Source organism: Streptomyces sp. NPDC004284, from assembly GCF_042874035.1.
Classification (GTDB): domain Bacteria; phylum Actinomycetota; class Actinomycetes; order Streptomycetales; family Streptomycetaceae; genus Streptomyces.
Genome location: NZ_JBIAMJ010000012.1, coordinates 114,585 through 168,055, shown reverse-complemented (window position 1 = coordinate 168,055; position 53,471 = coordinate 114,585). Strand labels below are relative to the sequence as shown.

The following is a 53,471-nucleotide window of genomic DNA, read 5'->3' as shown; positions in this document are numbered from 1 at the left end:
GGGCCCGCCCTTTGTGGCCGGGGCGGGGCCCCGGGGCCCTGCCCGGGGCCCCACCCCTTGGCAACCGGGCGGGGGGCCGGCCCCCCCCCCCCCCCGCCGGCCCCCCCCCCCCCCGGCCGTGTCTCGATCACACCGGGCCGCCGGAGCGGCCCGGCGGGGTTCAGCGGATCTCGGAGATCTCAGGACCGCGCTGGAGCTGGCCCATGCCGCCCGAGAAGCGGGAGTTCTCCTGCTCCTCCTGCTGCACGCCGTCCGGCACCATCTGCGCGTCGTTCGGCAGCTTGAGGACGATCGGGTCGCGCGGGGCCATCGGGCCGTCGCCGCGGACGACCACGGTGTCCCGGACGATCTGCTCCAGGAGGCCGGCGGCCTCGGGCTGGACCGCGCCCTGCCCGGAGATCACTCCGCGCAGGAACCAGCGGGGTCCGTCGACGCCCACGAAGCGGACCAGCTGCACACCGCGGTTGCCGTCCGGCAGCTGGACCGGGACCTGGGCCCGCAGCTCCCAGCCGAGCGGGCCCTCGACCTCGTCGATGACACCGCCCTGCTGGACGATGCCGGTGGCGATCTCGTCGCGGACCTCGCCCCAGATGCCCTCCTTCTTGGGGGCGGCGAAGGCCTGCAGCTGTACGGCGCTGTCACGCAGGACGACGGTGGCCGCGACGATCGCGTCGCCCGCCACCTCCACCCGCAGTTCCATGCCCTCGACTCCGGGCACGAAGATTCCGCCGAGGTCCACGCGGCCCTCGTCGGGCTTGGCGACCTCGGAGATGTCCCAGGGGCCGTCGGGCCGGGGCGCCGGCGGAAGGTTCACACGGCGCGGCGCGGCCGCGTCCTCGCCCTCCACCGCGTCGACGACCTGCTCGGCCTCGCTCGCCGCGTCCTCGGCGGCACCGCTCTTCTTGCGACGTCCGAACACGTCACTGTCCTTCCCGGTCGGATACGACCGAAGCGTATCGATTCCCACCCGTTGTGCCGTCCACGGCGGCGTGACCGCCGGTGGACCCGAAGCCCCCCTCGGCCCGCGCCGAACCGGGAAGCTCCGCCACCTCGTGGAAGCGCACCTTCTCGACCTGCTGGACGACGAGTTGGGCAATCCGATCGAATCGTTCGAACCGCACGTCCTCGCGCGGGTCGAGATTGACCACGATCACCTTGATCTCTCCACGGTACCCGGCATCCACCGTCCCCGGGGCATTCACGAGCGCCACTCCGCAGCGGGCGGCGAGACCGGAGCGCGGGTGCACGAAGGCCGCGTACCCGTCCGGCAGGGCGATGGAGACCCCGGTGGGCAGCACGGCGCGCTCCCCGGGGGCCAGTACGGCGGCCTCGGTGGTCACGAGGTCGGCCCCGGCGTCGCCGGGATGCCCGTACGCCGGGATCGGCACGTCCGGGTCGACTCGCCGGATCAGTACGTCGACAGGGTTGCGCATCAGGGGTTCACCTCGAAGGCGCGGGCGCGCCGGACCTGGTCGGGGTCGGACATGGCGGCCTGGATCTCCTCCGGGCGGCCGTTGTCGATGAAGTGGTCGACCTTGACCTCGATGAAGAGGGCGTCGGCGCGGACGGCGACGGGGCCCTCGGGCCCGCCGATCCGGCCGACGGCGGTCGAGTAGATCTTGCGGCCGTGCACGGCGGTGACGGCGGCCTCAAGGTGGAGCACGGTGCCGACCGGGACGGGCCGGGCGAAGTCGGTCTCCAGGCGTCCGGTCACGGCGATGACCCGCAGCAGCCAGTTCAGGGAGCCGAGGGTCTCGTCGAGCGCGGTGGCGAGCACGCCGCCGTGCGCGAGGCCGGGGGCGCCCTGGTGGTCGGGGGTCACCGTGAACTCGGCGGTGACGGTCACGCCCTCGCCCGCGCGTGCTTCCAGGTGGAGGCCGTGGGGCTGTCCGCCGCCGCACCCGAAGCAGTACTCGTAGTGCGCACCGAGCAGCTCGCCGGGGGCCGGCGCGTCGGGGTGGCGTACCGGCGCTATGGCGTCGGCCGGCGGGGTGAGGGCGGCAGATGTTGCAGTCACAGCCGCAGACCTTACCCGCGCGGATGGGCGCAGGTCGCGCCGTGCCAAGCTTGGACGCATGCAGCCTTCCGTACCGTCCCCGACCCCCTCCCCCGCGTCCTCCGCCGCGCCGCGCTTCGACGAGCGGCTGACGGCGCCCCGCTCGTGGTGGGTGATCGTGGGCCTGCTCGGTCTCTCCGGCGCCCTGATCATGTTCCCGCTGGGTCCGGTCCCGATGCTGGGCGGCCTGATCGCGGCGGCGGTGCTCGCCGGTGTGGTGGTCTCCTCGTACGGCTCCGCCCGGATCCGGGTGGTGGCCGGTTCGCTGGTGGCGGGCGACGCGCGGATCCCGGTCACGGCGCTCGGGACGGCCGAGGTGCTGGACGCGGAGGAGGCGCGCGCGTGGCGCACGTACAAGGCGGACCCGCGCGCCTTCATGCTGATGCGCAGCTACGTGCCGGGGGCGGTACGGGTCGTGGTGACGGACCCGGCGGACCCGACGCCGTACGTGTACCTGTCCAGCCGCGAGCCGGAGGCCCTGGTCGCCGCCCTGGAGGCGGAGCGCGCCTGACCGGCGCGTCCCCACGGCCCCGGCGGATCCGCCGGGGCTTTCGTGGTTTCCGGGGCTCTCGGAGCCAGAAGCGGGGCTCCCGGGGTCGGCAGCGAGGCTCCCGGGATCGGCAACGAGGCTCTCGGCGCTAGAAGCCCAGTTCCTTCGGGTTCTCGGGCTGTTCCAGCGGGGGCAGCTCCTGGAGGGCGTCCCAGGGGATCTGGCGGCCGCGGAGGTCCTTGCGGATGTGCGCGGCGAGTTTCTTGGTGTCGCGGCGGTTCATGACGGCGCCGACGGTCGCGCCCACCATGAAGGGCATGAGGTTCGGCAGGTTGCGCACCATGCGTTTCATGATCTGCTGGCGCAGTTCGCGCTTGAGCTGACCGCCGAGTGCGGCGTTGACGGTGGTGGGCTTGGTGGGGTCGATGCCCCGCTCCTCGGACCAGGAGGTCAGATAGGCCACCGAGCGCTGGGTGATCCGGCCGGGGGGCCGCAGCCCGTAGACCTCGTGCAGTTCGGCGATGAGTTTGATCTCCACGGCGGCGACGCCGGTGATCTCGGCCGCCAGTTCCGCCGGCAGGGCCGGGGGCACGGGCAGCATGGCGGCGGCACCGACGCCCGCGCCCACGGTCGAACTCGCGTTCGCCGCGCCGGCGACGAGTTTGTCGGCGATCTCCTCGGGACCGAGGCCGGGGAACTGCCTGCGCAGGGTCGCCAGGTCGCGGACGGGGATCCGCGGGGCGAGGTCGATCAGCCGGTCGGCCAGATAGCCGATGCCGGCCCTGGCGCCGTCTCCGCCGCGCTTCACGCCCTGCCGGACGCCCTGCGCGACGCCGCGCCGGACGGCTTCGATCCGGGCGGAGTCGATCCGGATCCGGTCGAGCTGGGACCGCGCGGGGTCGGCCAGCCGCCTGACGGCGCCGAGGCGTCCGCCCTGCCGGGCTTCGGCCGCGTCGGCCTGTTCCTCCCGCGCCGGCAGGCGCGCCGGATCCGTCTCGGCGACCTCGATGACCGCCTCGAGCGAGGCCGGGAGGCCTCGCTCGTCGTCACGTGCGCCGAGGGAGGGCGGCGAGGCGGTGCGCCCGGCTTCAGGGGCCTCCTGGGCGCCCTCTGCCGGGCCTGAGCCGCCCTTGTACGTCTCCGGGCTCCGGACGAGCCGCAGACGCCGCTTCCGGGACGGTGTGTCGCCTGCCACGGCCGAGCGGTCTCAGTCGCAGTCGCGGCAGATCGGCTGGCCGTTCTTCTCCCGGGCCAGCTGGCTGCGGTGGTGCACGAGGAAGCAGCTCATGCAGGTGAACTCGTCGGCCTGCTTGGGCAGGACCCGGACGGCCAGCTCCTCGTTCGAGAGGTCGGCGCCGGGAAGCTCCAGGCCTTCGGCGGCCTCGAACTCGTCGACGTCGACGGTCGAGGTCGACTTGTCGTTCCGGCGGGCCTTCAGTTCTTCAAGGCTGTCCGAGTCGACGTCGTCGTCGGTCTTGCGTGGGGTGTCGTAATCCGTTGCCATGTCGCTCTCCCCCTCTGGGTGGTTGCGGTGTCTCCAGCGCACGTAACGCGTGAGAGGTCGGACTTGTGCCCGACCTGAGGCGGAGATTTTGCCTCACATCAAGGTCTGTTACTCAATCGACACCCGTCGCGCACTCTCGCGAGTGATCGGCTTCGGGTGGCGAACCGGACCGTACACGGTCCTCCGGGCGGCCCTCACGGGCGCCACCCCGTGTACTTCCCGTCATTCCGGGCCCCGGAAACCCGGACTTTTCCTGGTTTTCCGAGGGATTTCCCGGTCACGGAGAGTGGAGGTCCGGATACTCCCTCCTGTGATCGATCACACATGAGCGCCTCAGGATCGGAGCCCCGGAATTCCGCGCAAAGCGAACGGAACCGGTCGGCTCGCGCAGTGTGTCAGATCGGCAGAGTGACGCGCATCACGAGCCCGCCGCCCTCGCGCGGCTCCGCGATGATACGGCCGCCGTGGGCGCGGGCCACGGACCGCACGATCGACAGGCCGAGACCGACCCCCTTGTCGCTGCCGGTCCGCTCCTGCCGGAGCCTTCTGAACGGCTCGAAGAGGTTGTCGATCTCGTACGCGGGGACCACCGGTCCCGTGTTCGAGACGACCAGGACCGCCTGGTTGTCCTTGACCTCGGTGGTGACCTCCACCCAGCCCCCCTCCGGCACGTTGTACCGCACGGCGTTCTGGAGCAGGTTCAGCGCGATCCGTTCGAGGAGGACGCCGTTGCCCTGGACGACGGCGGGCGCGCGCTCGCCGCGGATCTCGACGCCCTTGGCCACGGCCTCGGCGCGCACCTGGTCGACGCCCCGCTCGGCGACCTCGGCCAGGTCGACGGGTTTGCGCTCGATGATCTGGTTGTCGCTCCGGGCGAGCAGCAGCAGGCCCTCGACGAGCTGCTCGCTGCGCTCGTTGGTGGCGAGCAGGGTCTTGCCGAGCTGCTGGAGCTCCACCGGTGCCCCGGGATCGGAGAGGTGGACCTCCAGGAGGGTGCGGTTGATCGCGAGCGGGGTCCGTAGCTCGTGCGAGGCGTTCGCCACGAACCGCTGCTGGGCGGTGAAGGCCCGTTCAAGCCGGTCCAGCATCTCGTCGAAGGTGTCGGCGAGCTCCTTGAGCTCGTCGTCCGGTCCGTCCAGCTCGATCCGCCGGGACAGATCGGAACCGGCCACCTGGCGGGCGGTCCGGGTGATCCGGCCGAGCGGGGAGAGCACCCGTCCCGCCATGGCGTAGCCGAAGGCGAAGGCGATGATGCTCAGGCCGAGCAGGGCGAACAGGGACCGGCGCAGGAGGTCGTGCAGGGCGATGTCGCTCTGGTGCCGCAGGCACAGCGTGACGGCGTCGTTGAGCTGGTCGCCGGTGGGCGACTCGGGCAGCCGGCACCCGGAGGTGGTGGGCTGGACCGTGCCGTTGACGACCTTGAAGGGCAGCTGGGAGGTGCTGTCGCTGAGGGCCTGGGCGGTGAAGAGGTAGATGATCGACAGCAGCAGGACGCCGGCGATCAGGAACATCCCGCCGTACAGCAGCGTGAGCCGTATCCGGATGGTCGGACGCAGCAGCGGCCGGACGGGATCCCTGGGGTCCCAGGTCGGTTTCGGGGGCGCCTGCGGGTGCGGCGCGGGGGTCGTGGCCATCGGGTCAGATCCGGTAGCCGGAGCCGGGGACGGTGACGATCACCGGCGGCTCGCCGAGCTTGCGGCGCAGGGTCATGACGGTGACGCGCACGACGTTGGTGAACGGGTCGGTGTTCTCGTCCCAGGCCTTCTCCAGGAGCTGCTCGGCCGAGACGACGGCGCCCTCGCTGCGCATGAGGACCTCCAGGACGGCGAACTCCTTCGGCGCGAGCTGGACCTCCTTGCCCTCGCGGAAGACCTCGCGGCGGTTCGGGTCGAGCTTGATCCCGGCGCGCTCCAGGACGGGCGGGAGCGGGACGGTGGTGCGGCGGCCGAGGGCGCGCACGCGCGCGGTGAGCTCGGTGAAGGCGAAGGGCTTGGGGAGGTAGTCGTCCGCCCCGAGCTCCAGGCCCTCGACGCGGTCGCTGACGTCGCCGGAGGCGGTGAGCATCAGGACGCGGGTGGGCATGCCGAGCTCGACGATCTTGCGGCAGACGTCGTCGCCGTGCACGAGCGGGAGGTCCCGGTCGAGGACGACGACGTCGTAGTCGTTGACCTCGACGCGCTCCAGGGCCGCGGCGCCGTCGTACACGACGTCGACGGCCATGGCCTCCCGGCGCAGTCCGGTGGCCACCGCATCGGCGAGCAGCTGCTCGTCCTCGACGACGAGTACGCGCACGGAGGTACATCCTTCCCGTTGAGCCGCTGTCCGGGGTGGGGACCGGCTGAAACCTGAGCACTGACTGTGCGTGTCCATCCTGCCCCGTACGCGCGTAAACCGGCTGTAAGACGGCGGTGCGGGGGGTGGGGGCGGGAGGGCGCGCACAGCGGGGCGCGCGCCCCGGAACCAAGAATTCACCGGATTCAAGGGCCAGTTGAGGTTTCTTCCAGGAAGGGGCTGGGGAGGAGGTCTGCACACCCCGTGATCACGCCCTGTATGTGGCGCGCCACCTACCGCTCTCTGTCCCCCAGAGTTCGCAGTGCGTGATCCACCCACCCTCGGCACACCCCCGTGCCACCGGACCCACGAGGAGGGGGCGCACGATGGACGCTTTCACCGCAGGACTGCTGCACCGCATCAGGACCACGCAGACGGACCTCACGCGGGCCCGTGAGACGGGCGACGACTACCTGGCGGAGGTGGAGCAGGCGGAGCTGGACGACCTGCACCGGCTGGCCGCCGAGCACGGCGTGGAGGTGGCCGCGCCGGGCGTCTGACCCGTATCACCAGTCCGACCCGTACACCGTCCTACCCGTACGCACGCGTGGGCCCCGGCGCCGTTCCCGGCTCCGGGGCCCCGTGCGTCCACCGGACGCGCCCTAGTCGTGCCAGGCCCCCAGCTCCTCCAGGAGCTCCTGGAGGGGGCCGAAGAGGCCCGGGGAGGCCGCGAGCGTCAGTTCTCCGGACGCCGGCTCGCCGGGGCGGCCGCCCGTGAGGCCGCCCGCCTCGCGGGCGATGAGCGCGCCCGCCGCGAGATCCCAGGGGTTGAGGCCGCGCTCGTAGTACGCGTCGAGGCGGCCTCCGGCGACGTCGCAGAGGTCGATGGCGGCCGAGCCGCCGCGGCGGATGTCGCGGACGCGCGGGATGACCCGCTGGGCCACGTCGGCCTGGTGGGCGCGGCGGGCCTGGACGTAGCCGAAGCCGGTGCCGAGGAGGGCCCGGTCGAGGGCGGGCGAGGGGCGGACGGCGAGGCGCCGCTCCCCCAGGAACGCGCCGCCGCCGAGGACCGCCCGGTACGTCTCGCCGCGCAGCGGGGCCTCGACGACCCCGACGACGGCCTCGCCGTCCCGTTCGGCGGCGATCGAGACCGCCCAGGTGGGCAGGCCGTACAGGTAGTTCACGGTGCCGTCGAGCGGGTCGATCACCCAGCGGATCCCGCTGGTCCCGGGGCTCGACGCGCCCTCCTCGCCGAGGAAGCCGTCGTGCGGACGGTGCTCGGAGAGGAAGCCGGTGATCAGCTTCTCGGCGGCGATGTCCATCTCGGTGACGACGTCGATGGGGCTCGTCTTGGTCTTCGCCACGGCCAGGTCGTCGGGCCGGCCGTCGCGCAGCAGCGCTCCGGCCCGCCCGGCGGCCTCCAGGGCGAGGTCGAGCAGTTCGGTGAGCAGGGGGTCGGAAACGTCGGAAACGTCGGTCACGCGGGCTCCTCAGGCGTAGGGGCTGTCGGCGCCGGCCGCGGCGGGCCGTTCCGCCCTGGCCGGGCAGCAGCCGATCGGGCAGAGGTCGTGGGACGGGCCGAGGGCGCCGAGGGCGCACCGTTCGGTCCTGGTCCCCCGCTCGTTCGCGGCGCGCTCCAGGACGAGCTCGCGGACGGCGGCGGCGAAGCGCGGGTCGGCGCCGACGGTCGCCGAGCGCCGGACGGGCAGGCCGAGCTCGGCCGCCTTGGCGGTGGCCTCCGTGTCGAGGTCGTAGAGGACCTCCATGTGGTCGGAGACGAAGCCGATGGGGACCATGACGGCGGCGGGCGCGCCGGAGCCGTGCAGCTCCTCCAGGTGGTCGCAGATGTCGGGCTCCAGCCACGGGATGTGGGGGGCGCCGCTGCGGGACTGGTAGACGAGCTTCCAGGGGTGGTCGATCCCGGTCCGCTCGCGGACCGCCTCGGCGACGACCTTCGCCACGTCGAGGTGCTGGCGCACGTAGGCGCCGCCCTCGCCGTGCTCGGTGACCGGTCCCGAGCTGTCGGCGGCGGAGTCGGGGATGGAGTGGGTGGTGAAGGCGAGGTGGGCGCCGTCCCGCACGGCCGGGTCGAGTTCCGCGAGGGAGGCGAGGACGCCCTCGATCATCGGCTCGACGAAGCCGGGGTGGTTGAAGTAGTGCCGGAGCTTGTCGACCCGGGGCAGCGGGAGACCTTCCGCTTCCAGCGTGGCGAGGGCGTCGGCGAGGTTCTCGCGGTACTGGCGGCAGCCGGAGTAGGAGGCGTAGGCGCTGGTGGTGAGGACGGCGATGTGGCGCCGCCCGTCGGTGACCATCTCGCGGAGGGTGTCGGTGAGGTACGGCGCCCAGTTCCGGTTTCCCCAGTGGACCGGCAGGTCGAGCCCGGCCTGCGCGAAGTCCGTCCGCAGCGCGTCGAGGAGCGCGCGGTTCTGGTCGTTGATCGGGGAGACGCCGCCGAAGAGGAAGTAGTGCCGGCCGACTTCCTTGAGCCGTTCTTTCGGGATGCCGCGGCCGCGCGTCACGTTCTCCAGGAACGGGACCACGTCGTCCGGGCCCTCGGGGCCGCCGAAGGAGAGCAGCAGCAGGGCGTCGTACGGGGCGGGATCGTGCTGATCGGACATGGCACCGATCCTCCCACCCGTCCCCGGCGGCGGGGGGCGCGGCCCTTCCGTGGCCGATCATCCGCAAAACCGTTCGTCACGGCCGTTCGTCCGAAAAATGGGGATGACCGATCGAGTTCAACACCGTAGGCTTTAGCTATTAATTACACGTGTTGACCAAGGATCCCTCTTGCCCAGTCCCTATCGCGCGATCTTCGCGGCGCCCGGAACCGCCTCGTTCTCCGTCGCGGGATTCATCGGCCGGATGCCGCTGTCCATGATGGGCATCGGCATCGTGACCATGATTTCGCAGGTCACCGGCCGGTACGGCCTGGCCGGCGCGCTCTCGGCGACGCTCGCGATGTCCGCCGCGGTCCTCGGCCCCCTGGTCTCGCGCCTGGTCGACCGGCACGGACAGCGCAGGGTGCTCCGCCCGGTGACGCTGGTGTCGCTCGCCGCGGCCGCCGGGCTCCTCCTCTGCGTGCAGCAGAAGGCCCCGGACTGGACCCTCTTCGTCTTCACGGCCGTGATCGGCATCGTGCCGAGCCTCGGCGCGATGATCCGCGCCCGCTGGGCGGAGATCTACCGGGGCGAGGAGCGGCGCCTGCACACGGCGTACTCCTGGGAGTCGATCGTCGACGAGGTGTGCTTCATCTTCGGCCCGATCCTCTCCATCGGCCTGTCGACCGCCTGGTTCCCCGAGGCCGGTCCGCTGTTCGCCGGGGTGTTCCTGGCCGTCGGCGCCTTCTGGCTGACCTCGCAGCGCGCCACGGAGCCGGTCCCCCACCCCCAGCAGGGTGCCCGCGGCGCCTCCGCGCTCCGCTCCCCCGGCCTCCAGGTGCTCACCCTCGCCTTCGTCGCCACCGGCGCCATCTTCGGCTCGGTGGACGTGGTGACCGTGGCCTTCGCCGAGGAGCAGGGCCACAAGGCCGCCGCCAGCCTCGTTCTGGCCGTCTACGCGCTGGGTTCCGGCCTGGCCGGCGCCGTCTTCGGACTGCTCCACCTCAAGGGCGAGGCGTCTCGCAGGTGGCTCCTGGGCATATGCGCGATGGCCGTGAGTATGATCCCCCTCCTACTGGCCGGGAACTTGCCGTTGCTGGCCGTGGCGCTCTTTGTCGCGGGCCTGTCCATCGCACCGACGATGGTGACCACCATGGCCCTCGTCGAAGCGCACGTACCGCGCACCAAGCTGACCGAGGGCATGACCTGGACGGGTACCGGGCTCGCGATCGGCGTGGCGCTCGGCTCCTCTGCCGCCGGCTCGGTGGTCGACGCGTCGGGGGCCGAGGCGGGGTACGTGGTGCCCGTCGTCTCGGGTGCGCTCGCGGTCGCGGTGGGTCTCCTCGGACACCGCCGGCTGCGCAGGCCGGCGCCGAACCGGGAGGGGCAGCGTGAGCGGGACGACAACAGTGGGGTCGGGAAGCGCCAGGACGGCGAGCAGCCCGTGGCATAACTGGGCGGGGAACGTCACCTCCCGCCCCGTGCGGGAGGTGAGTCCGGCCTCGGCCGAGGAGCTCGCCGAGGCGGTGCGCCGTGCGGCCGAGGACGGGCTTCGGGTGAAGACGGTCGGCACGGGCCACTCCTTCACCTCGATCGCCGCCACCGACGGCGTGTTGATACGGCCGGGTCTGCTGACCGGGATCCGGCGGATCGACCGCGAGGCGATGACCGTGACGGTCGAGTCGGGCACGCCTCTGAAGCGGCTCAACGTGGCGCTGGCCCGGGAGGGCCTGTCGCTCACGAACATGGGCGACATCATGGAGCAGACCGTCGCCGGCGCCACCTCCACCGGTACGCACGGCACGGGCCGCGAGTCGGCCTCCATCGCCGCGCAGATCCGCGAACTGGAGCTGGTCACGGCCTCGGGCGAGCTGCTCACCTGCTCGGAGAAGGAGAACCCGGAGGTCTTCGCCGCCGCCAGGATCGGGCTCGGCGCGCTCGGCGTGGTCACGGCGATCACCTTCGCGGTGGAGCCGATCTTCCTGCTCACCGCGCGCGAGGAGCCGATGACCTTCGACCGGGTCACCTCGGACTTCGACGCGCTGCACGCGGAGAACGAGCACTTCGAGTTCTACTGGTTCCCCCACACGGACAACTGCAACACCAAGCGCAACAACCGCAGCGCGGGCCCCGCCGCCCCGCCCGGAAGGGTCAGCGGCTGGATCGAGGACGAACTCCTCTCCAACGGACTCTTCCAGGTCGCCTGCTCGCTGGGCCGGGCGGTGCCGCCGGTCATCCCGTCGATCGCCAAGCTCTCCAGCCGGGCCCTGTCGGCCCGTACGTACACCGACATCCCGTACAAGGTCTTCACCTCGCCGCGCCGGGTCCGCTTCCTGGAGATGGAGTACGCGCTTCCGCGTGAGGCGGCGGTCGCGGCGCTCCGCGAGGTCAAGGCGATGGTCGAGCGCTCTCCGCTCAAGGTGAGCTTCCCGGTGGAGGTGCGCACGGCCCCGGCGGACGACATCGCGCTGTCCACGGCCTCGGGGCGGGAGACCGCGTACATCGCCGTCCACCTCTACAGGGGAACGCCCCACCAGGCGTACTTCACCGCGGTGGAGCGCATCATGACGGCGCACGGGGGCCGCCCCCACTGGGGCAAGGTGCACACCCGTGACGCCGCCTACTTCTCCGAGGCCTACCCGCGCTTCGCCGAGTTCACGGCGCTGCGCGACCGGCTCGACCCGGACCGGCTGTTCGCCAACGACTACCTGCGGCGGGTCCTGGGCGACTGACGCTCACCCGGTCGCCCCCTCGGCCCCGGTGTCGGCTCCGGCCGGTGCCGGGGCCGTCGGCGTCCCGGGCCGTCCCGTGCCGGACGTCGGCTCCTGGGACGGCTCCCGGGTCGGCGCGGTCGGTTCCGTCGTCGGACCGGGCGGCGTCGGGGCGGGCGTCGTCCCGGCACCGGCGGAACCGGAGGGGGTGGGCTCGGCCGACGGCGTCCCCGCCGTCGGCTCCTGGGTCGGCGTGGCTCCCCCCGTGGGGGTGCCGGCGCCGCCCTGCTGCCGCCCGGTGCCGTCCGCGGACCCCGAGGGCGCCGGCGTGGGCCCCTGGTCCCGGTCGGGCGCGTCCTGGCCCGTGCTCCCGCCGCCGCGGACGACGGAGCCGAAGGTGGTCGTGCCCTGCTTGCCGCTGAAGTCCTGCCCGGCGACCAGTTCGTAGGCGGTGATGCCGCCCATGGTGACGCCGAAGACCAGGGCGGCCGCGATCGCCGGGCGCTTCCAGCCCCGGACGCGGGTGCCGTGGGTGGTCGCCTCGCCGAACTCCTCGTCGGACGGCACGGGCGCCGCGACCGCGCCCAGCATCAGGGTGCGGTCGTCCCCCGGCCCGGCGGGGACCGGAACCTGACGCGCCTTCGGCTTGGCCGCCGCGGTGACGTCGCGGACCTGCTCGCCGGTGCGCTTGAAGAGGTGCTGGAAGAGCGGTCCGCCGCAGGTCGCGATGACACTGATCACACCCGCGCCCAGGATCGTGCCGTACACGCCGAGGGTCGAGGCGAGCTTGGCGGCGATGACCGCGGCCAGGGCGCTGCCGGAGACCTGAGCCAGGCTCAGGTCGATCCTTCTGCTCTTCCCCCCGCCCCTCTCCGGCTCGTCCCCGTCGCTTTCCGGCCTGTGACGCATCTCCGACCCCTGCTGCTTCATCCGTTCGCCTTGCACCCAGAAGGGACAAACAGGAGAAGCGAATAGTTCCGTTTCTGCTGTTTCTGTGAAGAGTGACACGTACGGGGGATGATCACGGAGACTCAACTCCCGTACCGCCCGAGAAGTTGGGCGGCGCGCCGGTCCACCCAAGTGGCCCGAATGGAGTACATTGACGAACCCTGGGTCCGGACGCCCTCACGGGTGCCCGGAATCACGGGGAGGGAGCCGGACACGGCGCTCGAACCGGCGACGCCTCGGCATCGCACGGGAACCGGCTGCACAGAGTGACCGCCAGTCACTCCGGGTAGCGAAACAGGTAACCGTGCCATAACGGCGCTCCAGGGTCCATGCCCGACACGCCGGGCAACTCGGCAAGGTAGTGGCAGGCTGCACCCGGGCAGGCCACACTCGACTAGCGGAAGCAGCGACGCACGTGACGTCGGCAGGCACCACCCGGGAGGTCCCCATGCCCGAACTGCGTGTCGTGGCCGTCTCAAACGACGGCACACGACTGGTGCTGAAGGCTGCTGACAGCACGGAGTACACACTTCCGATCGACGAGCGGCTCCGCGCCGCCGTGCGCAACGACCGCGCGCGCCTCGGTCAGATCGAGATCGAGGTGGAGAGCCACCTCCGCCCCCGCGACATCCAGGCCCGTATAAGGGCCGGTGCCTCCGCGGAGGAGGTCGCCCAGCTCGCCGGCATCCCCGTCGACCGCGTGCGCCGCTTCGAGGGCCCCGTGCTCGCGGAGCGCGCCTTCATGGCCGAACGGGCCCGCAAGACCCCGGTCCGCAGGCCCGGGGAGAACAGCGGCCCCCAGCTCGGCGAGGCGGTGCAGGAGCGGCTGCTGCTGCGCGGCGCCGAGAAGGACACCGTCCAGTGGGACTCCTGGCGGCGTGACGACGGCACCTGGGAGGTGCTGCTCGTCTACCGGGTCGCGGGCGAGGTCCACACGGCCAGCTGGACGTACGACCCGCCTCGGCGGCTCGTCCAGGCCGTGGACGACGAGGCGCGGGCCCTGATCGGCGAGACGGACGACACGATCGCCGCCGCGCCGGAGCCGAGCTTCCCCTTCGTGCCGCGCATCGCCCGGCTGCCCCGGGACAGGCCGCTCGACCGGACCCTGGACCGCCAGCTGGAGCGGGCGCCCGCACCCGTCGAGCCGGAGGAGGAGCGGGACTCGCTGACGAGCCTCCTGGAGGCCGTGCCGAGCTTCCGCGGCGACCTGGTCGTGCCCGAGCAGCCGGACACCGAGCCCTCGGAGGAGGCGGAGGCGGAGGAGCCGCCGGCCCCGGCCGCCTCGGCGGGCGCCGGTTCGGCCTACGCCGACGTCCTGATGCCGCGCGCGGTCTCGGGCCACCGCGACCGGCTGCACGGCGCCACGGACCGCCAGGCCGAGGCGGACGGCGTCCGCCCGGGCCGCCGCGCCGCCGTGCCGAGCTGGGACGAGATCGTCTTCGGCACCCGCAGGAAGAAGCAGGACTGATCGTTGTACGGGGAGGGCCCGCGCCGTCGAACGGCGCGGGCCCCCCCGTCGTACGGCGCTGCCGCGGACCCGGCCGGCGTACGGCACAGACCCGGCCCCGCACGGCACTCCCGACGGGCCCGGGCCGCCCGGACCGCGCGGCCCCTTCGTGTACGGCGCCGGGTACGGGTCCGGACGGTCGTACGGCATCACCGCGGGTCCGGACCGGCGTACGGCTCCGGCTCGTACCGTACGGACTACCGCGGGTCGGGGCCCGTGGCGACCGGGCGGGCGGGGTCCGAGGACCATTCCGACCAGGAACCGGCGTAGAGGCCCGCGGGGATGCCCGCGATCTTCAGGGCGAGCACCTCGTGGGCGCCCGAGACGCCCGAGCCGCAGTAGACGGCGACCGGGGCCCCCTCGGCCGCGCCCAGCGCGGTGAAGCGGTCCCGCAGGACGTCGGCGGCCAGGAAGAGGCCCTCGGCGTCGACGTTCTCGGTCGTCGGGGCCGAGACCGCGCCCGGGATGTGCCCGCCGACCCGGTCGATCGGCTCCACGTCGCCCCGGTAGCGCTCGGCCGCCCGCGCGTCCAGGAGCAGCCCCGTGCCGGCCCACGCCGCCGCCGCGTCGGCGTCGAGCAGCCCGAGGGCGCCCGGCTCGGGCCGGAAGTCGCCCGGCTCCGGCACGTCGACCTTCTCGGTCAGCTCGCCCGTCCAGGCCGCGAGGCCCCCGTCCAGGACCCGCACGTCCGGGTGGCCCGCCCAGCGGAGCAGCCACCAGGCGCGGGCCGCGCCCCAGCCGAGGCCGCCGTCGTAGACGACGACCGGCCGGTCCGCCGAGACGCCCGCCCGGCGCATCACGGCCCCGAAGGCCTCCGGGTCGGGCAGCGGGTGGCGGCCGCCGCTCCCGGGCGGTCCCGCGAGTTCCGCGTCCAGGTCGACATAGACCGCGCCGGGGAGGTGGCCGGCCTCGTAGGCGGGCCGTCCGGGCGGGCCGCCGAGCGTCCAGCGGACGTCCAGGAGGACCGGCGGCCGGGCCCCGGCCGACTCGCTGAGCAGTTCGCTTGCGGAGATGATGGGCTTCATGGGAGCCATCCTCGCGCAGCCGCACGGCCGCGGGGGACGGACTCGGCGACCTCCGGCGGGATGCGCCACGATCGGTGCGGCCGGGACGCGCCGTGCCGCCGCCGGTGTCACCATCGGACGGGGGCACGGTCACGACGATGGTCCGAGGTGAGAGTGACGATGACCGAGGCGACTCCGCGCCCGGCCGGCACACCCTGCTGGGTGAGCCTGATGGTGCACGGGCTCGACGCCACGCAGGAGTTCTACCACGCGCTCTTCGGCTGGGACTTCGTCCCCGGTCCGCAGCAGCTCGGCCCGTACGTGCGCGCGCTGCTCGACGGCAAGGAGGTGGCGGGCATCGGCAGGCTGCCGCCCGACCGGCACCTGCGCATCGCCTGGACCCCGTATCTGGCCACGGAGGACGCCGACGAGACCTCCGAGAGCATCCGCTGCTGCGGCGGCACCGTCGCCGTCGGCCCGCTGGACGCGGGCGAGGCGGGCCGCCTGGCGATCTGCTCCGACCCGGCCGGCGCGGTCTTCGGCATCTGGCAGGCCGAGGAGCACCACGGCACGGCGACGGCGGGACCGCCGGGGACCCCGGTGTGGAACGAGCTCCTGACGTACGAGACGTCCGCGATCGGCAAGTTCTACCGGACGGTCTTCGGTTTCGAGGTCGAGCCGATCGTCTCCGCCGACCACGACTACGCGACGCTCCACGTGGCCGGGGCCCCGGTGGCCTCGCTGCACGGCGTCGGGAACGCGCTGCCCCGGGACCGGGGCCCGCACTGGATGACGTACTTCGAGGTCGCCGACACGGACGCGGCCACGCGGCTCGTGCGGGAGCTGGGCGGCCAGGTGCTGCGCCCGCCGCGCGAGGGCACGGCGGGGCGGCTCTCCCTGGTGGCGGACCCGGAGGGCGCGGTCTTCACCCTGGTCAGGTCCGCCGAGCGCTGATCCCCCGGTTCCGTCGCCCGGTTCAGGCCCGTCGGCTCCGTACCAGGCCGCGGCGCAGCCGGGGCGTGCCCGTCCGCTCCTGGGCGGGCCCTCCGCCGGGCAGGCCGAGCTGGGTGAGCCGTTCGGCGGTGAAGTGGTGGGCGGTGCCGGGCTCCGCGTGGTGGTCCGCCAGGAAGGCGGCGGCCTCCTCGCGGAGCCCCGGGTGGGCCTTGTGCCGCATGCAGTAGCCGACGGCCCGGACCAGGGGGGTGAGCGAGGCGGGGGCCGGACCGGGGACCGCGGGCTCCTGGCCGCGCTCCAGGTCCGCGACCAGGTGGTCGACGACGGTGAGCGGGATCCGGTTGCTGTTCTCGAAGGGGGTGAGCCGTTCGAGGACCTCGGCGGTGCCCACCCGCGCGATGGGGACGCCGTAGTAGACGGCGGCGGTGAGCATCGCGGTGGAGAAGCAGCCGACGACGAGCTCGGGACGGCAGCGCTCGTAGAAGGTCTCCGCGAGCAGCGGCCCGTCGAGGACCGTGAGCCGTACGCCGCTCCGCTCGGCCTCCTCGTCCAGGGCCTGGGAGTAGCGGGCGGGCGCGCTCGGGTGCGGCTTGAAGACGATCGAGCGGTGTCCGGCCGCGGCGGCCCCGCGCAGCATCCGTACGTGCAGGTCTTCCTCCTCCTCGGCGGTCAGGAGGGAGAGGGCGGCGAGGTACTGGCCGAGCAGGAGGGCCGTCGGGGCCGCGGCGGCGGCCCGTGCGATCTCCTGGCCGTCGGCCGCCTCCTCGGCGATCTCGGCGAGGACGGCGCGGAAGGCGGTGTCGGGGACGAGTTCGGGCTCGACACCGTACTCGCTCAGGAGGAGGGGGCGCAGGCCCGGCACCAGGTCGAGGTGGAGGACCCGGCGGATGCGGCAGGCGATCGACTGGGCGAGGTCGGAGCGGGTCGGGCCGTAGCTCATCAGGCCGTCCGCGTAGACGTGCACGGAGCTCTCGGGGAAGGCGCCGGCGAGTGCCTTGGCCGGGTTGACCTGGATGGACTCGACGATCAGCTCGACCGGGGCGGCGCCGAGGTCCCAGGCGGTGCGCAGGACGCGCTGCCAGAGCGGGGCCTCCTCGGGGCGGGGGGCCCAGGCGGCGGGGTGGTACGGGTGGATCGTCTCGTTCCAGTCGAGGGTGCCGTCGAAGCGGGCGGCGATCCGGTCGTACCCGGTCATGGCCTCCAGGCGCAGGGCGGTCTCCGGGATCTCGGCGTTGCGCGAGACGAGGAGGAGCCTGCGGGCGGAGTCGCGGGGGCCGAACTGTCCGGCGTCGAGCGCGGCGGCCAGGGTGGCCGCGCCGTACAGGGTGGACACCTGGAAGATCTGGACCGGCAGGTCGGGGGCCGGTGCCTTCTCGGGGGCGGGGGCCATGGGTCAGGCGGTCCTTCCGGTGGCGCGCAGGCTCCGGAGGAGGGTGCTGCGCGGGGTGTCCATGGTGGCGAGGGTCTCGTCGAGGACCTCCTGCGGCATGCGGAGCAGGGCGCCCCGGACGTCGGAGCGCAGCCGCGCGGCGACGGCGGGCTCGTAGGTGTCCACCTTCCCCATGTGGAAGGCGATCATCGCGCAGTAGGTGCGGACCGCCTTCGGGAGGAAGCGGTCCGCCTCGGCGTCCCGGGAGACGTCGTCGAGCAGGAGGTCGTACGAGGGGATGAAGTCCAGCTGCCGGTTGTCGGTGATCTGGGTGAGCGAGGTGGTGACGCCCCGCCGGTAGAAGACCCCGTGCAGGGAAAGCGCCGCGAAGGTGCGCGCCTTGAGATGGAGCCGCCAGATCCAGAGGCGGTCCTCGGCGGTTCTGAGGGAGGTCTCGAAACGGGATTCGCCGTTCTCGAAGAGGCGCCCGCTGTAAATCCCGAAGGGGACGAAGGGGTAATCGACCATCGTCACCATGCTGGCCGGCGAGATTCCGTCCCTGGGGTCCATGACGGTGTCGCGCCGCTTCGCCGGGGCATAGCGGATCTGCCGTTTACGGCCCTCCGAGAGGACGTGGTCGGTCCGGGCGAAATCGCAGTCCAGGCGGGAGATTCCGGCCACGGCGGCGCTCAGGTGGCCGGGGGCGTACCAGTCGTCGCCGTCGAGGAAGGCGAGGTAGTCGCCGCGTGCCGCGTCGATTCCGGTGTTGCGCGCCTGGGCGACACCCTGATTCGTCTCGTGCCGGATGACGGTGGCGTTGGGCAGGCGGTCCCGCCAGCGGTCGAGGATCTCCGGCGTGTCGTCCGTCGAGCAGTCGTCGATCAGCAGGAATTCGAATTCCGGATCCGCGTTGTTCGCGAGACTGCGCAGGGTGTCGGGCGCATAGGGCCCGACATTGTGGAACGGTACGACGACGGACAGTTTCGGCACTCGGGATCCCCACACTGAATCGAACAATTAAACGCCGTTACGGCGGGCACAGTAACGGCCGACTTTTCCCGGCGAACGAGCCGTGTGTGCACTCCGGGTGAACTCTTGTCGTATCCGGGGCGAACCCCGTCACCGGCCGGCCCGTCGCCGGTGGAGGAACCCCGTCGCGGCGAGCGCGAGGAGTGCCGCGGCACCGGCCGCGCCGCCGAGCTTCAGGCCCGGCGGCCGGAAGGAGCAGCCGACCCGGGTCGCCCGCCCGTCGAGGGGGACGGCGACCAGGCCCTGGTACGCGCGCGCGGGGCGCGGTTCCGCGTCGCCGGCGGCGCAGCGCCAGCCGGAGATGCGCGGCACGGCGAGGACGGCGGTGCCCGTGCTGCCCGGGGGCAGTTCGGCGGTGACGGTGTGTCCGGTGGTACGCACGCGCGTGGCGCCGGTGGCGGTGAGCTGTCGTACGGCGGTGTCGAGCCGGGCGCGGACCAGGCAGCCGACGGGTTCCCGGGGCAGCCGCACCTTGCCCTCGGGCTCCAGGTCGATCCGTACCGCACCGGAGTCCGGGACGGTGCCGAGCGCCTGCATGGGGGCGCGCACGGCGGGCGGCCTGCCGTCGAACTCGACGGGCCGCTCCCCCGCCAGGGCCGCCGCGCCCTTGTACTCGGGCGCCCAGAACCAGACCTGTGAGCCCGCCGGGCAGCGGGCGGTGAGGGTCCGTCCGGTACGGCGCGGGGCGGGCAGCTCGTACACGTCGGTGCCGAGCAGGCGTTCCTGCCGGGCGAAGGCCGAGTCCCCGGGGTGGGTGGCCGGTCGCTTCGGCGGGCGGACGGTGACCAGGGGCGGGACGGGGGTGACGGTGACGGTGACCGTGGCGCGGGGCACGGCGTCCTGCCGTACCGGCTCCGTGGGCTGCGAGCGCAGCCGGGTGCCGATGGAGAAGAGGGCGTCGGCCACCGGGTTGTCGAGGCTGACCGGGTGCCGGCCCTTGGCGTAGTAGCCGAAGCCGAGCGCGGCCAGGGTCCGGGAGGTCACGTCCGAGGTGAGGCTGCTGTAGTACTCGGCGCCCTGCCCTCCGACGAGCAGCACGTCATTGCCTCCGGGGACCTCGCCGGGGTCCGTGCGGTGGTCGGGCCAGGCGTCCGCGCGGGCCGTCTCGGCGGCGGCGGTCGCGTGCCAGGGGCCGATCCGGGGCGACCAGGAGACCTCGCTCCGCTGCTGCTCCTCGATCCGCTTGCCGGTGACGGCCGCCTCGCCCGCCTGCGCGGCGACGAGCAGGATCACGGCCAGGACGGGGAGTACGCGCGCGGTGAGGCGACGGTCGCCGTCCGGAGCGGGGAGTACGCGCGCGGTGGCCTGACCGTCGCCGTCCGGGGCGGGCGCCACGCGCGCGTGGCGCCGGCGTTCGCCGGCGAGGGCCATGAGGACGGCGGCGAGCGCGAGGAGCACGGCCGCGCCGAAGGCGGGGAAGGTCCACCGGTCGATGTCGACGCTCCCCCGGGCCGCCCACGCCAGGGCTCCGAGCAGTGCCACGCCCGCGAGGAGCGCCGTCGGCCGGGGCACCCCCGGGGCGGCCGAGAACCAGGCGCCGATCAGCAGCAGGCCGCACAGGACGAAGGTCTGACGGTACGGAATGCCGTTGGGCGAGGCGCCCGCGTGCCACAGCAGATGGGTCGGCTCCCACTGGAGCGAGAGCGTCACCAGGACGATCGCGGCCGTCCAGCCGGCCCGGACGCGCGGCGCGACGGCCCGGTTGAAGGGCAGCGTCAGGGCGAGCGCGAGGGCGGGCGTGCCGATGAAGAGGGCGGGGCTGTCGACGCTCGCGGTGGCGGGCAGGAACCGGGCCAGGACGTCCGTCCAGGGCGCGGGCGCGAAGGTGGTCTCCGGGGTGGGGTCGGCGACCTTCGTGGCGAGGAAGACGACCACGACGAGCGGCGCGGCGAGCCCGATGCCGATGAGGACGCCCCGGGCGGCGCGCAGCACCCCGGCGAGACGCTGCCGGGCGCCGGCGGTCTCCTCGGAGGTGAGGAGCCGCACCACGAGGACGACGGCCGCGCCGAGGGTCGCCATGTACGCGGTGTAGAAGTTGGCGATCCAGGCCAGGGCGACGACGAGGGGGCCGAGGACGGGGCGGCGGCCGGTGCGGGCCCACTCGCCGACCAGGCAGAGCAGGGGGAAGGCGACGAGCCCGTCGAGCCACATGGGGACGGTGGCGCCGAAATCGAAGGTCCAGCCGGAGAGGGCGTACGCGGTGCCGAGCACGGCGGCGACCGGCCAGGGGCCGGGGCGGAGCCGCAGGAGCAGCAGCGCCATCGCGGCCGCCGCGGTGGTGATCTTGGCGGCGGTGACGACGTACAGGGCGAGTTCGACGCGGTCCGCCGGGAAGAACACGACGAGCAGGTCGAAGGGGCTGCTCAGGTAGGTGCCGATGTCGCCGAGGAAGTTGGCGCCGAAGCCGGAGTTCCAGTTGAGGAAGGCGTCCCCGTGCGTCTCGCCGAGCAGGAAGGCGCGCCAGTAGGCGTGGTACGGCAGGTACTGCTGGCCGAGGTCGACGATGTTCCTGGTCACCGGGCCGAAGGGGTACGTGCGGGAGAGCCGGGTGGCGAGGCAGAGCAGTGCGGCGGTGAGCAGTGCGGCGGCGGCCGGGGCCCGCAGGACCGCGCCCCGCCGCCGCTCCGCACCGCCGTGCTCGTCCCGTACCGTCCCGCGCTCGGGGTCCTCGACGTACACGGCCTCGGCGGCGGGTGGCACACATCCTCCAGGGGGCGTACAGCGCGGAAGGACCCGGAGGGGTCGTCACGGGCCGACCGCCATTACCGCCGAGGCGGGCGACCCGCAACCGATCAGCAGGCGCTCTTCAGGCACACCCCGGGTGAACTCCGGGTGCCGGCGGCGCCGATGGCGTCAGCCGATGAGCTCGTCGACCGTGCGGGCCACGGTGCCGAACAGGTCCCGGACCGTCGTCAGGCCGGCGGCCCGGAGGGTTTCCGACGGCAGGACGTTGCCGTCCGGCGCCTCCAGGGGCCGGGTCGCGGTGGCCTCGGCGACCACGGTCGGGCGGTAGCCGAGGTTGAAGGCGCCCTGGGCCGTGAAGAGGACGCACATGTGCGTCATGAAGCCGGCGATGACGAGGTCGCCGCTCACCCCGAGGTCCTTCAGGGTCTCCTCCAGGTCCGTGGCGTGGAAGGCGTTGGGGAACTGCTTGACGACGACCTTCTCACCCTCGGCCGGGGCGACCTCGTCGCTGATCGAGCCGATCTCGGCCCGGATGTCGTACGGGGTGCCCTCACCGCCGTCGTTGACGACGTGGACGACCGGGGCGCCCGCGGCGCGGGCGGCGGCGAGGAGTCGGGCGCCGGCGGCCACGGCCTCCTCGGCCCCGTCGAGCCGCATGACGCCGGTGCGGTAGGTGTTCTGGAAGTCAATCATGATCAGGGCCGACTCGCTCAGCCGCGGCAGCTCCTGGGGCAGGCCGATCACATCGCGCAGGGTGGTGGAGGCGGTCATGGCGGTTCCTCTCGGTCGACGAGTGACGTTAGAGACGCTAACACAGATAGTTAACGTCGCTATCAAAGAATCTCGATCCACCCAGGTCCGACGTGTGAGCGCTGTTATCGTGAAGCCATGTCGACGGCCCGAGAGCGCATCCTGGAAGCCACCGGGGAACTGCTCGCCACCAAGGACGCGCTGGCGATCTCGACCCGGGCCATCTGCGACCGGGCGAAGGTCGGCATGCCCGAGATCTACCGCCAGTTCGGCGACAAGCAGGGCCTGCTCACGGCGGTGGCCGACATCGGCTTCGCGCGCTTCCTCGCCGAGAAGCGGCGCAATCCGCTCACCGAGGACCCGGTGGCGGACCTGCGCACGGCCTGGGACAGCCACGTCGCGTTCGCGCTGCGCAACCCGTACCTCTACCGCCTGATGTTCACGCCGACGGGCGACGCCAAGCCGCAGGCCATCACGGAGGCCCAGGCGATCCTCCTGAAGGCCGTGGAGCGCTGCCGTGACGCCGGGCGCCTGCGCATGGACCCCGGACTGGCCGGCCGGTCCGTCCTCTCCGCCAATGTGGGCGTGTGCATGATGGCGCTGTCCTTCCCCGAACTGTTCGGAGACCTCGCCATCTCGCACGCGGTACGCGACGCCGTCATCGGAAAGGTCACCGGCGACGAGCGCGAGGACACCCGGATCGGCTCCGCGACCGTCCTCGCCCAGGCCCTGGTCGGCACCCTGACGGGCACGGCCCCGCTGGACGCCGCCGCCCTGGACGACCTGACCCGCGCCCTCCGGCCGCCGGCTCCGGAGGCGTGACTCCCCCGCCGGCCACGGCGGTCCGCACCGCCCCGCGCGAGGGAACGCCCTCCGCCGGCCCCGGTCCGTGCCCCTCCGTCAGCCCCCGTCCGTGCCCCGCCGGCGCAAGGGGCAGGCGTCACCGGCGGACGCGGGAGCGGAGTACGGGGTCCCGCCGGCCGTCGCCCCGCCGAGCTGGTCCAGGATCTCGTCGGCAAGCAGGTCCTGCGGGCCCTTGAGCGCGTCGGCGGCCGCGTGATCCGTGGGGAAGACCAGCTCGGCCGCGATGTCGTCCTGCACGATCCGGGCGAGGTTGTCCAGGGCCACGAAGACCGGGTCCTCGGGCGGTTCGGCGCACGGCAGGTCGATCAGATGGGTGGCCACCTTCGCCGGATTCATGCACGGCCCGATGATGAGCGAGTTCTGGTTCCGCACGGACGTGGCCCACTGGGACAGCACGACGGCGTACAGGTCCTTCCACGACTCCTCGCCGATCTCGGCCCGCCACTTCCGCAGGACCCCCTGCACGCCGGCGATCTGCGCCTCGGCCGCGTACCTCATGTTGGTGCGGAGGGCCGCGTGCACGTCGGCGGAGAAGTCCTCGAAGGACCTGATGTCGAAGGACCCCGCCGCGGTGGAGACTTCGACGAACCGGAGCGCGCCGTCGAGCACGCGCGCGCACGAGGCCGCCATGCCCGGCGGGAGGCCCGCGCCGCCGAGCTGCCGGCGAGCGGCGGTCAGCGTGTCGGCATAGCTCCGCAACGGCGTGATCCAGCCGGTGGCACCCGTCGCCCCGAACGCCACCATCTTCAGGTCGTGCGCGTCGATGCGGTCGGCGCCGGGGATGTTCGGGACCCTGTCGCCCAGGTGGGGCGCGATGATCGAGAAGATGCCGAGCGGCACGTGGCTGACGGCCTTCGCCAGCTCGAACACCTCCCCGACGGGGTGCAGCGACTCCTGCCCGCCGTCGTGGACGAGGGTGAACCTTCCCCCCTTGGCGTCGTTCTCGACGACGAGGACGGGGCTCAGGTACGCGATCAGATCGGCCTTGAGCGCGGCGTAGTTCGCCCGCATGCCGCTGTTGACCGCCACGATCGCGTCGCGCGCCCGGCGCCGCCGCACCGCCGGATCGACACCGGCGGCGCCGCTCCCGTCCGCGGCTGCCGCGAGGGAACCTCCGAGACCCGCCATGACGCCGGCCGCGGTGGCCCCGCCGAGGATCCTTCTGCGTGTGGTCATGTCCCGCCCTTCGTGGGAACGTCCCTCGCCGCACGAGGGGCGGGGAGGCCTCGCCCTCTTCGAAGGGGAGCCGACACACCCGCTGTGCCCCGCACACGGAGAACGATCCCGACCACCCGCGAGGATCGGGCCGGAACTCCTGAGCCGTGGACGGAGGCGGCTCGGGAAGTGCGCCACGGCCCCGATCACCGCGGCCGCCCTCGCGCCGCCGTCCGGCGGGGCGCCTCGGCCACGGCCGGCGCACGGCCGGGGCCCGCCCGGCGGTCAGGCGTGGCTGACGGGCAGGACGTCCGGGGAGAGGGCGCCCGCGCGGGCGGAGGCCGAGGTCATGTGGCGGCGGTGGTGGCGGCGGCAGAGGACCTCGTAACCGATCTCCTCCGCCGGACGGTTCACGTCCCCGACGACGACCTGCTCGCCCTCGACGACCATCTCGCCGCCGACCGTACGGGCGTTGTGCGTGGCGCGGGCGCCGCACCAGCACAGGGCCTCGACCTGGAGCTGCTCGATCCGGTCCGCCAGTTCGATCAGCCGCTGGGAGCCGGGGAACAGCTTCGTACGGAAGTCCGTCGTGATCCCGAAGGCGAAGACGTCCAGGCTGAGGTCGTCGACGATGCGGGCGAGCTGGTCGATCTGCTCCGGGGCGAGGAACTGGGCCTCGTCCACGATCACGTAGTCGGCCTTGCCGCCCTGGGAGAGCTGCGTGACGAGGTACGCGTACAGGTCCATGTCGCGCGGCGCCTCGACCGCGTCCGTCACCAGGCCGAGCCGGGAGGACAGCTTGCCCTCGCCCGCCCGGTCGTCACGGGTGAAGATCACGCCCTGAAGCCCCCGCGCATCGCGGTTGTGGGCGATCTGGAGCGCCAGGGTGCTCTTCCCGCAGTCCATGGTTCCGGAGAAGAAGACCAGCTCGGGCATGACGGAACAGGGACCTTTCAGGTCGTGGGAAGAAGTCGTGGGAAGAAGGGGGGACGTACCGGGTTCAGGAACGGACTTCGAGCAGCGGGACCAGCTGCTCCGCGGGGGTCATCGACCCGTGCATGCCGACCATCGCGGACTCGTGCGGCTCGTTGACGGAGGCGGTGATCGCCACGTCGTCGTGGGCCGCGGCGACGACGTCGCCGATCCGGCCGTACACCCGCTCGTCGACCTCGTCGCCGAACCAGCCGAGGGAGATGGCCTCGTCGCGGCTCGCCACCCAGAACTGCTCGCCGACGACCTCGCGCCAGCAGGTGAGGACGTCCGCCTCGGCTCCGGGCACGGCGTAGATGTGGCGCGCCCGGCCCTCGCCGCCGAGGAGGGCGACGCCGGCGCGCAGCTCCCAGTCCTCGTCGAAGTCGATGCGGTGCTCGTCGTCGAAGGGGATGTCGACCATGCCGTGGTCGGCCGTGACGTACAGGGCCGCGCGGGGCGGCAGCTGCTCGGCGAGCCGCTGCACGAGCCGGTCGACGAACATCAGCTGGCCGCGCCAGGCGTCGGAGTCGATGCCGAAGCGGTGACCGGCGCCGTCGAGCTCGCTGTAGTACGTGTAGACCAGCGAGCGGTCGCCGGCGGCGAGCTGCTCGGCGGCGAAGTCCATGCGCTCCTCGCCGGAGAGCCGCCCGTGAAACGTTCCGCCGCTGAGCGCGACCTTGGTGAGCGGGGTCTGCTCGAAGATCGGGGACGACACCTGGGCGGTGTGGATCCCGGCCTCGTGCGCGAGCCGGAAGACGGTCGGGTACGGCTGCCAGACGTGCGGCGCGGTCCACGGCTTCCAGCGCAGCTGGTTCATCAGCTCGCCGGTGTCGGGGTTGCGCACGGTGTAGCCGGGCAGTCCGTGCGTCCCCGGGTGGCGGCCGGTGCCGACGGAGGCCAGCGAGGTCGCGGTGGTGGCGGGGAACCCGGCGGTGACCGGGCGGCCCGTGCCGCCCCGCGAGGAGCCGAGGAGCGAGGTCAGATACGGCGCCTCGTCCGGGTGGGCCTTGATCTGCTCCCAGCCGAGCCCGTCGATCAGGAAGACGCAGTTCCGGTCGGCCGGGGCCAGCTCCGCGATCCGCGCGTCGAAGCCGGGCACGCCCTGGCCCGCCACGAGCGTCGGCAGCAGGTCGCCGAGCGAGCCGGTGGCGTACTCGGGCACCGGCGCGGTCTCCGGGGCGAGCGGGACCGGGTCGTCGGGCCAGCCGTGCGTCACGGCGGTGGGCTGCACCATCAGCGGGTGGGCGCGGCGGTCGCCGCGATGGCTTCGGAGAGGGCCTGGGCGAACGCGAGGGTCTGCCGGACGGTGTCCGGGCCGTCCCCGGCGTCGCTCACCCGCAGGCTGAGGTCGTCGGCCGTCGCGTTGCCGGTGTAGCCGTGGTCGGCGTCGCAGTTGGGGTCGCCGCAGGCGGCGGGCTCCAGGTCGATGCGGGAGACGGCACCCCAGCCGATGGTGAGGACCACTTCGCGGGGCAGCGTGCCCGGCGTGTACGACTCGGGGTTGGCGACCACGCGGCTGACGACGACCGACGAGATCCGGTCGACCTTCACGGACTCGGTGGAGGTCGTGGCGTACGGGGTCGGGGAGCTGGTGTCGGAGGCCTGCTCGTCGGTGTGGCTGACGATGAAGCGGTTCGGGGTCAGGACGAGGACGGTGACGTGGCGCCGGACCTCGTTCGCGTCGAAGGTGGTCTCCTGGTGGACCACGTACGACGAAATGGCCTCGCCGCCGACGGCGGCCTCCACCGCCTCGGCCACGAGGGCCGGGTAGTAGCCACTGCGCTCGATCGCCGCGCGCAGCCCCTGGGTCGTCGTACCGCTCTTTGCCATGGACTCCATCCTACGGGGCCGAGGGGCCCGCTCGGGCCCGTCAGTAGCGGGGCAGGCTTCGGGGACCGAGGTCGGTGCGGGGTGCCGGCGGGGCCAGCCGGACGGTCGCGCCGAGGACCGAGAGCCCGCGGGGTGCCACGACCACCGGCTCCAGGGAGACCGCGACCACCTCGGGGTGGTCGTCGACGAGCCGGGAGACCCGCAGCAGGAGTTCCTCCAGGGCCGGGGTGTCGACCGGGGCGGAGCCCCGCCAGCCGAAGAGCAGCGGGGCCGTGCGCAGGGAGCGGACGAGTTCGGCGACGTCCCGGTCGGTGGCCGGAACCAGCCGGTGGGCCGTGTCGCCGAGCAGTTCGGAGGCCGCGCCCGAGAGACCGAAGGAGAGGACGGCGCCGACGGCCGGGTCGATCGCGGAGCGGACGACGGTGTCGACGCCCCGCGGCACCATCGCCTGGACGACCGGCTGGAGTTCCTCCGGCTTGCCGAGGACCTCGGTCAGCTCCGCGTACGCCGTGCGGAGCTGTTCCTCGGTCGCCAGGTCCAGGCGGACGCCCCCGAGGTCGGGGCGGTGACGGAGGTGCGGCGCGGTCGCCTTGAGCGCGACGGGGTAGCCGAGCCGGGCGGCGACCGCGACGGCGGCGTCGGGGGTGGGCGCGGGGAGGGTCGGCAGGACGGTGATCCCGTACCGGGCGAGCAGCGCCCCGGCCGCCTCGGTGTCGAGGGTCACACCGCGGGCGTCCACCACTCCGTCGCCGCCGAGGACCCCTTCGATCAGCGCGGCGGCCCCGGCCTCGTCGATGTCCTCGTACTCGGGCACCCGCCCCGGCTCGGCCGCCTGCCGCCGCCACTGCCCGTACCGCACCGCCTCGGCCAGCGCCCGCACGGCCCGCTCGGCGGCGGGGTAGGCGGGGATGGTGGCCTGCCGCGCGGGGGTGGTGGGCTCTTGTACGGCAGGGGGCTCTTGTACGGGAGTGGTCACCGTGGCGGGGGCGACGGCGGGGCGGGGCCCGTCCGCGCGGGTCCCGGGCGCGGTGACGGCTCCGCGCCCCGCCGCGGCCGGCCGGGTGCTCGTCGCCACCGCCAGGGCCTCCGCGAGGCCGCCCATCTCCACGTGGACGACGACGACCGGCTTCGTCGGTGCGGGGGCGGAGGCGACGGCCTCGCGGAGGGCGGCCGCGAGCACCTCGCCGTCGCCGAACTCGGTGGCCCCGTCCTCGCCGACCCAGGGGATCGCGGTGACGACCACCGCGTCGGCGGTCTCGTCCGCCAGCGCCGCCGCCAGCGCGTCCCGGAAGTCCGCCGGGACCGCCGCCGTCGTCAGGTCGAGCGGCCGCATCGGGCGCAGCCCCTCGGTCAGGCAGGCGTCGTACGTGAGGAGGCCGAGCGACTCGGAATTGCCGAGGATCGCGACCCGGGGTCCGGCCGGCAGCGGCTGGGCGGCGAGGAGCAGCCCGGCGTCGACGAGCTCGGTGACGGTGTCGACGCGGATCACCCCGGCCTGGCGGAGCAGCGCGGAGACCGTGGCGTGCGGGATGCGGGTGACCGGCACCCGGTGGCCGGGCGGGGCGCTGCCGCTGTGCCGGGCGCCCTTGACGACCACGACGGGCTTGACGGCGGCGGTGCGGCGGGCGAGCCGGGTGAACTTCCGGGGGTTGCCGATCGACTCCAGGTAGAGGAGGACGACGTCGGTGCCGGGGTCGTCGTACCAGTGCTGGAGGAAGTCGTTGCCGGAGACGTCGGCGCGGTTGCCCGCCGAGATGAAGGAGGAGAGCCCGGCGCCCCGCCGGTGCAGCCCGGCGAGCAGGGCGATCCCGATGGCGCCGGACTGGGTGAAGAGCCCGATGCGCCCGGCGGCCGGCATCTGCGGCGCGAGCGAGGCGTTGAGCCGGACGTCGTCGGCGGTGTTGATGATGCCGAAGGCGTTGGGGCCGATGATCCGCATGCCGTACGAGCGGGCCTGCCGTACGAGCTCACGCTGGCGCTCGCGGCCGGCGGCCCCGCTCTCGGCGTATCCGGCGGAGAGCACGACGAGGCCGCGCACCCCGTGTTCGCCGCAGTCCGCGACGGCCTCGGGCACGCGTTCGGCGGGGACGGCGACGATCGCCAGGTCCACCGGTTCGCCGATGGCGCCGACGGAGGGGTGGGCGGGGACGCCGTCGAGCTCGGTCTCCCCGGTGAGCGCGGCGTTCACCGCGTACACCCGTCCCGTGAAGCCGGCCCCGAGGAGGTTGCGGAGCACGGTCCGGCCTACGCCGCCCGGGGCGCGTCCGGCGCCGACGACGGCGACGGACCCGGGGGTGAGGAGCCGCTGCACGGAGCGCGCCTCGGCCCGCTGCTCCCGGGCGCGCTGGACGGCGAGGGAGCGGTCGGTCGGTTCGAGGTCGAGGTGGAGACGGACGGAGCCGTCCTCGAAGCTGCGCTTCTGGGTGTAGCCCGCGTCGGTGAAGACCTTGATCATCTTGGTGTTGGCGGGGAGCACCTCGGCGGCGAAGCGCCGGATGTCCCGCTCGCGCGCGACCGCCGCGATGTGTTCGAGGAGGGCGGAGGCGACGCCGCGCCCCTGGTGCGCGTCCTGGACGAGGAAGGCGACCTCGGCCTCGTCGGCCGGGGCGGAGGCGGGCAGCCCCTGGGCGTTGATGCGGTCGTAGCGGACGGTGGCGATGAACTCGCCGCCGACGGTCGCCGCGAGCCCGACCCGGTCCACGAAGTCGTGGTGGGTGAAACGGTGGACGTCCTTGGCGGACAGGCGCGGGTAGGGGGCGAAGAAGCGGTAGTACTTCGACTCGTCCGAGACCTGCTCGTAGAAGCTGACGAGCCGGTCCGCGTCGTCGGCGGTGATGGGCCTGATGCGCGCGGTGCCGCCGTCGCGGAGCACCACGTCCGCCTCCCAGTGGTCGGGATAGGCGTGCTCCGGTGATGCCGGTGGTTCCGCCGCTTCCGACTGCTCCGACGCGCTCTGCATGGGGTCAGCCTACGGCCGCGACACGACGGCGGCACCGGTCGCGTGGCGGGTGTGTGCGATGCAAGGTGTTGCAAGCTGGGGAGGACCGAAGGGCGGTCCGATCCGGGTCGAAGGTCGGCGTGAGCACCGCGCGACCCGTGAGAGACTGGTCTAGACAACCCGCTTGAGACTTGAAGGGCAACACCATGGCTGAGCGCCGCGTCAACGTCGGCTGGGCCGAGGGCCTGCACGCCCGCCCCGCGTCCATCTTCGTCCGTGCCGCCACGGCTTCCGGCGTGCCGGTGACGATCGCCAAGTCCGACGGCACCCCCGTGAACGCCGCCTCCATGCTCGCGGTGCTCGGCCTGGGCGCCCAGGGCGGCGAGGAGATCGTCCTCGCGTCCGAGGCCGACGGCGCCGAGGCCGCGCTCGACCGCCTGGCGAAGCTGGTCGCCGAGGGCCTGGACGAGCTCCCCGAGACCGTCTGACCCGGTCCCCCGGGCGCTGAATGGCCGTGGCCGCCGGAATTCCGGCGGCCACGGCCATTCGCATTATCCGGACCTATTTCCGGGCAGCATGAAGAACGCGGCCGAATGCCTGCTCTTTGTATACGGTGGGCGTGTTAATTCCGGGCGCTCGTCGTGTTGACGGCATGTTGCGAAAGACTCACACGGCCGCGCTCCGTCCTTTTGAGCCGGTGCAGCGGCAGCGCGCGTTCCGCGTGCAGCGCGGTCAGCACCCTCGCCCGCTCGGCGTCGCCGCGCGCCACCGCGTCCACGATCGCGCCCCGCTCGGCCCAGGCCTCCACCGGCTCGGCGGGCTGCTCGACCACGTGCGTCCAGGCGATCTTGTACCGCAGCTGGGTGAGCAGCGCCGTCAGGGGCGGACTCCCGGAGGCCTGCGCGAGCGTCTCGTGGAACCAGCCGCCGAGCGAGCGCAGATCCTCGCCCTGACCGCGCCCGGCCCGCTCCTGCCCCAGCCTGACCAGGCCGCGCAGCACCTTGAGATGGGCCTCGGTGCGCCGCTGGGCGGCCCGCGCGGCCCCCAGCGGTTCGAGCAGCGCCCTCATGGCGAGCAGGTCGCCCGCCTCCTGCTCGGTCGGCTCGGCGACATGGGCGCCCGCATGGCGGCGGGTGACGACGAAGCCCTCGGACTCCAGAGTGCGCAGCGCCTCGCGGACCGGGACGCGGGAGACCCCGTACCGGCGGGCGAGCTGCTCCTCGGTCAGCCGGCTGCCCCGCTCGTACACGCCGGAGACGATGTCGTCCCGGATCGCCGTGCATACCGAATGCGCGGGAATACGCATGTCCGACCTCCGCCTTGATCCGCGCGAGTCAATTCGATCGGCGCCTGTTCTGCGCCCGATCTTCGACTCTATGGCAGTGCGCCGGAATTTCCGATGCCCCAGCGGATTCCATGGATATCTTTTGGACAGCGAAAAGCCCCGGCTCAGCACGAGCCGGGGCTTTTGCGACGCGGTCCGGAGCCGGTCCGGACGGGGTCAGAGGTCGACGCCGCGGGAGCGGAGGTACGTGATCGGGTCGATGTCCGAGCCGTACTCGGGGCTCGTGCGCGCCTCGAAGTGGAGGTGCGGGCCGGTGGAGTTGCCGCTCGAACCCGAGATGCCGATCTGCTGGCCCGGCTCGACGGTCTGGCCGACGTAGACCTCGATGGAGGAGAGGTGCCCGTACTGGGTGTACGTGCCGTCGTTCATCCGGATGACGATGTTGTTGCCGTACGCGCCGCCCCAGCCGGCCTCGACGACGGTGCCGGAGCCGACGGAGACGACCCGGGTGCCGTAGGCGGCGTGGAAGTCGATGCCGGAGTGGTGGCCGGAGGACCAGAGCGAGCCGCCGGTCTTGTAGCCGGTGGAGACGTACGAGCCGGCGACGGGGGCCTGGAAGGAGGCCAGGCGGCGGCGCTCGGCCGCACGGGCGGCGCGCTCGCGCTCCAGCCGGATCTCCTTGGCGCGGGCCTCGGCCTTGCGCTCCGCCTCGGCCTTGGCCTTCGCCTTGGCGATGGCCTCGACGGCCTCCTGCTCCTGGGCGGCGGCCTGGGCGTTGATCCGGTCGACGAGGGAGTCCTCGGTGATCACCTGGGTGAGACCGGTGTCCTCGGGGGAGCGGTTGTCCGTGTCGGCGGCGAGCGCCGGGGAGGCGAGGGTTCCGATGACGCCGGTGGTGGCGAGCGTCGCGGCGCCGGCGATGCCCACGCTGCGGCGCGCCATCCGGCTCGGAGCACGATGCTTCCCGGTGGCACGGGTGAACGCCATGGAGGGGCTGGTCCTTTCCTTCCTTCTCGCCTACCGGGTTAGCTGACGGGTTCGGAGCAGGAAGGTCTCCTACGGGCCCCTCCGTACGAGACGAAGGCGCCCGATTCACCCCAGGGACTGCATGTGGGTCCCCGGCTCCCCAGGCTCGCGCCTGACGGGGACTCGGCGATGACTGTCCGATGCCGCGGTCGCGGCACGTGCAACTGGCGAACAGCCGCCTCGACGCTATGCGGATCGTCTTTCAATCACCAACCAGACACGTCTTTTGTAAGACATGCCACAGGGCAAATGATCACCCTTGCTTCCAATACGGACAAAGAGGAGGACCCCGACGAACTGTGCCGTCGGGGTCCTCCTGTTGTCGCGTCGGGGCCGGAATCAGCCGGTCACGACGGTCACTTCACCGATGCCGAGCGCGCGCACCGGCTCCGCGATCTGCGCCGCGTCGCCGACGAGGACGGTGACGAGCCGGTCCACCGGGAAGGCGCTGACCACGGCGGCCGTCGCCTCGACGGTGCCGGTCTCGGCCATGCGCGCGTACAACTGGGCCTGGTAGTCGTCCGGGAGGTGCTGCTCCACCTGGTCGGCGAGCGTCCCGGCGACGGAGGCGGCGGTCTCGTACTTGAGGGGCGCCACCCCCACCAGGTTCTGCACGGCCGTCTCGCGCTCGGCGTCCGTCAGCCCCTCGGCGGCCAGCGTGCGCAGCACCTTCCAGAGGTCCTCCAGCGCCGGACCCGTGTTGGGTGTGTCGACGGATCCGCTGATGGCGAGCATCGAGGCGCCGTTCCCCCCGGCGTCCGAGCGGAGCACCTGGCCGAAGGCCCGCACGCCGTACGTGTAGCCCTTCTCCTCGCGCAGGACCCGGTCCAGACGCGAGGTCAGGGTGCCGCCGAGGCAGTACGTGCCGAGGACCTGGGCCGGCCAGACGCGGTCGTGCCGGTCGGGGCCGATCCGGCCGATCAGCAGCTGCGTCTGGACGGCGCCGGGGCGGTCCACGATGACGACCCGTCCGGTGTCGTCGGCGGTGATCGGCGGCATCGGGAGCGGCTCGGCCGGCTCACCGGTCCAGGCGCCCAGCGTCTCGGCGAGGACCTTGTCCAGGTCGACGCCGGTCAGGTCGCCGACGACCACGGCGGTGGCCGTGCCCGGCCGGACGTACGCCTCGTAGAAGGCGCGGACGGCTGCGGCGTCGATCGCGGCGACGGTCTCCTCGGTGCCCTGGCGCGGCCGGGACATCCGGGACTCGGCCGGGAACAGCTCCTTGGAGAGCTGCTTCGCGGCACGGCGGCCCGGGTTGGCCGTCTCGTGCGGGATCTCGTCGAGGCGGTTGCGCACCAGGCGCTCGATCTCGGTGTCCAGGAACGCCGGGGCGATCAGGGCCTCGGAGAGCAGGCCGAGCGCCTTGGGCAGCCGGGAGACCGGGACCTCCAGGGAGACCCGTACGCCCGGGTGGTCGGCGTGCGCGTCGAGCGTGGCGCCGCAGCGCTCCAGCTCGGCCGCGAACTCCTCGGCGCTGTGCTTGTCGGTGCCCTCGGAGAGCGCGCGGGCCATGATGGTCGCGACACCGTCGAGACCGGCGGGCTCGGCGTCCAGCGGGGCCGGCAGGAAGATCTCCACGGCGACGACCTGCTGGCCGGGGCGGTGGCTGGTGAGCACGGTCAGACCGTTGTCCAGCTTCCCGCGGTCCGGCGCCGGGAAGGCCCACGGCCTCGGGGCACCCGGCTGGGGCTGCGGGTGGAAGTCCATGCTCGTCAAAGACGCGGCAGCGTCGGTCACTGGTCCGCTCCCTCTTCCTCATCTTCGCCGTCGGCGTTTTCGCTCTGTTCGGGGGTCACCGGCTCGTAGACGAGCACCGCGCGGTTGTCGGGGCGCAGCTTGGCCGCGGCGACCGCCCGCACCTCCTCGGCGGTGACGTCCAGAACGCGGTCGACGGCGGTCAGGGCGAGCTGCGGGTCGCCGAACAGCACGGCGAACCGGCACAGTTCGTCCGCGCGGCCCGCGACGGTGCCGAGCCGGTCCAGCCACTCGCGCTCCAGCTGGGCCTGCGCGCGCTCCATCTCCTCGGGCGTGGGGCCCTCGGCGGCGAACCGGGCGAGCTCCTCGTCGACGGCCGCCTCGATCTGCGGGACCTCGACGCCGCCGGAGGTCTTGACGTCCAGCCAGCCCAGCGAGGGCGCCCCGGCGAGCCGCAGCAGGCCGAAGCCGGCGGCGACGGCCGTACGGTCGCGGCGGACCAGACGGTTGTGCAGACGGGAGGACTCCCCGCCGCCCAGCACCGTCAGGGCCAGATCGGCGGCGTCGCACTCACGCGTGCCGTCGTGCGGCAGCCGGTAGGCGGCCATCAGCGCACGGGCCGGCACCTCCTCCTCGACGACCTCGCGCAGCTGCTCGCCGATGGCCTCGGGCAGGTCGCCGGAGCGCGGCTCGGGCTTGCCGTCGTGGGCGGGGATGGAGCCGAAGTACTTCTCGACCCAGGCGAGGGTCTGCACCGGGTCGATGTCGCCGACCACGGACAGCACGGCGTTGTTCGGGGCGTAGTACGTGCGGAAGAAGTTCCGCGCGTCCTCCAGGGTCGCCGCGTCCAGGTCGGCCATGGAGCCGATCGGCGTGTGGTGGTACGGGTGGCCCTCCGGGTACGCGAGGGCGGTCAGCTTCTCGAAGGCCGTGCCGTACGGCACGTTGTCGTAGCGCTGGCGGCGCTCGTTCTTGACGACGTCCCGCTGGTTCTCCATGGACTCGTCGTCCAGGGCGGCGAGCAGCGAGCCCATGCGGTCGGCCTCCAGCCAGAGCGCGAGCTCCAGCTGGTGCGTGGGCATGGTCTCGAAGTAGTTGGTGCGCTCGAAGCTCGTCGTGCCGTTGAGCGAGCCGCCGGCGCCCTGCACCAGCTCGAAGTGGCCGTTCCCGTGCACCTGCTTCGAGCCCTGGAACATCAGGTGCTCGAAGAGGTGGGCGAGCCCCGTGCGGCCCTTGACCTCGTGGCGCGAGCCGACGTCGTACCAGAGGCAGACCGCTGCGACCGGGGTCAGGTGGTCCTCGGAGAGCACCACGCGCAGGCCGTTCGCCAACCGGTGCTCGGTCGCTGTCAGGCCGCCGGAGCCGGCCTCGGCCGTGGCCGTGTGACCCATGGGCATGTACGTCCCTTCGATCGCGATGTGAAAAAGTCCTGCCACTGTATGCAAGCGCGCCGACACCTGGCGAAGTTCCCGACCCTTCAGAATGTCCCTCTTCCGGGTCGCGGTCGGCGTTGTCGGTGGCACGGTCCACAATGGTCCGCGTCAGATCAACCTTGTTGGTGAAGGAGCCGCAGCCGCGATGGCCCGCCGCAGCACGAAGACACCGCCGCCGGACGACGCGTACGAGGAGAAGATCCTCGACATCGACGTCGTCGACGAGATGCAGGGCTCCTTCCTCGAGTACGCGTACTCGGTGATCTACTCGCGCGCCCTCCCCGACGCCCGCGACGGCATGAAGCCCGTCCAGCGCCGCATCGTCTACCAGATGGGCGAGATGGGGCTCCGCCCCGACCGCGGCTTCGTCAAGTGCGCCCGTGTCGTCGGCGAGGTCATGGGCAAGCTCCACCCGCACGGCGACGCGTCGATCTACGACGCGATGGTCCGCATGGCACAGCCCTTCTCCATGCGGCTCCCGCTCGTCGACGGCCACGGAAACTTCGGTTCCCTGGGCAACGACGACCCGCCGGCCGCCATGCGGTACACCGAGTCGCGGATGGCCCCGGCCGCGCTGCTCATGACCGAGTCCATCGACGAGGACACGGTCGACTTCGCGCCGAACTACGACGGCCAGGAGCAGGAGCCCGTCGCGCTCCCCGCCGCCTACCCGAACCTGCTGGTCAACGGCGCGTCCGGCATCGCGGTCGGCATGGCGACGAACATGCCCCCGCACAACCTCGGCGAGGTCGTCGCGGCCGCCCGCCACCTCATCCGGTACCCGAACGCCGACCTCGAGACGCTGATGCGCTTCGTGCCGGGCCCCGACCTGCCGACCGGCGGCCGGATCGTCGGCCTCTCCGGCATCAAGGACGCGTACGAGTCGGGCCGCGGCTCCTTCAAGATCCGCGCCACCGCGACCGTGGAGACCGTGACGGCCCGCCGCAAGGGCATCGTCGTGACCGAGCTGCCCTTCACGGTCGGCCCCGAGAAGGTCGTCTCCAAGATCAAGGACCTGGTCGGCTCCAAGAAGCTCCAGGGCATCGCGGACGTCAAGGACCTCACCGACCGCAGCCACGGCCTCCGCCTGGTCATCGAGATCAAGAACGGCTTCGTGCCGGAGGCCGTCCTGGAGCAGCTCTACAAGCTGACGCCGATGGAGGAGTCCTTCGGCATCAACAACGTGGCGCTGGTCGACGGACAGCCGCTCACCCTCGGCCTCAAGGAGCTCCTGGAGGTCTACCTCGACCACCGCTTCGAGGTGGTCCGGCGCCGCTCCGAGTTCCGCCGCACCAAGAAGAGCGACCGGCTCCACCTGGTCGAGGGCCTCCTCGTCGCCCTGCTCGACATCGACGAGGTCATCCGGATCATCCGGGAGAGCGAGAACTCCGCCCAGGCGAAGGAGCGCCTGATGGAGCGCTTCTCGCTGAGCGAGATCCAGACGCAGTACATCCTGGACACCCCGCTGCGCCGCCTCACCAAGTTCGACCGCCTCGAGCTGGAGACCGAGCGCGACCGCCTCAACGGCGAGATCGACGAGCTGACCGGGATCCTCGAATCCGATGCCGAGCTGCGCAAGCTGGTCTCGGCGGAACTGGCCGCGGTCGCCAAGAAGTTCGCCACGGACCGGCGGACCGTCCTCCTCGAGTCGGCGGGCGCGCCCGTCGCGGCCGTGTCCCTGGAGGTCGCGGACGACCCGTGCCGGGTGCTGCTCTCCTCGACGGGCCTGCTGGCCCGCACCGTGACCGAGCACCTCCCGCCCGTGGTGGACGGCAAGCGGGCCAAGCACGACGTGATCGTCTCGACGGTCGCCGCGACCCAGCGCGGTGACGTCGGCGCGGTGACCTCGGCCGGCCGGCTGCTGCGGATCGCGGTGATCGACCTGCCGCAGCTGCCGGACACCGCGACCGCCCCGAACCTGGCGGGCGGCGCGCCGCTGTCGGAGTTCCTCTCCCTGGAGGCCGACGAGACGGTGGTCTGCCTGACCACACTGGAGGAGTCCTCGCCGGGCCTCGCCCTCGGCACGCTGCAGGGCGTGGTGAAGCGCGTGGTGCCGGACTATCCGGCGAACAAGGACGAGCTGGAGGTCATCACCCTCAAGGACGGTGACCGGATCGTCGGCGCGACGGAGCTGCGGACGGGCGAGGAGGACCTGGTCTTCATCACCTCCGACGCCCAGCTGCTGCGCTACCAGGCCTCTCAGGTGCGGCCCCAGGGCCGTCCGGCGGGCGGCATGGCGGGCATCAAGCTCACCGCGGGCGCCGAGGTGATCTCGTTCACGGCCGTCGACCCGGCGGCGGACGCCGCCGTCTTCACCGTCGCGGGCTCCACGGGCACCCTGGACTCCTCGGCGGGCACGTCGGCGAAGCTGACCCCCTTCGACCAGTACCCGCGCAAGGGCCGCGCGACCGGCGGTGTCCGCTGCCAGCGCTTCCTGAAGGGCGAGGACGTGCTGATCCTGGCCTGGGCGGGCGTGACCCCGGCCCGCGCCGCCCAGAAGAACGGCACCCCGGTGGACCTGCCCGAGGCCGACCCCCGCCGCGACGGCTCGGGCACCCCGCTCCCGAAGCCGGTCGACGTGGTCGCGGGCCCGGCGAGCTAGGACTCGTCCGGCTCGTCCTCCGTCCGCTGCACATACCGCAGGACGCCCCACATGCTGTGCTCGTCGGGGGCGTCCTGCGGGCCGTTCAGCTCGCAGGAGGCGAGTTCCTTGCGCAGTCCGGCCACGTCGATGCCGGAGCCGATCAGGACGAGCTGGGTGAGGCGCTCCTCCCCGGCGGGCCAGGGCTCCGGGTAGAAGCGCAGGAAGCGGCCGACCGCGTGCACGGTGTAGCGGTTGGCCGGGTCGGCGGGGCCGAGGTCGACGAAGCCCTTGATCCGGTAGAGGCCCTCGGGGCGCGAGTCGAGGAAGGCCATCAGGCGGCGCGGGTGCAGCGGCGTCGACGCCGTCACCGAGAGGCTCTCGTAGGCCGCGTGCGGATGGGCGTGACCGTCGTCCTCGGAGCCGTACAGGATGTCCTCGATCGACATCTGGCCCTCGATCTCACCCTCCGGCACGACCCGGTCGAAGAGCAGCTCCGGGTCGACGCGTCCGTGCGAGGCCTCGACCACGGCGGCGCGTCCGGCAAGGCCGGCCACCGTCTCCCGTACGCTCCGCAGCTCGTCCTCGGCCACCCGGTCGGCCTTGTTGACGACGACGAGGTCGGCGAGGGAGAGGTGCCGGTCGGCACCGGGGTGCCGCTGTCGGGTGGCCTCGAACTCGGCCGCGTCGACGACCTGCACCAGCCCTCCGTACACGACCCGCTCGTTCTCGCTGGCGAGCACCATGCGGACCAGCTCCTCCGGCTCCGCGAGCCCGCTCGCCTCGATCACGATCACGTCGAGCCGGGACTCGGGCCGGGTCAGGACCTCCAGGTACTCGTCGAGCTCGCCGGCGTCGACGGCGCAGCACAGGCAGCCGTTGCCGAGGGAGACGGTGGAGCCGACCTGGCCGGCGACGGTCATCGCGTCGATGCCGATGTCGCCGAAGTCGTTGACCATGACGCCGATGCGGGTGCCCCGGGCGCTGCGCAGCAGATGGTTGAGGAGCGTGGTCTTCCCGGCCCCGAGGAACCCGGCCAGGACGACGACGGGGATCTGCTGCGTGGTCAAGGGACGTGCCTCCGGTTCCTTCGGGTCCCACGGCCGTGGGCAGCCCCCAGAATAGGCGTCCGTTCCGTCACCATTTCCGGTCCCGGGGCGCGGCCGCTTACCGTTTCCGCCATGACCCCCGCACAGAGCAGCCCCCCGCGTCCCCGCGCGCGCCGTCGCCGGTTCGGGTGGCCGCAGCGGGTGTTCTCGCAGGTCCTGCTGATGCAGCTGGCCATCGCGACCGGTGTGACCGTCCTCGCCACCGGCCTCTTCCTCGCTCCGCTGAGCGCCCAGCTCGACGACCAGGCCATGCGGCGGGCCCTGGCCATCGCCGGGACCACCGCCTCGCCCCGGCTCGCCGCGGACCTCACCGGCAGCCGGCCGTCCGCGCGGGGCCCGGTGCAGACGGAGGCCGAGCGGATCAGGACCTCCACGGGCGCCGAGTACGTCGTGGTCATGGACACGCGCGGGGTGCGCTGGTCGCACACCGACCCCGCCCAGATCGGCCGGCTCGTCTCCACCGACCCGAGCACGGTCCTCGCCGGGCACGAGGTCATGGAGATCGACAGCGGCACCCTGGGCCGCTCGGCACGGGGCAAGGTGCCGCTGCGGGACGCCGACGGCAGGATCGTCGGCGCGGTCTCCGTCGGCATCGAGTACGACAGCGTCCGCGACCGGCTCCTCGCCGCCATCCCCGGCCTCCTCGCCTACGCGGGCGGCGCGCTCGCGGCCGGGGCGCTCGCCGCGTACCTGATCTCGCGGCGGCTCCAGCGGCAGACGCACGACCTGGCCTTCTCCGACATCTCCGCGCTGCTCGCCGAACGCGAGGCGATGCTCCACGGCATCCGGGAGGGCGTCGTGGCCCTCGACCGCAACGGCTCCGTGCGGCTCATGAACGACGAGGCCCAGCGGCTCCTCGGCCTCGGCCCCGAGGCGGCGGGCCGGCCGCTCGACGAGGTCCTCGGCGGGGGCCGTACCGCCGACGTCCTCGCGGGCCGGGTCACCGGCGAGGACCTGCTCACCGTCCGGGGCCACCGGGTCCTGATCGCCAACCGGATGCCCACGGACGACGGAGGCGCCGTGGCGACCCTCCGCGACCGCACCGAGCTGGAACGCCTCGGCCGCGAGCTCGACTCCACCCGGGGCCTGATCGACGCGCTCCGCGCCCAGGACCACGAGCACGCCAACCGGCTGCACACCCTCCTGGGGCTGCTGGAGCTGGAGATGCACGAGGAGGCGGTCGAGTTCGTCACGGAGGTGGTCGGCGTGCACCGGGCCACCGCCGAGCAGGTCACGGAGAAGGTCCACGACCCGCTCCTCGCCGCGCTCCTGGTCGGGAAGGCGACCGTCGCCGCCGAGCGTGGCGTCTCGCTGCGGCTCGCGTCCGGCTCCCTGCTGCCGGACCGGCTCGTCGACCCGCGCGAGCTGGTCACCGTCGTCGGCAACCTGGTCGACAACGCCCTGGACGCCGTCGCCGGCACTCCCGGCGCCCGCATCGAGGTCTCCTTCCGCGCCGAGGGCCGTACGGTGGTGCTGCGGGTCGCGGACAGCGGCCCGGGCGTCCCGGAGGAGCGCCGCGAGCTGATCTTCACCGAGGGCTGGACGACGAAGGAGCTCCCGTCCCACGGCAAGCGCGGTCTCGGCCTCGCCCTGGTGCGCCGGCTCGCCGAGCGCCGGGGCGGCACGGCCGGGGTGTCCGGCGGTCCCGAGGGCGGCGCCGTGTTCACGGTCGTCCTCCCGGACGCCCTGACCGATCCGGAGTCCCCCGAGGAGACGCGATGATCGACGTACTGGTGGTCGACGACGACGCGCTCGTCGCGCGGATCAACGCCGCCTACGTCTCCAAGGTGCCCGGCTTCCGGGTCGTCGCCACCGCCCACTCGACCGCCGAGGCGCTCGCCGCCCTGGACGGACAGCCGGTGGACCTGATCCTCCTGGACCACTACCTGCCCGACGAGAACGGTCTCGCAGCGGTACGGGAGCTCCGCGCGCGCGGCCACCAGTGCGACGTGATCATGGTGACGGCGGCCCGTGACGTGGCCACCGTGCAGTCGGCGATGCGGCACGGCGCGCTCCAGTACCTGGTCAAGCCGTTCAACTTCGCCGGGCTCCGCGCCAAGCTGGAGGCGTACGCGACGCTCCGCCGCACCCTGGAGAGCGGCGGCGAGGCGGAACAGGCCGAGGTGGACCGGATCTTCGGGGCCCTGTCGGCAGGGGCCATCACCCCCGATCTGCCCAAGGGCCACTCCCCCACCACGGCCGAACTGGTCCGGCAGGTCCTGCTCGCGGCCGACGGCCCGCTGTCAGCGCAGGAGATCGCCGAGCGGGCCGGCGTCAGCCGCCAGACCGCACAGCGCTACCTCAAACTCCTGGAACGCACCGGCCGTGTGCGCCTCTCTCTCCGGTACGGCGAGACGGGCCGCCCCGAGCACCGGTACGCCTGGGCGAGCTCACCGTCCACCGGCTCCGTCTGACGCCCCGCGCGGGACGGTCAGACGGCTCCCGCGCCCGTCAGGGCCCGCACCTCGGTCTCCGCGTGCCGGGCCTCGTCGGGCGGCTCGGACGAGGTGACCGTGCCGATCCACCCGGCCAGGAAGCCGAGCGGGATGGACACCACTCCCGGGTTCTGCAAGGGGAAGAGGTGGAAGTCGACGCCCGGGAACAGCGATTCCGGGCTGCCGGAGACGACCGGCGAGACCAGGACGAGCAGCACGGCGGGGATCAGGCCTCCGTACACCGACCAGACCGCGCCCCGGGTGGTGAACTTCCGCCAGAACAGCGAGTAGAGCAGCACCGGCAGATTGGCGGAGGCCGCGACCGCGAAGGCCAGGCCGACGAGGAAGGCCACGTTGAGGTCGCGTGCGAGCAGTCCGAGACCGATGGCGGCCGCACCGATGCCTGCGGCGGCGACCCGGGCGACAGCCACCTCGCTGTACTGCTTCGCGTGTGGGCGGCGCAGTGAGGTGTACAGGTCGTGGGCGACGGAGGCCGAGGAGGCCAGGGTGATCCCCGCGACGACGGCGAGGATGGTCGCGAAGGCGACGGCGGCGACGACGGCGAAGAGCACCGTGCCGCCGGTGGAGCCCGCGCCCCCGCCGAGGTCGAGGGCGAGCAGCGGCACGGCGGTGTTCCCGGCAGCGTTGGAGGCACGGACCTCGTCGGGGCCGATCAGCGCGGCCGCGCCGAAGCCGAGCACGATGGTCATCAGGTAGAAGCCGCCGATGAGCCCGATGGACCAGACGACGGAGCGCCGGGCGGCGCGGGCGGTCGGCACGGTGTAGAAGCGCGACAGGATGTGCGGCAGTCCGGCGGTGCCCAGGACGAGGGCGAGGCCGAGGCTGATGAAGTCGAGGCGGGCCGTCCAGTCGCCGCCGTAGCGCAGCCCGGGGGCGAGGAAGTCCAGGCCGTGCCCGCTGCGTTCGGCGGCGGTGGAGAGCAGGCTGTTCACGTCGCCGTGGAACCGGAGCAGGACGAGGACGGTGAGCGCGATCGTGCCCGCCATGAGCAGGACCGCCTTGACGATCTGGATCCAGGTGGTGGCCCGCATGCCGCCGAGCGACACGTAGATCACCATCAGCGCGCCCACGCCGATCACCGTCCACGAGCGCGCCGCCTGGCTGGAACCGCCGAGCAGCAGCGCCACCAGGCTCCCGGCGCCCACCATCTGGGCCACGAGGTACAGCACGGAGACGGCCACCGAGGACGTTCCGGCGGCGATCCGCACCGGCCGCTCCGCCATCCGCGCGGCGACGACGTCGGCCAGCGTGAACCGACCGCAGTTGCGGACCAGCTCGGCGACCAGCAGGAGCACGACCAGCCAGGCGACGAGGAAGCCGACCGAGTAGAGCATGCCGTCGTAGCCGTAGAGCGCGATCAGCCCGGAGATACCGAGGAACGAGGCCGCCGACATGTAGTCCCCGGCGATGGCGAACCCGTTCTCCAGCGGCGAGAACAGTCGCCCGCCCGCATAGAACTCCTCCGCCGAACCGTGCCGGTGCCGGCTCACCCAGGTGGTGATCCCCAGGGTCACGGCGACGAACACACTGAACAGCACGAGCGCCAGGGTCTGGTGGTCTCCGGTCACGGCTGCATCACCCCTCGGGTCATCTCCTGCGTGTCCCAGCGCAGTTCCAGCGCCGCCCGGTCCCTGCGCAGCCGCGCGTGGCGCGCGTACGCCCAGGTCAGCAGGAAGGTCGTGAGGAACTGCCCGAGCCCCGCGACCATCGCCACGTTCACCGCTCCGGCCACCGGCCGGGCCATGAGCCCGGGTGCGGCGGTCGCCGCCACCACATAGGCGAGGTACCACAGGAGGAACGCCAGGGTGGCCGGGAAGACGAACCGGCGGTAGCGGCTGCGTACTTCCTGGAAAGCGGGGCTCCGCTGGACTTCCAGATAGATCTCCGCCGCGTCGTGGACCCGCTGCCGCGGCACCACGTCGGGCCGGCCGTCACCGGGCGCCCCGGCCGCCGTCTGTTCACCCCAACCTGAGGCCGTCGCGTCGTACCAGGGGTCATCGACCGCCGTCGCCGAAGCGTCGCGCCCCTCCTGCTTGTCCACCTGCTCCACCGAGCAACTCTCCTTGTCAGCAAACCGTTTCGGCCGCAGGTTCAAGGATGGACAGAGCGGGAACATCTCGGACTCTTCTCCCCCTTCACTTCACCCCATTAGGTGACTCTTCTCCCAGGTGCACTGACCAGACCGTGCTGATATGCGTACCGCACGGCCTGAGCCCGGTCGCGCACCCCGGTCTTGGCGAAGAGGTTGTTGATGTGAGTCTTCACCGTGGCCGTGGAGATCCGCAGCCTCCTGGCGATCTCCGCGTTGGACAGTCCCTCCGCCACCAGCACGAGCACCTCCGTCTCCCGCTCCGTCAGCCCGTCGCCATACGGCCCCGAGGAGACGCCCTGGCCCCCCGACGACCTAACGGCCCCGCTTCCGGCCTCCGACTCAGCCTCGGACCCCAGCCCTGGCCCTGGCCCTGACCCAGCCCCGGACCGATCGGGGTGACCGGCCTGCCCGGACCTGGCCCGCCCAGGCCGACCGCCCCGCTCGTCCCAGGCCGCCCGGTCACCCGGATCGTCATCGTCCCGGTGGTCCCGGTGATCCCGGTGATCCCGGTGGCCCTGGTGGTCCTGGTGGTCCCTGTGGTCCCGGGCATCGCGGGCCTCCCGGTCGATCAGCCGTTCAAGGAGCCTCCGCTGCACGGAGGGGGACAGCCCGGCGCGCCCGTCGATCACGTCCCGCACGGCCCGCTCGATCTCCTCGCCGCCGGCGTCCTTGGTGAGGTAACCGCGCGCCCCGGCCCGCAGCGCCGGGAACAGCGAGTCGTCGTCGGCGTAGGTGGTGAGTACGACGACCTCCGTCCCGGGGTGCCGCTCACGGATCCGGCGGGTGGCCTCGACACCGTCGCAGCGAGGCATCCGCAGATCCATCAGCACGACGTCGGGACCGAGCTCGGCGGTGAGCGCGACCGCCTCCTCCCCGTCCCGGGCCGACCCGACGACCTCGATCCCGGGAAGCAGGCCGAGCAGCATCACGATCCCCTCGCGGACGACGGCCTGGTCGTCGGCGACGACGACCCGCGCGACACGGTCGCCGTTCGCGGCGCTCATGCCGGCACCCGCAGCCGCACCGTGAACCCGGCTCCCTCGGGGCCCGCGTCCAGGCTGCCGCCGAGCAGTTCGGCGCGCTCTCTCATGCCGAGCAACCCGTACCCGGAGCCGGAGGACCCGAGTTCCTCCTCCACCCGTGCGGCCTCGTCCGTTCGGAGCGGTCCTGAGTCGCGTATCTCCAGGGAGATCTCGTCCGTCCCGTAGGCGAGCCGGATCCTGGTCCGGGCGCCCGGGGCGTGCTTGCGGACATTGGTGAGGGCTTCCTGCGCGACCCGCCGCACCGCCTGCGAAGCCTCGGCGGGCAGGTCCCGGCGTTCGCCGGTGACGTCGACCTCGGCCCGGTCCTCCCGCGCCAGCTCCCGCAGATAGTCCTCGACCGGCGCCATGTCCCCACGCAGGGCCGAGAGCGCGTGGCGGGTCTCGGCAAGGCCCTCCCTGGCCATGGACCGGGCCGAGGTCACGAGCTTGAGGATCTCCGCGCGGTCCGCCCCGGCCTCGATCTGGAGCCGTGCGACCTCCAGGTGCACCATCTGCGCGGAGAGGCTGTGGGCGAGCACGTCATGTATCTCCCTCGCGATCCTGGCCCGCTCGGCGAGCGCCGCCGAGGCGGCCTCCGCCTCCCGGGCGAGCCTCTCCTGGGCGAGGAGTTGGAATCCGGCCCCTCTCGCCTCGGCGTCCAGCCGGAGGGAGTAGCCGGCGAGCAGCACGGCCACCGTGGTGATACCGGCCCCCCGGATCCCGGTCTCGTCGGCCTCCACGAACCCGGCCACGAGCACCGCCACGGTGACCAGCCCCACGGGGAGCGGCAGCCGCTCCATCGCCATGACCGAGACGACGATCCAGATCACCGTCGCGGACGTCGAGGCACCCGCCGCGTAGGCCCCGAGGCCACAGAGCGTGATCACCGCGAGCAGTCCCAGTGAGGCCGCCAGGCGATGGTCGAGGGTCGTGTGGTGATACCGCAGCGCCGCTGCGACGCAGAGCCCTAACCCCAGCGGAGGCAACGGCGCGTACCAGCCGTCGAACGCGCCCGAGATGTAGCAGCTGGTCACCACCAGGACGCTCAGGGCCGCGATCATGGTGTGGTCGAGGACGATCCGCCCCCGGGGCACACCGACGCGGGTGAGTGCCTCTCTCGAGGGCCAGGAGCCCCAGGAAGGCCCGTGCGCCGCCGCGCTCCCCGCCCCTGCCGGCTCCGCCCTCGCTTGTGTCCTCGTCCTCGTGATTCCTCGGTAGCGCTTCTCGCTCATGTCCGTCCCCCCTCCGACACTTCGATGTTACGGAGAGTGGGCGGTCGTGTGATCGACCCGTGGGTGGAGCGTGTGGCTCCACCCACGGGTGGAGCCCGTCAGGCGTCGATGCGCGAGCGGTCGAGGGTGGCCGCCGATCCGGTGATGAACTCCTTGCGGGGCGCCACGTCGTTGCCCATGAGGAGATCGAAGACCTGCTCCGCCGCGTCCAGATCGCCGATGTTGATCCGGCGCAGGGTGCGGTGACGCGGGTCCATCGTGGTCTCCGCGAGCTGGTCGGCGTCCATCTCGCCGAGACCCTTGTAGCGCTGGATGGCGTCCTTGTAGCGGACCCCCTTGCGCTGGAACTCCAGGAGGGTCTGCCGCAGCTCGTTGTCGGAGTACGTGTAGACGTACTTGTCCTGGCCCTTCTTGGGCTGGACGAGCTCGATCCGGTGCAGCGGCGGCACCGCGGCGAAGACCCGGCCGGCCTCGACCATGGGCCGCATGTACCGCTGGAAGAGCGTCAGCAGCAGGCAGCGGATGTGGGCGCCGTCGACGTCGGCGTCGACCAGGAGGACGATCTTCCCGTAGCGGGCGGCGTCGATGTCGAAGGTGCGGCCCGAGCCCGCTCCTATGACCTGGATGATCGCGCCGCACTCGGCGTTCTTGAGCATGTCCGAGACGGACGACTTCTGGACGTTGAGGATCTTTCCGCGGATCGGCAGCAGCGCCTGGAACTCGCTGTTCCGGGCGAGCTTCGCCGTACCGAGGGCGGAGTCTCCCTCGACGATGAAGAGCTCGCTGCGCTCCACGTCGTCGCTGCGGCAGTCCGCGAGCTTGGCCGGCAGCGAGGAGGACTCGAGCGCGGTCTTCCTCCGCTGCGCCTCCTTGTGCTGGCGGGCCGCGATCCGGGTCCGGGCCGCGGCGACGGCCTTCTCCAGGACGGCACGGGCCTGCGCCTTGGCGTCCCGCTTGGTGGAGGTGAGGAAGGCCTTGAGCTCCTTCGCCACCACGTTCGCCACGATCCGGCGGGCGGCGGAGGTGCCGAGGATCTCCTTGGTCTGCCCCTCGAACTGCGGCTCGGCGAGGCGGACCGTCACGACGGCCGTGAGCCCCTCCAGGGCGTCGTCCTTGACGATGTCGTCCTCGGCGACGCGCAGCATCTTGGCCGAGCGCAGCACCTCGTTCACCGTCTTGGTGATGGCCTGCTCGAAGCCGGAGACGTGGGTGCCGCCCTTGGGGGTGGCGATGATGTTGACGAAGGACTTGACCGTGGTGTCGTAGCCGGTGCCCCAGCGCAGCGCCACGTCGACCGCGAGCTCACGGGTGACCTCGGTCGGGGTCATGTGCCCGCGCTCGTCGAGGACGGGGACGGTCTCCTTGAAGGTGCCCTGCCCGGTGAGGCGCTGGATGTCGCAGACGGCCTTGTCCTGCGCGAGGTACTCGCAGAACTCGCTGATGCCCCCGTCGAAGCGGAAGGTCTCCTCGCTCTTGCCGATGCCGGCCAGGTCCCGCTCGTCGCGGACGACGATGGTGAGGCCCGGGACGAGGAAGGCGGTCTGACGGGCGCGCTGGTGGAGCGTCTCCAGGGAGAGCTTGGCGTCCTTGAGGAAGATCTGCCGGTCCGCCCAGTAGCGGATGCGCGTGCCGGTGCGGGTCTTGGGGACGCGCTTGGTCTTGACGAGGCCGTTGGCCGGGTCGAAGGGGCTGTCGGGGCCCTGCTCGGTGAAGATGCCGGGGACACCGCGGCGGAAGGAGATCGCGTGGGTCGCGCTGTTCCGGTCGACCTCGACGTCGAGGCGGGCCGACAGGGCGTTGACCACGGAGGCGCCGACGCCGTGCAGACCGCCCGACGCCGCGTACGAGCCGCCGCCGAACTTTCCGCCGGCGTGCAGCTTGGTCATGACGACCTCGACGCCGGAGAGACCGGTCTTCGGCTCGACATCGACCGGGATGCCCCGGCCGTTGTCCCGGACCTCGACGGAACCGTCGTCGTGGAGGATGACCTCGATGTGGTCGCAGTAGCCGCCGAGGGCCTCGTCGACCGAGTTGTCGATGATCTCCCAGATGCAGTGCATCAGGCCGCGGCTGTCGGTGGACCCGATGTACATACCGGGGCGTTTGCGGACCGCTTCGAGCCCTTCGAGTACGAGCAGGTGCCGCGCGGTGTAGTTGGAACCGTCACGGTCTGCGGTCAGCAGCGCACTGGACGGCACGGACGTCTCGGCGGTCACGCGGTTCGCTCCTCGCTGAATTTGAAATCTGGCCCGGTGGGGTAAGGCCCGGCGTCGGTCACCGCTCAGAGGGTACCGATGCCTGGTAGAGCCGTTGTAACGCCACCCTCCCCGATTCTTCATGCTAGTCCAGGGTCGCATGAATGTTCGATCCCTCGATGGGGTGACGTGAACATCACGTTCCCTTCGAGGCATGAACCATTTAGGCTCCGGGCACGTCCTCATGAACAACCGGCAACCGTGCCGGGAGGGCTAACCGACACAAGCAACGCGAAATCCGTAGAGCGACGCAATACGGCTCATTCGCCGCCAACCGGCAGCAGACAGCCACCTTAGAGAAGAAGTTTCAAGGAAAAGCCACGAGCGGGAACGTTTTCGGCCTGGTTGGATGTTGACCCTGGTACGACAGCTCGTCGAGCTAGAGAAGAGGCGACGTGACTACTGTTCTGACCCCCGCGAGCCCCCTGACGGCCGCTGACCGTTGCGACCGCTGCGGCGCCCAGGCATACCTGCGCGTCGTTCTGACCAGCGGAGGTGACTTGCTCTTCTGCGCCCACCACGGACGCAAGTTCGAGCCGGAACTCAAGAAGATCGCCGTTGAGATACAGGATGAGACGGACCGGCTCACGGACGTGCCGGCCCGCACGCAGGGCGAAGACCACGCCTGACGCGCCATCCGCGACGAGCCCAGGGCCGGTCATTGATCGGACGACGGGCGGTCACCCCCTGACCTCAGGTGGTGACCGCCCGTTCTCGTACCCTTCGTGCTCGTACTCCCGGCAGAATCCGGGGCCACCGCCCGTCCCTGCCTTCGGGCCACGGCTCAGAAGTTCGGCGGAAGCACCGCCGAGACCCGCGTGTAGACGCCCGGGTTCTCCGCCTGCCCGCAGCCGCTGCCCCAGGACACCAGGCCGACGAGGAGCCCCTTGGCCACCAGCGGGCCACCGCTGTCGCCCTGGCACGCGTCCTTCCCGCCCCGCGGGTCGCCCGCGCACAGCATCGTCCCGCGCTGGTAGCGGACGCCGAAACCGCCCGGGTACGCCCGCTCGCACGCCGCGTCCGGCAAGACCTGGACGCGCGCCGTCCGCAGCGTGGAGGCGTAGGCGCCGTTGCCGGTCGTGTCACCCCAGCCGTAGACGTCCGCCTCCGTCCCGGACGCGTACGCCGCGTCGTCCCCCGAGCGGGCCACGCCGATCACATATGACTGCGGCAGTGCGCTCACCAGCGTCAGTACGGCCAGGTCTCCCGCGTTGGTCGTCGGGTCGTAGTCGGGGTTGACCCAGGTGTCCGAGATCCGGACCTCCTGCCCCTCCTGTCCGCTCAGCGCCGCGCGGCCCGCGATGACCACGAAGTCGCGCACCTCCCACGGCTCGCCGCCGAGCACCTCGCGGCCCAGGCAGTGGGCCGCCGTGAGCACCTTGGTCGGTGCGACGACCACACCCCCGCAGAACTGCCCCGCACGCGTACCCCCGAACCGGTCACGGCTGGACAGCGCCACGACCCACGGCGCGTCCGTGATCTGGGTCGGCCGGCCGCCCACCACGACGCTGTCGGCGACCACGGGGCCGGCGGTGGCAAGCTGCCCCGCCGCCGCGGTGATCAGGCCCAGAGCACCCGTCAATGCTCGGATGAGGGAACCACGCATGGAGCCTCCTGACTCTCGGGTGATGTCGGTTCACCCAGCGTCCAGCACGTGTCCCCGCCGTGCACCCGCGCAAAGCCGGAGGGCCCGGCTCCCCCTCTCGGGGAACCGGGCCCTTCCGTGTGCCGATGCGTACCTCGTACGGATCAGTCGAGGTAGTCGCGCAGGACCTGCGAGCGCGACGGGTGACGGAGCTTCGACATCGTCTTCGACTCGATCTGACGGATCCGCTCTCGCGTCACGCCGTAGACCTTGCCGATCTCGTCCAGCGTCTTCGGCTGGCCGTCGGTGAGGCCGAAGCGCATGGAGACGACGCCCGCCTCACGCTCGGAGAGCGTGTCGAGGACGGAGTGCAGCTGCTCCTGGAGGAGCGTGAAGCTGACCGCGTCGGCCGGGACGACCGCCTCGGAGTCCTCGATGAGGTCGCCGAACTCGCTGTCGCCGTCCTCACCCAGCGGGGTGTGGAGGGAGATCGGCTCACGGCCGTACTTCTGGACCTCGATGACCTTCTCGGGGGTCATGTCGAGCTCCTTGGCCAGCTCCTCCGGGGTGGGCTCACGGCCCAGGTCCTGGAGCATCTGGCGCTGGACGCGCGCGAGCTTGTTGATGACCTCGACCATGTGCACCGGGATACGGATGGTGCGGGCCTGGTCGGCCATGGCGCGGGTGATCGCCTGACGGATCCACCAGGTGGCGTACGTGGAGAACTTGTAGCCCTTGGTGTAGTCGAACTTCTCGACGGCGCGGATCAGACCCAGGTTGCCCTCCTGGATCAGGTCCAGGAAGAGCATGCCGCGGCCGGTGTAGCGCTTGGCCAGCGAAACCACCAGACGGAGGTTGGCCTCCAGGAGGTGGTTCTTGGCCCGGCGGCCGTCCTCGGCGATGATCTCCAGCTCACGCTTGAGCTTCGGGGCGAGCTTGTCGGAGTTCGCGAGCTTGTCCTCGGCGAACAGGCCGGCCTCGATGCGCTTGGCGAGCTCGACCTCCTGCTCGGCGTTGAGCAGCGGGACCTTGCCGATCTGCTTGAGGTAGTCCTTGACCGGGTCGGCGGTGGCGCCGGCGACGGCGACCTGCTGCGCCGGAGCGTCGTCCTCGTCCTCGTCGGACAGGACGAAGCCCTTGCTCTCGCCCTCGGTCTCCTCGTCGTCGCCCTTGCCGGGTGCGACGTCCTCAAGGAGGTCCTCGCCCTCGAGGAGCTCGTCGGCGTCCTTCTTGGACGTGGTCTTCTTGGCCGCCGTCTTCTTGGCGACGGTCTTCTTGGCCACCGTCTTCTTGGCGACGGTCTTCTTCGCGGCCGCCTTACGGGCGGGCGATCCGGCCTCGTCGTCCGGGTCGGTGCCCTCGGCCGCGGTGGCCGTGGAAGCCGAGACGGTGGTCTTCGTCACGGTCGTCCTGGCAGTGACGGTCTTGGTGGCGGTGCGCTTGGCCGGGCTCTTCGCTGCGACGCTCTTGCGGGCGCGCTTCGGCGACTCCGCTGCACTGACCATCAGCGTCACACCCTCTTCCTCGAGGATCTGATTGAGGCTGCGCAGAACATTCTTCCACTGGGTTGGCGGAATCTGGTCGGCTTCGAAGGCCCGACGCACGTCATCGCCGGCGATCTGCCCATCAGCCTTTCCCCGCTCGATGAGCGCCATCACAGACTCGGACTCGGCGATCTCCGGCGGGAGCGTACGGGATGTGCTGGCCGACACGAACAACCTCTCGGAACGATGGAAACGGCTTCCGGCCCCGCCCTGGATCGGGCTGGAGCCGACGACCGTCGACGGGGAATGTGCCGACGGCGCGGGCTGGACCGGGGAACTGCACAGCGCCTCCATCGGCTGCTGTATTCCTTCCTCGGCTGTCACCTCTTAAGTCATCGCACGGCTCGGAGGAGTGTTACGCCCAATCTTCGTGGCCCGAGTCACACCTCATTTGCGACGAAACGGCCGGAACGGTCGATCACTGCACATTCGCGCCGCCCGAACCCGGGCGCCACCCGGGGAGACCCTGCCGGTCCCCCGGGTGGTGCTCGGACCCGGCGGCACGCGGTGCGTGCGCCTCCGCGCTCCCGGCCACGGCCCGCGGGTCAGTGTTCGCGAGGGGCGGGGACGACGCGCTCCACCTCTGGGTGGACCGTGAGCAGCTGCCGCATGGCGCTCTCGGCGCCGTGGGCGTCCCCGGCGGCGAGTGCGTCCACGATGCGGGCGTGGTGCGCCAGGCAGGCCTCGCTCGGCCGGTCGCAGCCGGTGACGGGGCCGCCGGAGACCTGGAGCGCGGCGGCGACGATGCCGGAGAGGTGCTCCAGCATGCGGTTCCCGGCCAGCTGGATGAGGAGGGAGTGGAACTCCGTGTCGGCGCGGGAGAAGGTGATGCCGTCGCCCTGGGCGAACGCGTGCCCCATGATCTCGACCATGTCGGCGAGGCGCTGCTGCACGTCCTCACGACCGTGACCGGCGGCGAGGCGGGCGGCGAGGGGCTCGATCGTCCAGCGCAGCTCGTTGAGCTCGCGGCGCTGGTCGTCGCGCTGCGGGCCGAAGGCGCGCCACTCGATGATGTCGGGGTCGAGGAGGTTCCAGTCGCTGACGGGCCTGACTCGCGTACCGACATTCGGGCGGGCGCTGACGAGCCCCTTCGCCTCCAGGACGCGCAGCGACTCGCGCACGACGGTGCGCGAGACCTCGAACCGCTGGCCGATCTCCTCGGGGACGAGCGGACGGTCGGCACCGAGATCGCCGGAGACGATCATCTGGCCGAGCTGCTGGACGAGCTGCCCGTGCAGCCCGCGCCCCCGGTTGCCGGCGGTCCGGCGGCCGACGCGGCCCAGGTCGGTGTCCACCCCCTCCCAGGAGGGCGGGCCCACACGGCCGGCGGTGGGAGCCTCCGCGTAGGGGTAGCGGTCGAGATCGCCCGGGGCGCCGAGGCCAGAGTCGACGGGGCGGGCGGCGGTCATCATGGTGTGCGCAAGGGTACTCACGCATCCTTTGTCGGCGTTGCCTCCGTGACCCTTGAGGTCTTTGGTGAAAAGCACACGAAAGGGTGATCGGCACCCCCTACACAATTGACGATTAATCGGGCATATGTGGCAGTTTTCAAGGGTGTTGACGCAGATCCGGAACCTTTAAGTCTGCAAGTGATCACCAACGAGCCTTGCGGCGAAGGCCGGTGAACACATAGGCGCAGAGCAGCCCGGTCAACGTCAGCGAGAGCGCCACCCCCGCGGGCTGACCGACCACCCGTAGCGCCCCCGCGAGCCACCGGTCCAGGGCCGGGGACCACTGCGGCCCCGCGAACTCGCGCAGCCGCGCCGGAAGTCCGGCCGCCGACCGCACCGACGGCCCGGTCAGCACCTTCTGCAGCAGCGGCACGAAGGCGACCGGCACCGCGAGCACCGCCGCCACTCCGGCCGCGGCGGCCCGGAACACCCCGGCGCCCAGCACCCCCGCCCACGCGCATCCGACACACAGACCGAGCCAACTCGCGCAGAGAGACGGCCAGTTCCTCGGTACGGGGATCAACTCTCCACCGTGGACGAACCGCAGGGCCGTCAGATCGACCACCACGACGAGCGCTCCGATCACGAGGGCGACGACCGCGGCCACGGTGAGCTTCGCGAGCAGCAGGCCAGGCCTGCGGGGTACGGCTCCGCGCCCTGTGGTGAGCGCCGGATAGCGGTACTCCTCGCCGAAGGAGAAGGCTCCGAGCAGCCCGGCACCGAGGGCCGCGGGCGGCAACGGGGAGATCGCCGGCCAGCCGGCCAGGACGGCGGGCAGCTCGGCCCGGCCGCCGCGCCCGAGGAGCAGGGCGAGCGCCATGGAGGCGAGCAGGACGCCGGCCACGACGAGCGGCGTGGAGGGGACGCCCAGGAGCCGGTGAATCTCGTACCGCAGCGGACGCAAGGGGAAGCGCAGGGGTCTCCGGGCGGCGCCTCTCCGCCTGCCCGGGATCTCCCGCCCCGCGGCCCCGAAGGGCTGCCCGGTGTCCGTCGACGCGGCGGCACGGCTCTCCGCCCTTCCGGTGTCCCCGTCTCCCGGAACCCGCCCCGCCTGCCGAGCACCGGCCCCGT

The 53,471-nt window shown here is 72.3% G+C and carries 46 protein-coding genes and 1 riboswitch (1 of these 47 only partly in view); of the genes, 12 read left to right on the top strand and 34 right to left on the bottom strand.

Going from position 1 to position 53,471, the window contains the following annotated elements:
- Positions 1-160: 160 nt before the first annotated feature.
- The 3 genes from ACFYUS_RS27585 to ACFYUS_RS27575 are packed head-to-tail and all read right to left on the bottom strand — an operon-like array spanning position 161 to position 2,017.
- Entirely contained in the window at positions 161-919 is a 759-nt protein-coding gene (locus ACFYUS_RS27585) for a DUF3710 domain-containing protein (protein WP_388857540.1), read from the bottom strand.
- A gap of 1 nt (position 920) precedes the next feature.
- Positions 921-1,433, bottom strand: a complete 513-nt coding sequence (gene dut, locus ACFYUS_RS27580) for a dUTP diphosphatase (RefSeq protein WP_225800499.1) — start codon at positions 1,431-1,433, stop codon at positions 921-923.
- Positions 1,433-2,017, bottom strand: coding sequence for a PaaI family thioesterase (locus ACFYUS_RS27575; protein ID WP_388857537.1), 585 nt, complete (start codon positions 2,015-2,017; stop codon positions 1,433-1,435). The genes dut and ACFYUS_RS27575 overlap by 1 nt, the downstream gene beginning before the upstream one ends.
- A gap of 58 nt (positions 2,018-2,075) precedes the next feature.
- Between ACFYUS_RS27575 and ACFYUS_RS27570 the strand changes: the two genes are divergently transcribed.
- A complete protein-coding gene (locus ACFYUS_RS27570; protein WP_388857534.1) occupies positions 2,076-2,567 on the top strand; it encodes a DUF3093 domain-containing protein in 492 nt (163 codons plus the stop codon).
- Positions 2,568-2,694: 127 nt separating this feature from the next.
- Here the strand turns inward: ACFYUS_RS27570 and ACFYUS_RS27565 are convergent, their stop codons facing one another.
- From ACFYUS_RS27565 to ACFYUS_RS27550, 4 genes are all read right to left on the bottom strand, one after another.
- A complete protein-coding gene (locus ACFYUS_RS27565; RefSeq protein WP_388857531.1) occupies positions 2,695-3,741 on the bottom strand; it encodes a hypothetical protein in 1,047 nt (348 codons plus the stop codon).
- Between the two features lie 12 nt (positions 3,742-3,753).
- Positions 3,754-4,050: a DUF4193 domain-containing protein gene (locus tag ACFYUS_RS27560; protein WP_003955561.1), complete on the bottom strand. Its 297-nt coding sequence runs from the start codon at positions 4,048-4,050 to the stop codon at positions 3,754-3,756.
- Positions 4,051-4,445: 395 nt separating this feature from the next.
- Positions 4,446-5,684, bottom strand: coding sequence for a sensor histidine kinase (locus tag ACFYUS_RS27555; protein ID WP_388857528.1), 1,239 nt, complete (start codon positions 5,682-5,684; stop codon positions 4,446-4,448).
- A gap of 4 nt (positions 5,685-5,688) precedes the next feature.
- The gene (locus tag ACFYUS_RS27550; RefSeq protein ID WP_086831096.1) at positions 5,689-6,342 is read right to left on the bottom strand and encodes a response regulator transcription factor; all 654 of its coding nucleotides are present in this window, start codon (positions 6,340-6,342) and stop codon (positions 5,689-5,691) included.
- Positions 6,343-6,707: 365 nt separating this feature from the next.
- On the opposite strand from ACFYUS_RS27550, the gene ACFYUS_RS27545 reads away from it, so the two are divergent.
- Positions 6,708-6,881 carry a hypothetical protein gene (locus ACFYUS_RS27545; protein WP_181924475.1) on the top strand — a complete coding sequence of 58 codons (174 nt, stop codon included), beginning with the start codon at positions 6,708-6,710 and terminating at the stop codon, positions 6,879-6,881.
- Between the two features lie 102 nt (positions 6,882-6,983).
- On the opposite strand, the gene ACFYUS_RS27540 is transcribed toward ACFYUS_RS27545, so the two are convergent.
- Together ACFYUS_RS27540 and ACFYUS_RS27535 are read right to left on the bottom strand one after the other, a co-directional pair.
- A complete protein-coding gene (locus tag ACFYUS_RS27540) occupies positions 6,984-7,802 on the bottom strand; it encodes an inositol monophosphatase family protein (RefSeq protein ID WP_388857524.1) in 819 nt (272 codons plus the stop codon).
- Between the two features lie 9 nt (positions 7,803-7,811).
- Positions 7,812-8,939, bottom strand: a complete 1,128-nt coding sequence (locus ACFYUS_RS27535; RefSeq protein ID WP_388857521.1) for a ferrochelatase — start codon at positions 8,937-8,939, stop codon at positions 7,812-7,814.
- 169 nt (positions 8,940-9,108) lie between these two features.
- On the opposite strand from ACFYUS_RS27535, the gene ACFYUS_RS27530 reads away from it, so the two are divergent.
- Positions 9,109-10,371 carry an MFS transporter gene (locus tag ACFYUS_RS27530; protein WP_388857518.1) on the top strand — a complete coding sequence of 421 codons (1,263 nt, stop codon included), beginning with the start codon at positions 9,109-9,111 and terminating at the stop codon, positions 10,369-10,371.
- Entirely contained in the window at positions 10,328-11,650 is a 1,323-nt protein-coding gene (locus ACFYUS_RS27525; RefSeq protein ID WP_388857698.1) for a D-arabinono-1,4-lactone oxidase, read from the top strand. The genes ACFYUS_RS27530 and ACFYUS_RS27525 overlap by 44 nt, the downstream gene beginning before the upstream one ends.
- 3 nt (positions 11,651-11,653) lie before the next feature.
- Here ACFYUS_RS27525 and ACFYUS_RS27520 read toward each other — a convergent pair whose 3' ends face one another.
- Positions 11,654-12,538, bottom strand: coding sequence for a hypothetical protein (locus ACFYUS_RS27520; protein WP_388857515.1), 885 nt, complete (start codon positions 12,536-12,538; stop codon positions 11,654-11,656).
- 454 nt (positions 12,539-12,992) lie between these two features.
- On the opposite strand from ACFYUS_RS27520, the gene sepH reads away from it, so the two are divergent.
- Entirely contained in the window at positions 12,993-14,045 is a 1,053-nt protein-coding gene (gene sepH, locus ACFYUS_RS27515) for a septation protein SepH (protein ID WP_388857512.1), read from the top strand.
- Positions 14,046-14,281: 236 nt separating this feature from the next.
- On the opposite strand, the gene ACFYUS_RS27510 is transcribed toward sepH, so the two are convergent.
- Complete coding sequence (locus tag ACFYUS_RS27510; RefSeq protein WP_388857509.1) at positions 14,282-15,109, bottom strand: sulfurtransferase; 828 nt, start codon at positions 15,107-15,109, stop codon at positions 14,282-14,284.
- A 159-nt stretch (positions 15,110-15,268) separates the two neighbouring features.
- On the opposite strand from ACFYUS_RS27510, the gene ACFYUS_RS27505 reads away from it, so the two are divergent.
- Positions 15,269-16,042 carry a VOC family protein gene (locus tag ACFYUS_RS27505; RefSeq protein ID WP_388857506.1) on the top strand — a complete coding sequence of 258 codons (774 nt, stop codon included), beginning with the start codon at positions 15,269-15,271 and terminating at the stop codon, positions 16,040-16,042.
- A 22-nt stretch (positions 16,043-16,064) separates the two neighbouring features.
- Here ACFYUS_RS27505 and ACFYUS_RS27500 read toward each other — a convergent pair whose 3' ends face one another.
- The 4 genes from ACFYUS_RS27500 to ACFYUS_RS27485 form a co-directional block, all read right to left on the bottom strand.
- Complete coding sequence (locus ACFYUS_RS27500; protein WP_388857503.1) at positions 16,065-17,432, bottom strand: polysialyltransferase family glycosyltransferase; 1,368 nt, start codon at positions 17,430-17,432, stop codon at positions 16,065-16,067.
- Positions 17,433-17,435: 3 nt separating this feature from the next.
- The gene (locus ACFYUS_RS27495) at positions 17,436-18,401 is read right to left on the bottom strand and encodes a glycosyltransferase family 2 protein (RefSeq protein ID WP_388857500.1); all 966 of its coding nucleotides are present in this window, start codon (positions 18,399-18,401) and stop codon (positions 17,436-17,438) included.
- A gap of 129 nt (positions 18,402-18,530) precedes the next feature.
- A complete protein-coding gene (locus tag ACFYUS_RS27490; RefSeq protein ID WP_388857496.1) occupies positions 18,531-21,140 on the bottom strand; it encodes a YfhO family protein in 2,610 nt (869 codons plus the stop codon).
- Between the two features lie 153 nt (positions 21,141-21,293).
- Positions 21,294-21,896 carry an isochorismatase family protein gene (locus ACFYUS_RS27485; RefSeq protein ID WP_388857493.1) on the bottom strand — a complete coding sequence of 201 codons (603 nt, stop codon included), beginning with the start codon at positions 21,894-21,896 and terminating at the stop codon, positions 21,294-21,296.
- Positions 21,897-22,013: 117 nt separating this feature from the next.
- On the opposite strand from ACFYUS_RS27485, the gene ACFYUS_RS27480 reads away from it, so the two are divergent.
- On the top strand, positions 22,014-22,697 hold the full coding sequence (locus tag ACFYUS_RS27480) for a TetR/AcrR family transcriptional regulator (protein ID WP_388857490.1): 684 nt from the start codon (positions 22,014-22,016) through the stop codon (positions 22,695-22,697).
- 78 nt (positions 22,698-22,775) lie between these two features.
- Here ACFYUS_RS27480 and ACFYUS_RS27475 read toward each other — a convergent pair whose 3' ends face one another.
- The 5 genes from ACFYUS_RS27475 to ACFYUS_RS27455 form a co-directional block, all read right to left on the bottom strand.
- A complete protein-coding gene (locus ACFYUS_RS27475) occupies positions 22,776-23,915 on the bottom strand; it encodes a hypothetical protein (protein ID WP_388857487.1) in 1,140 nt (379 codons plus the stop codon).
- A 264-nt stretch (positions 23,916-24,179) separates the two neighbouring features.
- Positions 24,180-24,830: a thymidine kinase gene (locus tag ACFYUS_RS27470; RefSeq protein ID WP_388857485.1), complete on the bottom strand. Its 651-nt coding sequence runs from the start codon at positions 24,828-24,830 to the stop codon at positions 24,180-24,182.
- A gap of 64 nt (positions 24,831-24,894) precedes the next feature.
- On the bottom strand, positions 24,895-26,100 hold the full coding sequence (locus ACFYUS_RS27465) for an alkaline phosphatase family protein (protein ID WP_388857482.1): 1,206 nt from the start codon (positions 26,098-26,100) through the stop codon (positions 24,895-24,897).
- Positions 26,100-26,696, bottom strand: coding sequence for a DUF5998 family protein (locus ACFYUS_RS27460; RefSeq protein WP_388857479.1), 597 nt, complete (start codon positions 26,694-26,696; stop codon positions 26,100-26,102). Before ACFYUS_RS27460 ends, ACFYUS_RS27465 begins: the two co-directional genes overlap by 1 nt.
- Before the next feature lie 40 nt (positions 26,697-26,736).
- Positions 26,737-29,655, bottom strand: a complete 2,919-nt coding sequence (locus ACFYUS_RS27455; RefSeq protein ID WP_388857476.1) for a GNAT family N-acetyltransferase — start codon at positions 29,653-29,655, stop codon at positions 26,737-26,739.
- Positions 29,656-29,840: 185 nt separating this feature from the next.
- Here ACFYUS_RS27455 and ACFYUS_RS27450 point away from each other — a divergent pair, with 185 nt between their 5' ends.
- Positions 29,841-30,122 carry an HPr family phosphocarrier protein gene (locus tag ACFYUS_RS27450; protein WP_015036698.1) on the top strand — a complete coding sequence of 94 codons (282 nt, stop codon included), beginning with the start codon at positions 29,841-29,843 and terminating at the stop codon, positions 30,120-30,122.
- A 134-nt stretch (positions 30,123-30,256) separates the two neighbouring features.
- On the opposite strand, the gene ACFYUS_RS27445 is transcribed toward ACFYUS_RS27450, so the two are convergent.
- The 4 genes from ACFYUS_RS27445 to ACFYUS_RS27430 form a co-directional block, all read right to left on the bottom strand.
- On the bottom strand, positions 30,257-30,940 hold the full coding sequence (locus ACFYUS_RS27445) for a GntR family transcriptional regulator (protein ID WP_388857473.1): 684 nt from the start codon (positions 30,938-30,940) through the stop codon (positions 30,257-30,259).
- A gap of 195 nt (positions 30,941-31,135) precedes the next feature.
- Complete coding sequence (locus ACFYUS_RS27440) at positions 31,136-31,906, bottom strand: M23 family metallopeptidase (protein ID WP_388857470.1); 771 nt, start codon at positions 31,904-31,906, stop codon at positions 31,136-31,138.
- A gap of 12 nt (positions 31,907-31,918) precedes the next feature.
- Positions 31,919-32,084: riboswitch (cyclic di-AMP (ydaO/yuaA leader) on the bottom strand.
- Between the two features lie 200 nt (positions 32,085-32,284).
- Positions 32,285-33,652 carry a M16 family metallopeptidase gene (locus tag ACFYUS_RS27435; protein WP_388857694.1) on the bottom strand — a complete coding sequence of 456 codons (1,368 nt, stop codon included), beginning with the start codon at positions 33,650-33,652 and terminating at the stop codon, positions 32,285-32,287.
- A 26-nt stretch (positions 33,653-33,678) separates the two neighbouring features.
- Positions 33,679-35,037, bottom strand: a complete 1,359-nt coding sequence (locus tag ACFYUS_RS27430; RefSeq protein ID WP_388857467.1) for a M16 family metallopeptidase — start codon at positions 35,035-35,037, stop codon at positions 33,679-33,681.
- A 181-nt stretch (positions 35,038-35,218) separates the two neighbouring features.
- Here ACFYUS_RS27430 and ACFYUS_RS27425 point away from each other — a divergent pair, with 181 nt between their 5' ends.
- The gene (locus ACFYUS_RS27425) at positions 35,219-37,675 is read left to right on the top strand and encodes a DNA topoisomerase (ATP-hydrolyzing) subunit A (protein WP_388857464.1); all 2,457 of its coding nucleotides are present in this window, start codon (positions 35,219-35,221) and stop codon (positions 37,673-37,675) included.
- Here the strand turns inward: ACFYUS_RS27425 and ACFYUS_RS27420 are convergent.
- Complete coding sequence (locus ACFYUS_RS27420) at positions 37,672-38,724, bottom strand: CobW family GTP-binding protein (protein ID WP_388857461.1); 1,053 nt, start codon at positions 38,722-38,724, stop codon at positions 37,672-37,674. The two genes, ACFYUS_RS27425 and ACFYUS_RS27420, sit on opposite strands and share 4 nt — an antisense overlap.
- Before the next feature lie 111 nt (positions 38,725-38,835).
- Between ACFYUS_RS27420 and ACFYUS_RS27415 the strand changes: the two genes are divergently transcribed.
- Positions 38,836-40,485, top strand: coding sequence for an ATP-binding protein (locus tag ACFYUS_RS27415; protein WP_388857458.1), 1,650 nt, complete (start codon positions 38,836-38,838; stop codon positions 40,483-40,485).
- Entirely contained in the window at positions 40,482-41,177 is a 696-nt protein-coding gene (locus tag ACFYUS_RS27410) for a response regulator (RefSeq protein ID WP_388857455.1), read from the top strand. Before ACFYUS_RS27415 ends, ACFYUS_RS27410 begins: the two co-directional genes overlap by 4 nt.
- Before the next feature lie 17 nt (positions 41,178-41,194).
- Here ACFYUS_RS27410 and ACFYUS_RS27405 read toward each other — a convergent pair whose 3' ends face one another.
- The 5 genes from ACFYUS_RS27405 to ACFYUS_RS27385 form a co-directional block, all read right to left on the bottom strand.
- A complete protein-coding gene (locus tag ACFYUS_RS27405; RefSeq protein WP_388857452.1) occupies positions 41,195-42,787 on the bottom strand; it encodes a cation acetate symporter in 1,593 nt (530 codons plus the stop codon).
- Complete coding sequence (locus ACFYUS_RS27400) at positions 42,784-43,269, bottom strand: DUF485 domain-containing protein (RefSeq protein ID WP_388857449.1); 486 nt, start codon at positions 43,267-43,269, stop codon at positions 42,784-42,786. Before ACFYUS_RS27400 ends, ACFYUS_RS27405 begins: the two co-directional genes overlap by 4 nt.
- A gap of 98 nt (positions 43,270-43,367) precedes the next feature.
- Complete coding sequence (locus tag ACFYUS_RS27395; protein WP_388857447.1) at positions 43,368-44,315, bottom strand: response regulator; 948 nt, start codon at positions 44,313-44,315, stop codon at positions 43,368-43,370.
- Positions 44,312-45,565, bottom strand: a complete 1,254-nt coding sequence (locus tag ACFYUS_RS27390) for a histidine kinase (RefSeq protein ID WP_388857444.1) — start codon at positions 45,563-45,565, stop codon at positions 44,312-44,314. The genes ACFYUS_RS27395 and ACFYUS_RS27390 overlap by 4 nt, the downstream gene beginning before the upstream one ends.
- Before the next feature lie 98 nt (positions 45,566-45,663).
- Complete coding sequence (locus ACFYUS_RS27385) at positions 45,664-47,781, bottom strand: type IIA DNA topoisomerase subunit B (RefSeq protein WP_388857441.1); 2,118 nt, start codon at positions 47,779-47,781, stop codon at positions 45,664-45,666.
- 434 nt (positions 47,782-48,215) lie between these two features.
- Here ACFYUS_RS27385 and ACFYUS_RS27380 point away from each other — a divergent pair, with 434 nt between their 5' ends.
- Complete coding sequence (locus tag ACFYUS_RS27380) at positions 48,216-48,449, top strand: hypothetical protein (protein WP_017237643.1); 234 nt, start codon at positions 48,216-48,218, stop codon at positions 48,447-48,449.
- Between the two features lie 155 nt (positions 48,450-48,604).
- On the opposite strand, the gene ACFYUS_RS27375 is transcribed toward ACFYUS_RS27380, so the two are convergent.
- From ACFYUS_RS27375 to ACFYUS_RS27360, 4 genes are all read right to left on the bottom strand, one after another.
- Positions 48,605-49,426, bottom strand: coding sequence for a S1 family serine peptidase (locus ACFYUS_RS27375; RefSeq protein WP_388857437.1), 822 nt, complete (start codon positions 49,424-49,426; stop codon positions 48,605-48,607).
- 143 nt (positions 49,427-49,569) lie between these two features.
- Complete coding sequence (locus ACFYUS_RS27370; RefSeq protein WP_388857434.1) at positions 49,570-51,117, bottom strand: RNA polymerase sigma factor; 1,548 nt, start codon at positions 51,115-51,117, stop codon at positions 49,570-49,572.
- A 377-nt stretch (positions 51,118-51,494) separates the two neighbouring features.
- On the bottom strand, positions 51,495-52,382 hold the full coding sequence (locus tag ACFYUS_RS27365; RefSeq protein ID WP_388857431.1) for a FadR/GntR family transcriptional regulator: 888 nt from the start codon (positions 52,380-52,382) through the stop codon (positions 51,495-51,497).
- 160 nt (positions 52,383-52,542) lie between these two features.
- A protein-coding gene (locus ACFYUS_RS27360) for an ATP-binding cassette domain-containing protein (protein WP_388857428.1) crosses the window boundary here: on the bottom strand, positions 52,543-53,471 show its 3' portion. Its footprint extends 871 nt past the window's final position; only the last 929 of its 1,800 coding nucleotides appear in the window; its start codon lies off the right edge, out of view; its stop codon occupies positions 52,543-52,545.

Bases quoted from the DNA above. Each gene is read 5' to 3' on its own strand.
- dut (WP_225800499.1), bottom strand. From the start codon at position 1,433: ATGCGCAACCCTGTCGACGTACTGATCCGGCGAGTCGACCCGGACGTG.
- ACFYUS_RS27570 (WP_388857534.1), top strand. From the start codon at position 2,076: ATGCAGCCTTCCGTACCGTCCCCGACCCCCTCCCCCGCGTCCTCCGCC.
- ACFYUS_RS27560 (WP_003955561.1), bottom strand. From the start codon at position 4,050: ATGGCAACGGATTACGACACCCCACGCAAGACCGACGACGACGTCGAC.
- ACFYUS_RS27555 (WP_388857528.1), bottom strand. From the start codon at position 5,684: ATGGCCACGACCCCCGCGCCGCACCCGCAGGCGCCCCCGAAACCGACC.
- ACFYUS_RS27545 (WP_181924475.1), top strand. From the start codon at position 6,708: ATGGACGCTTTCACCGCAGGACTGCTGCACCGCATCAGGACCACGCAG.
- ACFYUS_RS27535 (WP_388857521.1), bottom strand. From the start codon at position 8,939: ATGTCCGATCAGCACGATCCCGCCCCGTACGACGCCCTGCTGCTGCTC.
- ACFYUS_RS27520 (WP_388857515.1), bottom strand. From the start codon at position 12,538: ATGCGTCACAGGCCGGAAAGCGACGGGGACGAGCCGGAGAGGGGCGGG.
- ACFYUS_RS27510 (WP_388857509.1), bottom strand. From the start codon at position 15,109: ATGAAGCCCATCATCTCCGCAAGCGAACTGCTCAGCGAGTCGGCCGGG.
- ACFYUS_RS27505 (WP_388857506.1), top strand. From the start codon at position 15,269: ATGACCGAGGCGACTCCGCGCCCGGCCGGCACACCCTGCTGGGTGAGC.
- ACFYUS_RS27500 (WP_388857503.1), bottom strand. From the start codon at position 17,432: ATGGCCCCCGCCCCCGAGAAGGCACCGGCCCCCGACCTGCCGGTCCAG.
- ACFYUS_RS27485 (WP_388857493.1), bottom strand. From the start codon at position 21,896: ATGACCGCCTCCACCACCCTGCGCGATGTGATCGGCCTGCCCCAGGAG.
- ACFYUS_RS27480 (WP_388857490.1), top strand. From the start codon at position 22,014: ATGTCGACGGCCCGAGAGCGCATCCTGGAAGCCACCGGGGAACTGCTC.
- ACFYUS_RS27475 (WP_388857487.1), bottom strand. From the start codon at position 23,915: ATGACCACACGCAGAAGGATCCTCGGCGGGGCCACCGCGGCCGGCGTC.
- ACFYUS_RS27470 (WP_388857485.1), bottom strand. From the start codon at position 24,830: ATGCCCGAGCTGGTCTTCTTCTCCGGAACCATGGACTGCGGGAAGAGC.
- ACFYUS_RS27465 (WP_388857482.1), bottom strand. From the start codon at position 26,100: ATGGTGCAGCCCACCGCCGTGACGCACGGCTGGCCCGACGACCCGGTC.
- ACFYUS_RS27460 (WP_388857479.1), bottom strand. From the start codon at position 26,696: ATGGCAAAGAGCGGTACGACGACCCAGGGGCTGCGCGCGGCGATCGAG.
- ACFYUS_RS27455 (WP_388857476.1), bottom strand. From the start codon at position 29,655: ATGCAGAGCGCGTCGGAGCAGTCGGAAGCGGCGGAACCACCGGCATCA.
- ACFYUS_RS27450 (WP_015036698.1), top strand. From the start codon at position 29,841: ATGGCTGAGCGCCGCGTCAACGTCGGCTGGGCCGAGGGCCTGCACGCC.
- ACFYUS_RS27445 (WP_388857473.1), bottom strand. From the start codon at position 30,940: ATGCGTATTCCCGCGCATTCGGTATGCACGGCGATCCGGGACGACATC.
- ACFYUS_RS27440 (WP_388857470.1), bottom strand. From the start codon at position 31,906: ATGGCGTTCACCCGTGCCACCGGGAAGCATCGTGCTCCGAGCCGGATG.
- ACFYUS_RS27435 (WP_388857694.1), bottom strand. From the start codon at position 33,652: ATGGACTTCCACCCGCAGCCCCAGCCGGGTGCCCCGAGGCCGTGGGCC.
- ACFYUS_RS27430 (WP_388857467.1), bottom strand. From the start codon at position 35,037: ATGCCCATGGGTCACACGGCCACGGCCGAGGCCGGCTCCGGCGGCCTG.
- ACFYUS_RS27425 (WP_388857464.1), top strand. From the start codon at position 35,219: ATGGCCCGCCGCAGCACGAAGACACCGCCGCCGGACGACGCGTACGAG.
- ACFYUS_RS27415 (WP_388857458.1), top strand. From the start codon at position 38,836: ATGACCCCCGCACAGAGCAGCCCCCCGCGTCCCCGCGCGCGCCGTCGC.
- ACFYUS_RS27410 (WP_388857455.1), top strand. From the start codon at position 40,482: ATGATCGACGTACTGGTGGTCGACGACGACGCGCTCGTCGCGCGGATC.
- ACFYUS_RS27395 (WP_388857447.1), bottom strand. From the start codon at position 44,315: ATGAGCGCCGCGAACGGCGACCGTGTCGCGCGGGTCGTCGTCGCCGAC.
- ACFYUS_RS27390 (WP_388857444.1), bottom strand. From the start codon at position 45,565: ATGAGCGAGAAGCGCTACCGAGGAATCACGAGGACGAGGACACAAGCG.
- ACFYUS_RS27375 (WP_388857437.1), bottom strand. From the start codon at position 49,426: ATGCGTGGTTCCCTCATCCGAGCATTGACGGGTGCTCTGGGCCTGATC.